This window comes from Halobacterium hubeiense, assembly GCF_001488575.1.
GTDB lineage: Archaea > Halobacteriota > Halobacteria > Halobacteriales > Halobacteriaceae > Halobacterium > Halobacterium hubeiense.
On record NZ_LN831302.1, the window covers coordinates 1,312,599 to 1,366,647 of the forward strand.

A 54,049-nucleotide genomic window follows, 5' to 3' on the forward strand; every position below is an offset into this window, starting at 1 on the left:
CGCGGCGGCGAGCGCGTGAATGGCGGCGCCGACGCGCGTGCTCGCGCGGTCCCCGAGCAGCACGGGGAGCGTGCGCTTGCCGATGGTGCGGTCGAACTCCCGGTCGAGTCGGTCGATGGAGACTTTCAGCCCGGACAGCGAGACGACGAGGAGGGCGGCGACGGCGGCGACGCCGGGCGCGAGGCGGCCGGTCTGGGCGAGGTAGCCGCCGAGGAACGCGAGCGCGACGCCGACCGGGTAGTCGACGGTGACGGACAGCGGGTGCGTGTCGAGGACTGGCGCGTGGAGGACGGCGAGCGCCCACAGCGGGAGCGTCGCGGCGACCGCTTCGCGAGCACCGGCGGCCCACAGGAGCGCGGCGAGCGCGCTGAACCCGAGCGAGGACGCGACCGCGGCGGCCGTCGCGGCGGTCGCCGAGAGCACCGGGTCGTGCTCGCCGCGCACGTGTGCGTCAACGTACTCGTCGACGACGTGCGCCGTGTAGAGGGCGGCGGCGACGGTGGCCGCGTGAGCGGCGGCCAGCGGGAGCGAGACGGTCGGCGCGAGCGCGCCGCCGGCGAGTGCGAGCCCGACCGCCGGGAGCATGAACGTCGGCTGGACGGTCGCGAGGACCCCGCGGGCGGTGTGCGTGCCGGTCACGGCGGAAGTTCGGTGCTGGGCGGGAAAAGTCTGGTTCGTCGCGCCGCAAAACTCGCCGACGGCATCCCGAATGATTAACCGACACTGTTAATAGCAGGTGTGGGCTTGGGTCACACAGCACAGCAACGCATGCACTACTTGGAAGCATTCGAACGGAGCGTCCGCGTCCACGGCGACGACACCGCCATCCTCACCGACGACGGTCGGTCGTTCACGTACGACGAGTTCGACCGCCGGAGCACCGAACTCACGAACGCAGTCACCGACGCGGTCGGTGACTCTCCGCTCGCAGTCCTCACGCTGAACGGGCCGGCCGCCGCCGAAGCGATGATTACCGGTCACAAGCGCGGCACGCCGACCGTCCAGCTGGCGTTCCGCGGGACCGCCGGCGAACTCGTGGACATGGTCGAGACGGCGGGCGCCGACGCCCTCCTCTTCGACGACGCCAACGCCGACACCGCCGTCGACGTCATCGACGGCGCGGACCTCTCGGTCGGCTTCCACGCCGGCTCGGCGGCCGTCGACCACCCCGACGTGGTCGACTACGAGGACGCGCTGGACGCCGCCGCGTTCACGCTCCCCGACCGCCTCCCGGCGGACGGCAAGACCAACATCTTCTACACGAGCGGCACCACCTCGGCGCCGAAGGCCCTCGCGTTCGACGGCGAGCAGATGTGGACCGGCGCCTACCAGGGCGTGATGGAGCACGGTATCGACCAGACCGACCTCGCCATCGTGACGACGCCGTGGTACCACATGGTCACGTCGGACGCGTGGCTGTACCCGCACTGGATGGCGGGCGCGACCGTCCTCCTGCACGAGGACTTCGACCCCGCCGAGGTGCTGGAACTGGTCGAGGACAACGGCGCGACCGGGCTGCTGGCGGTGCCCACGCAGCTCTCGCTGCTCAACGACGTGCAGGAGAACGCGGCCGACCCCTACGACACGAGCACGCTGTCGTACGTCCGCACCGGCGGGTCGGTCGTCACCGAGGAGCTGGTCGAGCGCACCTCGGAGTTCCTCTCGGAGCACCTCTACAACACGTACGGGATGACCGAGGGCGGCCCGAACTTCACGTTCGCCCACCCCTCGGTGCAGGACGACCACCCGGGTACCATCGGCAAGGAGTCGTTCTCGTGGGAGCTGCGCGTCGTGGAGACCGCGCCCGTCACCGAACACCCCGACCCGGAGGCGGAGGTCGGGCCGGGCGAGCAGGGCGAAATCATCGCGCGCGGGCCGGGCGTCCCGGACGGCTACATCGACAACCCGGAGGCCGAGGAGAAGTCGTTCTTCGACGAGTGGCTGCGCACCCGCGACGTCGCCGAGGTCGACGAGGACGGCTTCCTCTACATCACCGACCGCGTGGACAACATGTTCATCAGCGGCGGGGAGAACATCTACCCCGCGGAGGTCGAGCGCGCCATCGACGGCCACCCCGCGGTCGCGGAGACGCTCGTGTTCGGCCGCGACGACCCCGAGTGGGGGAAGAAGGTCACGGCCATCGTCGTCGCGGAGGCCGACGTCGACGCCGAGGAACTGGACGACTTCTGCTGCAAGCACGACGGGCTGGCGAACTACAAGCGCCCCCGCGAGTACGTCGTCCGCGAGGAGCCGCTGCCGCGCACGGACACCGGCACCGTCCAGCGCCAGCAGGCCATCGACCGCCACTTCGACTGACCTGACTCCCTCCTCGAAGCGACCGCCGTCAGAACGCGAGCGCGAAGATGCCGATCTGTACCGGGAGCAGGACGAACAGCGTTGCTAGTGAGCACAGCGCCGCCATCTTGATGAGCTCCATCGAGTCCACGACGTCCAGCCCCAGAATCGCCACGAGGACCGCCGACTGGTAGGGGAAGAAGTAGGAGTTGAGCGCGACCGCTTCGGTCATCATCACCGGGTACAGCGGGAGGCCGGCGCTCTCGGCGAACGCGACGAGCACGGGCGTCAGCACGCTCGCGACCGCCAGCCCCTCCATGAGGAACGTCAGCGCCAGCGACGCGAGCGCGAGGAACGCGAGCGCGACCGACAGCGACGCGTCCTGCGGGAACGACGCGAGGATGGCGTCGGCGGCGACGTCGGTGAATCCGGTCTGCTGGAGGCCGGCGGCGATGGCGAAGATGGCGCCGAGGAAGAACACGATGGAGAAGTTGGCGTTCTCGACGGCGTCGGCGCCGACGACGCCGACGCGGGGCGTGAACGCGAGGACGGTGACGACGAGCGCGCCGTACAGCGGGTGGAGGCCGTGGACGGAGTCGGTCGCCCAGATGGCGACGCCGACCAGCAGGAACGCCATCATGCGCCGCGCCTCCGAGGCGGCCTCGGTCCCGTGCTCGGAGTTGTCGGACACGTCGATGGCGTCGGCGTCGGCCGGCCGGTAGAGCGCGTACGCGATGGCGGTGATGACGGCCGCACGCCCGACGCCCATCACGGGGCCGAGCCAGACCGCCCACTCCATCCAGCCGATGGAGACGCCGGCGTTGGCCTCCAGCAGGCCGTTGATGATGATGTTCGCCAGCGACCCGGTGAGGATGCCGGTGCCCGCGTAGTAGGTGACGAACAGCGGCCCGAGGAACAGGCCGACGCGGGCGCTGCGGTCCGAGAAGCGCTTGCCGACGGAAATGAGGATGGGGCCGAGGATGAGCACGCGCACCAGCGACGAGGGCACGAGCACGACGAACCCGAGCGCGGCCACGCACAGCACGACCAGCAGGTTCCGGTACGTGGTCTTCGCGTTCGTGGCGGCGTCCCCGGGGAGCACGCCGAGCGCGGCGCGTTCGACCGCGCTGGCGAGCCCGCTCTGCCGGGTGGCCTCCCCGAGCAGGATGCCGAGGACGACCAGCCACGTCGCGGCGGACTGGAAGCCGGTGAGCGCGAGGTCCGTCGAGAAGGCGGCGCCGACCAGCCCGACCGCGAGCAGGCCGGTGAGCCACGGGGCGACGGGCGCACCCACCCAGAGGCTGATGGAGAAGACGGTGATGGCGAGGATGCTCGCCATGTCGGCTTCGACGGGCGCGTACACGAGGACGGCGGCGGCCGCGGCGATACCGACCGGCAGCGAGAGCCACGCCGGGTCGAACTGCCCGCGGAGCACGTCCGTCCACGTCGTTTCAGTCGTCACGTTGGAACACCGTTTGCTCGCACGGACGGAAACTGGCTTAATCTGTCTTCCGAAACCGAGAGCGGGGAGGTTTTTGGGGCCGTGGGCCGTCCGTCGAGGCGATGCTCACGGAGCCAGCCACCGACGTCTACGATGTGACGCTCGCGGAGTTCAACGGCGGCCGCTACCGGCTGTTCGTCTTCGACGGCGACGCGCCGACGCTCGTGGACGCCGGCCTCGAAGGCACGACCGACGCGGTCGCGGACGCCCTCGCGGACCTCGGCATCGAACCGGAACGCCTCGTCGTCACGCACGGGGACGGCGACCACGTCGGCGGTCTCCCCGGGCTCGTGGAGCGCTACGACCTCGAAACGTGGCTCCCGGAGGGTCTCGATATCGACGGCCACGAGCCGGACCACCAGTTCGGGGACGGCGACGACGTGGGTCGGTTCACGGCCGTCCACACGCCCGGGCACGCGTCCGAGCACCACTCGCTCGTGGACGAGGACAGCGGCGTCGCGGTCATCGGGGACGCGCTGTTCGGCGCGGACTCCCGCGGCCTCCCGGAGGGGCACTTCGTGCTGCCGCCGGCGTACTACTCCGAGGACCTCCACACAGCCGAGGAGTCCCTAGAGAAACTCGTCGAGTACGACTTCGACGTGGGGCTGGTCTACCACGGCGAGAGCGTCACCGAGGACGCCAGCGAGAAACTGGACGCGTTCGTGAACTTCGCGGGGAAGCCGTAGTCAGTCGGCGCCGGCGTCGGCGGTGTCGCCCATCGCGTCGCCGGCGTTCTCCCCGAGGTAGGCTTCGATGACGCGGCGGTCGTTCTGAATCTCCTCGGGCGTCCCCGTGGCGATGAGGTTGGCGTTGTCGAGGACGAACACGCGCTCGCTGACGGACATCAGCGCGCGCATCACGTGGTCGATGAGGAAGACGGTCTTCCCGCGGTCGGCGATGTCCCGGATGAGCTCGACGATGGCCTCCGTCTCGTCGGTGTCGAGGCCGCCCGCGACCTCGTCGAACAGCAGGACTTCGGGGTCGGTCGCGAGCGCGCGAGCGATTTCGAGGCGCTTGAGCGCGCCGACGCTGAGCTCGTCCGGCGTGGTGTGAGCCATGTCGTCGAGCCCGACGAACTCCAGGGCCTCGTGCGCGCGCTCCTCGGGGTCGCCGGAGTTCCGGCCGCCGAACTGCGCGCCGACGGCGGCGTTCTCCGCGAGCGTGAGGTTCTCGAAGGGGTGGACGATCTGGTGGGTGCGGACGAGTCCGCGGTGACAGATTTCGTGCGGCGTCATCCCCGTAATGTCCTCGCCGTCGAGGTAGACGGTGCCCTCAGTCGGCTCCTGGACCCCGGAGATGAGCCGGAACAGCGTCGACTTCCCGGCGCCGTTCGGCCCGATGAGGCCCACGGTCTCCCCCTTGTCGATGGAGAAGGAGACGTCGTCGACGGCGACGATGCCGCCGAAGTTCTTCGTGAGGTGCTCGCCTTCGAGTACGGTCATCTTGGTAGCCGTTACCTACCCACCCGCATAAATGTAGTCCCTGTCGCGTCCCGAAAGTACGTAATCGCGGGCCGCGACACTGTGGATATGCTCCGAGCGTACGACGGCGTGACGCCGACGGTCGCGGAGTCGGCGTACGTCGACGAGCGAGCGACCGTCATCGGGGACGTAGAGATTGGACCGGAAGCGAGCGTGTGGCCGGGCGCGGTGCTGCGCGGCGACCACGGCCGCATCGTGCTCGAGGAGCGCGCGAACGTCCAGGACAACGCGACCCTCCACGAGCACGCGGTGCTGGAGGCGGGCGCGACCGTCGGCCACAACGCCGTCGTCCACGACGCGACGGTCGGCGAGCGCAGCGTCGTCGGCATCGGCGCGGTGGTCCTCGACGACGCCGAAGTCGGACCGGGCAGCGTCGTCGGCGCGAACAGCACGGTCACCGAGGACACCGAGATTCCCGGCGACGTACTCGCCGTCGGGACGCCCGCGGAAGTCCGCCAAGAGTTGGAGGGAGACTTCTGGGCGGGCGCCGGCGACCGCTACGCCGAACTCGCGAAGGAGTACGCCGGGACGACGCGCGTCGTCGAGGACGGCCCCGTGCTGCCGGAGTGAGGGGTCGGCGCGCCGGTCGCGGCGAGCGCGTTTGACGGAGGGAAAACCGTTTTAGTGGCATTCGGTGTAGTGTGGGGCGTGAACTTACAGCGCCTGTTCCGTCCCGAGCGCATCGCGGTCGTCGGGGCGTCCGACACCGAGGGGAAGCTCGGCTACGAGGCGATGGCGAACGCCGTCGAGTTCGACGGTCGCGTCTACCCAGTGAACCCGTCCGGCGAGGGCGAGGTGTTCGGCGAGCCGTTCGTGGAGTCCGTCACCGACATCGAGGAGACCGTCGACCTCGCGCTGCTGGCGGTGCCCGCGCACGTCGTCCCCGACGTCGTCGCGGAGTGCGGCGAGGCCGGCGTCGGCGGCGCGGTCATCTACGCCGGCGGCTTCGCGGAAGCCGGTGGCGAGGGCGAGGAACTCCAGGAGGCCGTGATTTCGGCCGCCGACGAACACGACGTCGCCCTGCTCGGCCCGAACACGAGCGGGTTCGTCGCGCCCGCGAGCAATCTGCTGGCGTCATTCGCCGGCGGCGTCGAGCGCCTGCGGCCGGGCGGCGTGACGATTCTCGCGCAGAGCGGCGGGGTCGCCCACCAGCTGGCGTTCAGCGCGCACCGCGAGGGCCGCGGCATCGCGACGATGGTGGGGCTCGGGAACCGCGCGAACGTCGGCTTCGAGGAGGCGATTCCGTACTTCGACTCGGACCCGAACACGGACGCCATCGTCCTCCACGTCGAGGGCACCGACGACGGCCGCGCGCTCCTCGAAGCGTGCCGCGACTCGGACACGCCCGTAATCGCGTACAAGGTCGGGCAGGCGGACGTTGGTGACTTCGCGGAGTCCCACACGGGCGCGCTCACGGGCGACCACGCGCTCTACACCGCGGGGTTCGCGCAGTACGGCGTGCCCACCGTGGAGTCCACGACGGAGCTGTTCGACGCCGGGCAGGCGCTGGCGAACTCCCCGGAGCCCGAGGGCGCGAACGTCGGCGTCGTCACGGCGCAGGCCGGTCCGGGCATCATCATCGCGGACCGCCTGCAGCGAGCGGGCGCGACGCTCCCGGACCTCGCGGCGGACACCCAAGACGAGGTCGGCGAGATTCTCCCCGGTATCACGTACGCGGAGAACCCCGTGGACACGGGCCGTCCGATGCCGGAGTTCGGGGACGTGGTCGAAGCGGTCGCGGAGGACGAGCACGTGGACGTGGTGCTCGTCTACGAGCTGTTCGAGGAGGCGCTGGGCTTCCCGCAGGAGACGCTGGACGGCCTCGCCGAGCGCGTCGAGAAGCCCGTGCTGTTCGCGACCGAGGGGCCGGCCGAGTCGATGGCCGACGACCTCGACGCGCTCCGGGAGGCCGACGTACCCGTGTTCACGTCGCCCGAGCGCGGCGCTGACGCGGCCGCGGCGCTCGCGCGCTACGCGACACTAGACGACGCGGCCGCCGAGGAGGAGGTGAGCGCCGATGTCTGAGGACCCCATCGCCGCCGCGCAGGCGGACGGCCGCACGACGCTGACGGAGGCGGAGGCGAAGTCGCTGCTCGCGGACGCGGGCATCGAGACGCCGGCGTTCTCCGTCGCCGCGGACGCCGAGGCGGCTGTGGAGGCCGCCGCGGACATCGGCTTCCCGGTGGTCGTGAAGGTCTCCTCGCCGGCGGTCACGCACAAGAGCGAGTGGGCCGACGGCGCGGGCGTCGCGGTCGGCTTGGATTCGCCGGACGCGGTGCGGGAGGCCGCTGAGGCAATCTTCGATGCGGCGGACGCGCGCGGCATCGACGCGGACGTGCTCGTCGAGGAGGCGCGGGACGTGGACGCCGGCACCGAGGTCATCGTCGGCGGCCTCCGCGACCCGTCGTTCGGCCCGGTCGTGCTGACGGGACTGGGTGGCATCTTCACGGAGGTCTACGAGGACACCAGCCACCGCATCGCGCCCATCGACGCCGCGGAGGCCCGCGAGGCCATCGAGGAGCTGACCGCCATCGAGTTGCTGGAGGGCTACCGCGGCCGCGAGCCCGCGGACGTCGACGCGCTCGCGGAGGTCGTCGCAGCGGTCGGCAACCTCGTTGACGAGCACGAGGCGATTTCGGAAGTGGACGTGAACCCCGTGCTGGCGACGGAGGGCGGCGCGGTGGCGCTGGACGCGCTCGTCGTGCTGGGGGGTGACTGAGATGGCGGGCTACGAGCGCGAGTGGACGGTGCGGTTCTCGGACACGGACCCGTTCGGCATCGCGCACTACCCCCGCATCGTGGACGCGCTCCACGAGACCTCCGACATGTTCATGGAGGAGTTGGGCTTCCCGTTCTGGGAAATCTCACAGGAGCACGGGTTCGGGCTGCCGCTCGTGGAGATGAACTTCGAGTTCGAGAACCCCGTGGAGGCCGGCGACGAGGTGACCATCGAACTCACGCCCGACCCGGGGACGCGGAGCGTGCGCTTCGAGTACGAGGCGCGCTGTGACGGCGACGTGGCGTTCTCGGGGCACGAGCAGCGCGTCTGCGCCCACCACGGGGGCGGCGGGTCGATGGAACTCCCCGAGGAGTTGCGCGCGGCGTTCGAGCAGTACGCCGAGGACTGAGCGGGCGCTTCCGCCGACGGTACGCTTTTGCTGTTCGGTGCGCGACGTACTGGCATGGCCGAGTTCACGAACCCGTACGCGGAGGCCGACCCGTTCGTGGAAGCGCACTTCGACTGCCTGAACTGCGGCGGGAAGCTCTGGGAGTACGCGATTCAGCGGGCGATGGTCTGCGAGGACTGCCGGGCGCTGTTCCGCTCGGAGGACGTCTACGCCGACCAGGTCGCGGAGACGGCCTAACACGTTCGTCGCCGCTGGGCGCCGCGTCCAATACACTTATGAGATTTCTGTGCTAGTGTAACACTATGGCAACGGAAGACCCGGAGGACCTCCTAGAGATGAGTGCGGACACGAGGGGCCTCCTCGACGAGCACGACCTCGTGCCGCTGTGGGAGGTCGAAGACGAGATGGGGAGCCTCGTGGACGACATCGGCGCGAACATCTGGAAGTGGGAGGACATCCAGGCCGCCATCGACGGCATCGAGGCGGACGTGCCCATCGAGGACCTGCCGCCGGGCTTCCAGCGGCGGGTCGCCGTCCCAATCAACGCGCCCCACGCGATTTCGAACACCATCTACGTGGGCGTCCAGACGGTCTCGCCCGGCGAGACGGCGCCCGCGCACCGGCACGCCTCCAGCGCGCTCCGGTTCACCATCGACGGCCACGAGGACATGAAGACGGTCGTGGCCGGCGAGGAGTTCCCGATGCGGGACCACGACCTCATCACGACGCCGCAGTGGGAGTGGCACGACCACGTCAACGACTCCGACGAGACGGCGGCGTGGCTGGACATCCTCGACCTGCCGCTGTTCTTGGACACGCTGAACAACTCCCACGTCTTCGAGAACCACGAGCTGGAGCGCCAGCCGGTGACGAAGACGCAGGGCTACTGGGACTCCCAGTACGGCCGCGGCCGCCCGACCAACGGGGACGACGACGATTCCATCCCCGGTCCCTTCGAGGGCGACCGCGCGGCGACGCCGCCGTACCGCTTCGGCTGGGCGGAGATGGTGGAGGCGCTGCGCCAGCACGCGGACAACGACGACCCAGACCCCTACGACGGCCACAGCATGGCGTACGTCAACCCGGCGACGGGCGAGCCGCCGGTGACGCCGACGATGTCGTTCCGCGCGCAGTTGCTCCAGGAAGCGACCGACGACCACTTCCACAACTCCACGGAGGTGTACTTCGTCATCGAGGGCGAGGGCGTCACGCACGTCGGCGACGAGGCCCTGGAGTGGGGCGAGAAGGACATCTTCGTCGTGCCGCCGGACGAGATTCACCACCACGAGCCCGAGGGCGAGGAGGCCATCCTGCTGGGCATCACCGACGAGCCGGTGCTGCGCGCGCTGAACTTCTACGCGGAAGCCGAGCCCTCCTCGTAACCGCAGCGGCAGTCGTATTCGTTTCCTTCCACGCTCCATCGTCGGGAAAGAGTGGCGTATCAGCCGACAAGTATCAGGACCTATAGGTTTACCGCATGTTTTATAATGTAAGTGGTGTAGGTGTGCGTATAGCATGGTGGATAGTGACAGGTCACACAGCAGGCGCACGTATCTCAAAACACTCGGTGCGGCGGGCACCGTCGGCATGTCCGGGCTCGCCGGCTGCACCCTCCTCGGCGGTGGCGGCGGGGGCGGCAGCGAGACGGTCACGATAGCGGCGACGGTGCCCGAGTCCGGGCAGTTCTCCTCGCTGGGCGAAGCCGTCAAGCGCGGCTACGAACTCGGCGTCGCCCGCATGGACGAGCAACTCGACGCGGACGTCGAGCTCATCATGCGGGACGACGAGAGCGACCCCGAACTCGTCCGGCAGAACCTCACCCAGATTACGAGCAACAACCAGGTGGACATGATCTGGGGGAGCTTCTCCAGCCTCCTCGTGACCGCGGGGTCGGCGTACGCGGAGAGCCAGGGCATCCCGTTCGTCGGCGCGTTCTTCGCCTACGAGGGCCCACACCGCAGCGAGGGCTACGAGTGGACGTACTCGCCGTTCCCGAAGTCCCGGGACGTCGCGCGCTCGACGCGCGGGCTGCTCGAACTCATCCCCGAGGGCGAGCGCCCGACCAACGTCGGCCTCTGGGAGCCCAACAGCGGCTGGGGCGAAGAGCAGGCCGACTACTGGGAGGAGACGCTCACGGACGCCGGCTACGACGTCGTGATGCGGGAGACGTTCTCGCTGGGCAACCAGGACTTCTCGACGCTCATCTCCCAGTCCGAGAGCGCGAACGTCGAGGCGCTGCTCTCGACGCCGACGCCGCCCGGCGGCATCACCGCCGTCAACCAGATGCGGGAGAACAACTGGTCGCCGGACCTGCTGAAGTTCGTCCGCGCCGCGGACCCGACCGCGTGGTGGACCGGGCTCGAGGAGTCGGGCGCGTACGCCTGCATGTGTCCGGGCTGGGTGCCCGGCCTCACCGGCGGCGGCAACGAGGCGATGTGGTCGGCCTACGAGTCCGAGTACGGCCTCGACGACGGCGAACTCATCCGAACGCCCGTCGGCGGCGCGTACAACGTCGCCCAGACCGCGCTGCAGGCGATTCAGGGCGCCGAGTCCACGGACCCCGGGGCGCTCCAGGAGACGTTCCGCTCGGAGACGTTCGAGACCGTCATCGGGTCGTTCGGCTTCGAGGACAACGGGCTGCCCGCGGAGGGCGACCTCACCGCGCCGACCGGCCAGTGGTGGGAGGGCAACCAGCACACCGTCTACCCGGACACGGACGGGCGCGGCGCCATCGACTTCCAGTACCCGATTCCGGCGTGGAGCGAGCGGTAATCGCCCAGTATCCCACTCTCCCCGTACACACACTCACACATGGTAACGACCGATTTACTCGTTCAGTCGCTGCTCAACGGCCTCCTCCTCGGCGGAATCTACGCCGTCGCCGCGCTCGGGCTGTCGCTCGTGTTCGGCATCATGGACATCGTGAACCTCGCGCACGGCCACATGCTGATGGTCGGCGCGTACGTCGCCATCATCCTGTTCACGTCGCTGGGGCTCACGCCAATCGTCGGCATGGTCGTCGCGTTCGTCGTGTTGTTCGTCCTCGGGATGGCGCTCCAGCGCGTCGTCCTCGAACGCGTCGTCGGGGAAGGCATGGAACAACCAATCATCGTCCTGTTCGGGCTCGCGTTGATGCTCCAGAGCATCGGCCGCATCGCGTTCGGCGGGAACGCCCAGTCGACGGACATCGGCATCCCCGGGGACGCAATCGCGGTCGGCGCGGCGACGCTGTCGTTCCCGCGCGTGGTCACCTTCGTCTTCTCCATCGTGCTCATCCTCGGCACGTGGGCGTTCCTGAAGTACACGACCACCGGGCTCGCCATCCGCGCGACCGCGCAGAACAGCTCCGCCGCCCAGTACATGGGCGTCGACACGGACAACATCTACGTGCTCACGCTCGGCATCGGCACCGGGCTGGCGGGCGCCGCGGGCGCGCTCCTCTCGATGCTGTTCCCGTTCACGCCGTTCGTCGGCTGGACGTACCTCCTGAAGGCGTTCGCCGTGGTCGTCCTCGGCGGCGTCGGCAGCGTCGCCGGCACGCTCGTCGGCGGCCTCGTGCTCGGCGTCTCCGAGAACGTCGGCGTCCTCTACTTGGGCGGCGGCTTCCGGGACATCATCAGCTTCGGCATCTTCGTGCTGGTGTTGCTCGTGCGGCCGCACGGCCTGTTCGGCAGCTCCGGGGGTGGTGAGTGATGGTGTCGCTCACGAACCCCTTCGAGGAGCTGTTCGCCGACCGCCGCAGGGTCGCCGTCGCCGTCGTCGGCGTGCTCGCGCTCGCCGCGGTCCCCTACTCGACGACGGCCTTCGTCACGGACATCATCTTCACCGGGCTCGTCTTCGTGATGCTGGGCGTGTCGTGGAACCTCGTCGCGGGGTACGCCGGTCAGATTAGCCTCGGCCACCACGCGTTCTTCGGGCTGGGCGCGTTCGTCTCCGCGTGGCTGACCACGCCGACGCGCGCCGGCCTCCCCGAGTCCATTCAGTCCCCCGCGCTGTTGGCCATCCTCGTCGGCGCGCTCGTCGCGGGCCTGCTGGCGCTCGTGCTCGGGCCGCTGCTGTTCCGGCTGACCGGCCACTACTTCGCCATCGGCACGCTGGCGGTCGCCGCCATCATCCAACTGGTGTTGCTCGACCAGCGCCAGTTCAGCGGCGGGTCGTCGGGGTACCTGGTGGAGACCAGCCTCGAACCGGAGACGGTCTACCTGTTGATGCTGCTCGCGACCGTCGCGGCCATCCTCCTCACGTACGCCATCGTGAACAGCCGCTCCGGGCTCGGGATGCGCGCCGTCCACGACGACGAGGACGCCGCCAGCAGCCTCGGCGTCAACCCCCTGCGGTACAAGCTCATGTCGTTCGCCGTCGCCTCCGGGATGGCGGGGCTCGCGGGCGGGTTCTTCGCGCAGTTCTCGGGGTACATCAACGCGGACTCGACGCTGGGCGTCACCTACATGGTAGACACGCTCGTCGTGGTCGTCCTCGGCGGCATGGGGACGATGGCGGGGCCGCTGCTCGGCGCCGGCCTGTTCCTGACGCTGGACACGGTACTGCGCCAGACGGCCGGCGAGTTCGCGACGACCATCGAGGGCGCGCTCATCATCATCTTCGTCATCTTCGTGCCCGGCGGCCTCTACAAGCTCCTCACCGACCGCTCGGGCGGCGACGACGCCCGCGAATCAGACGACGGCGGCGCGGCCGAGCGAACTGAGTAGCGCCGCACCGCGCTGCTGTTCTCGTTCTCTGTACTCGCTTCGACGTCGCTCGTCCTCCGATATCGCGAGAAGTGTGTCGAGCCGCCGTCAGCCGCCGAGGTACGACGCCGCGACGCGGTCGTCGGTCGCCAGCTCCTCCGCGCTCCCCGAGAGATTCATCCGGCCGGATTCGAGGACGTAGCCGCGGTCGGCGATGCGGAGCGCGTTGTTCACGTCCTGTTCGACGAGCAGCACCGTCGTCCCCTCCTCGTTGATGCGCTCGATGGCGTCGAAGACGTCCTCCACGAGCACGGGCGCGAGCCCGAGGCTGGCCTCGTCGAGCAGGATGAGGTCGGGGTCGCTCATCAGCCCGCGGCCGATGGCGAGCATCTGCTGCTCGCCGCCCGACAGCGTCCCCGCCTTCTGTCCCTTCCGCTCTTCGAGGCGCGGGAAAATCTCGTAGACGCGGTCGAGGCGCTCGCGCATCCCGTCGCGGTTCGTGTACGCGCCCAAGCGGAGGTTCTCGCGGACGGTGCTATCCGAGAAGATCTCGCGGCCCTCGGGGATGTGCGTGACGCCCTTGGGCACCACCTCGTCCTGCTGGAGGTGGCCGATGGACTCGCCGTTGAACGAGATGTCGCCCGCGCTGGGCGTGAGCGGGCCGCAGATGGTCTTCAGCACGGTCGTCTTCCCGGCGCCGTTCGCGCCCAGCAGCGCGACGGTCTCGCCCTCGGTCACGGAGAAGCTGACGTCCCAGACGACCTGCACGTCACCGTACGCGACGTCGATGCCGTCCACTTCGAGCAGGGTCATGCCCCACCGTACACGAGTCCTCCATAAAAGATTATCTCCGTCCGCGACCGGCCGTCGCGCGGCGGGCAGCGCCGCAGCGACTACTCCTGGCCGCCCTTCGTGACGTGGACGTCCTCGAAGCGCACGTCGCGCTCGGTGACGTCGACGACCATCCGGCCGACGTCCTCGATTTCGGCGTCGATGGTGTCGCCGTCAGAGAGCTCGCTGACGCCCTCCGGGGTGCCCGTGGTGATGACGTCGCCGGCTTCGATGGTCGCGCCCAGCGACGCGTACTCGACGATGTCCGCGCACGTGTACACCATGTCGCCGGTGTTCTCGTACTGCTTGCGGTCGCCGTTCAGCTCCAGCTCCATCTGGAGGTCCTGCGGGTCCTCGATTTCGTCGGCGGTGACGACGGCCGGCCCGATGACGGTGAACGTGTCGTAGGACTTCCGGTTCGAGCGGTCCTGGTCGCCGCGCACGGAGATGTCCAGCAGAATCGTGTACCCGAAGATGTGGTCCCACGCGTCCTCGGCGTCCACGTCCTTGACGTCGTCGCCCATCACGAACGCCAGCTCGATTTCGTGGTCGACGCGGCGGTCCGAGAACGGCAGTTCGACGCCGTGGTCGGGGCCGACGACGCTCGAGGGCGCCTTCAGGAAGTAGCCCTTGTCCTCGATGCTGAACCACTCCTCGGTGGTGATGTCGCGGTCCGCCAGCGCCTCCTCGATGTGGTTCTCGTAGTTCAGCGGCGCCGCGATGACCTTCCCGGGGCGCTCGACGGGGGAGCCGAGTTCGACCTCCTCGCGGTCGTAGTCCGGCTCGGCGTCGGCGTACTCGCTGGCGTCGTAGTCGCCGTCGATGTACTCGACGAGCGGGTCCTCGGCGTCGATGTCGAGGCGGTCCGTGAGGTCGACGACGCCGTCGTCGTCGGTGAGCAAGCCCAGTCGGTCCTCGTTGAAGCGAACGAATCGCATGTGTCCTGATGGGGCGACCACCCTCATAAATCATCGCGTTCGCTCACGTCGCGGCGGGTGAGTGTCAGTTTCGCTGTCGATAATCGCGGTGAACGCTTATTACACATCATCACAGAGGAGTGACTAATCATGGCCTCACGACAGCGCGAACACGACGCGTCCGCCTCGCTGTACGACCCGCCGGACGACGCCAGCGAAGTCGAGCGGCTGCGCGACGAGCGGGACTTCTGGAAGCACCTCTTCGAGGACCTGACCGAGCGGTTCCCCGAGCCCGCGCTGGTCGTGGACGACGACGGCCGGGTCGCCCACTGGAACCGCGAGCAGGAGGACATCCAGAACACGCCCGCCGACGAGGTCCTCGGGGAGGTCGCCCACGACGTCATCGGCACCGACGACGTCACCGACACGCTCGCCGAGGAGGTCGTGCGCACCGAGGAAATCGTCAACGAGGACCGCGTGCGCTCCGGGACGAACGACGACGGCAGCCAGTGGCACGTCAGCGCCGCCGCGCTGCCGCTGTACGACCCTGCTGGCGAGGTCGTCGGCTCCTTCGAGATGGTGTCTCGCGTGACCGACCTCGTGGAACAGCGCCGCGCCGTCGAGGACGCCCAAGAGCGAATCACCTCGGAGGTCGATTCGACGGTCGAGGAACTGCTGGACTCCTCGGAGGCGGTCGCACAGAACAGCCAGTTCATCGAGGAGACCGCCCGCGAGCAAGTGGAGTCGCTGGCGGAAGTGCGCAACGAGGTGGAGTCGCTGTCAGCGACCGTCGAGGAGATCGCCTCCCAGACGGACGAGGTCGACGAGCGCGCCGCAAACGTCGCGGAGAACGCGGCAGCCTCCGTGGACGCTACCGACGAGGCGCAGGCGCTCCTCGACGACGTCGAGGAGGCCGCGACGGACCTCGATGAGACGGCCGTCGAGTTGGACTCACAGGTCGAGGAAATCGAGTCCGTGGTGGACGTCATCAGCGACATCGTCTCCCAAATCAATCTGCTCGCGCTGAACGCGAACATCGAGGCCGCGCGCACGAGCGGGAACAACGACGGGTTCGCGGTGGTCGCGGACGAAATCAAGGAGCTGGCCGACCAGTCGAAGGCTGAAGTGGACGCCATCGAGTCCACCATCGAGCGCGTGACCGACATCGTCGAGGAGACCACCGAGGGCGTCGAGCGCACGACGGAGGGCATCGAGGCGACCGTCGAGCGCGTGGAGACGATTCGCGAGCGACAGAGCGACATCCACACCGCCGCCGAGGAGACCGCCACGGGGATGGCCGAAATCGCGGAGGCAACCGACGAGCAGGCGGTCAGCGCCGAGGAGGTCACGACGATGCTCAACGACGCGCTGGACAGCCTCGGCGACGTCGTGGACGAAATCGGGGAGCTGGCCGACGAGAACGACGAGCAGACGCAGTTGGCGCGCAGCGTCCGCGAGCGCGTCCACGACGTAGAGGCCGAACTGGACGCGACAATCGAGGACTGAGCCGAACTGGACGCGAAAAATCGCGGGTCAGTCGTCGTGGCCCTGTCCCTTCTGTCCGGTCAGTTCCTCGGGGACGAGCCGGTAGCGCGGCTGGTCGGTAATCGGCTCGCCGTGGGGGAACAGGCTCGCGAACTGCGCGTTCTCGAACATCGTCTCCGTGACGTCGTCGGTGTCGTCGTCGGACACTTCCTCTAGAGGGCCGCGCGCGACGACGCTGCGCCAGTGGTGTTCGTCCTCGAAGTTGTACGTCGAGAACGTCGCGCGCTCGGTGGTAGCGGCGTAGTCGAGCTTCTCGCTGTCCTCCCCGAACTGGAGGAGGATGAAGTAGAGGTCGTCGCCGTCCCACCCGAACGAGACGGGCATCCCGTAAGCGACGTTCTCGTTGGCCAGCGAGAGCACGCCGATGCCGCGCTGGCGGAGGAACTCGTCTCGCTCTGTCTCGTCCATGGCGACGCCCCGCAGGGTTCGTTCGCCGGTATCTGGTGCCTCCATGCGAACACGTTAGTCTACGGGCACAAAGAATCCCTGTGCGAATATGTTCGGTTTCTTCCCAGAGGGTCGATCGCTGTTCACTATTGATCTATTTTATCGAGCGGGGAAACATCTATACGCCAGTTCCACGTGGGTTGTAACACGATGAGCGGCTCAGAAGCTCAAGCAGACGTGCCCGTCGTCGTCGCCGGTGCGGGGCCGACCGGCATGACGGCCGCGCTCGCGTTGCACGCCCGAGGCGTCGACGTCACCATCCTCGAAGCCGACCCGAAGGACCGAGAGCGGCCCGGTAGCCGGGCCATCTACGTCCACAAGGACACGCTCCGCACGCTGGAGAACGCGTCCCCCGGGCTCGGCCACCGGCTCGTCGACAACGGGATGATCTGGTCGACGCGGCGGACGCTGTTCCGCGGGACGGAAGTGTTCGAGCGGACGTACTCGACGCCCGGCGGCGACGGCGACCTCCCGCACTTCACCAGCCTCCCGCAGGTCTGGACGGAGGAGTACATGCTCGACGCCGTCGAGGACGCCGGCATCGACGTCCACTGGGGCGACGGCGTCGAGACCGTGGACGCCAGCGAGGACGTCGTGCGCGTGGAGACAAAGAGCGGCGAGGAGTATCACGCCGAGTACGTCGTCGGCGCGGACGGCGCCGGCTCGACGGTCCGCAAGGAGATCGGCGGCGAGTTCGACGGCACCGAGTCGGCGAACTCCTTCATCATCGCGGACATCGCGGAGTTCGAGGACGAGGACGAGCAGCTGTTCAAGGAGCGGGTGTTCCACTACGACCACCCGCGCGTGGACGGCCGGAACGTCCTGCTCGTGCCGTTCCAGGGCGGCTGGCGCGTGGACATCCAGTGCAAGGACAGCGACGACCCCCAGCGGCTCACCGAGGACGACGCCATCAGCGAGCTCGTCGCGGAGACGCTCGGGGAGGACTACCGCGACCGCGTGGAGTGGGTCTCCCAGTACAAGTTCAAGCAGGTCATCGCCGACCGGATGGTCGACGACCACGACCGCGTGCTGCTCGCGGGGGAGTCCGGCCACCTGTTCGCGCCGTTCGGCGCGCGCGGGATGAACTCCGGCGTCGCCGACGCCGAGGCCGCCGCCAGCGCCATCGCGGTCGCGCTGAACGCGGAGGTCGAGTCCGCGCGCGCCGCCGAGATCACGCAGTACGGCATCACGCGCCTCAAGGCCGCCGAGTACAACAAGAGCGCCGCCGGGCAGGCGCTGGAGTACCTGCAGGGCGACAGCTACGTCACGCGAGCGAAGAAGTACCTCGCGGCGAAGGCGGCGCCGTACTACGAGCCCGCCGGCGAGTGGCTCGACGACGCGCCGTACGGCCCCCACGGCGGGCCGCCGGTGACCATCGGGCAGTACTAGTCGAACCGACGCCGACGGCCACCACGCGCTCTCCCTCCGCGTAATCGCACTTCTGACGCCTTCTTCGTCGCTGTTCGCTGTAACTGAACGAATCTCGATTGTCGTGCCGGCGCCGGCCGGGCGACGAGACGGATACCCCAGCGGAATCGCCGTACTCGCCGAGAGCAATCGGCAGCGGCTCAGTGAGGGTCGAGCCGAGCGCTTCAGTCGCCGTTCGAGGTCGATAATCATTTATCAGTTGGTTCGTGGCGTTCGCTCACGGCGAACGGAGTAGTAGCTGAATGTTTGTATCACGTGGTCAGATATAGCGGAATACTAGCTAACGAATTCAGCAGATTACCGTCCATTCGTGTACCAATTCTCCTGCTCCGTCGCCAAGCCCGGAACGCAGGGTGACTGCTCACCCGTGGGACCGAACAACCAAAGCCCCGGCCATCGCGTGTATGGGACTAACTACCGCGGAACAGCCTCGAAAGATACGCTCCGGATGGAGTCGAATAGAAAGACGAACTCGGTTCGTAGTTGTTCGTTATAACCGAACGGAAGTGGCTGTAACGCGAGAGGGTGAATTCGCCGCACAGTCCCAACTGAGACGATACACTAAGCCCGGAGTGTAATTCGACCGGCGAGCTGACGCGTGACGGGCGAAGTTCTGGCCTCGACCCGAAGGGGATAGCGGACGAGACAGCCGCGAGTGAAAATAACAACAGTAACAGTGTTATTTCTTCAGTCGTCGCAGTCACAGCCACCCGCGGTGAGCAGCTCCGAGACACCGTACTGGGACTGGCACTCGGTGCAGAGGATTTGGACGTCGACCATCACGCGGAACTCGCCGAGCGTCAAGCGGGACGTGTTCCGGAGGTCGTCGAGTTTCGTCTCGGTCACCGAAACCAGCCGCCCGCGGAGCTTCTGGACGGCGTCCGCGACGGTTTCCAGGCGGTCGCCGGTGTCGCGCTCGTACTCCGCGCCGCGGTAGTCCTGGAGGTAACTTCGCACCGCCTGATAGGTCACGAGGTCGCCGGCGAGGTCGTCGACGTCGATCCCCTCGCGTTCGAGGCGGCGCCGGAGCTGGGTCTGCTCGGCGGCACCGGTGTCGTCGCCAGTCAGCGAGCGAACGACGTCCGCCACCTCGCCCTCGGAGGGGCGCATGCCGGCGTCGTAGAGGCGTTCCCGGACGAGTTCGCGATTGAACGTCGTCGCGAGGTCCCGTAGACTCCAGTGGTCGTCGCCCGTCGCCGTCCAGCGCGCCTCCAGTTCGGCGCCGACCCCGTCGAGGTCGTACTCGTCGAGGAGCCGCGCGACCTTGCTGCGGCGGCCCCCGGTGTCGTGCTCTGCGTCGCCCATACCTGCGGTAGGAAACCGCGGACGGTTATACTTACGCCTGCGAGCCGGCTCTGACTGGTTCGGGCGCCGACTACCTCAGAGGTTCGAGCCCGTGGAGCCGCCGTCGATCGGCACCGCGGCGCCGTTGACGTAGCCGGACTTCGGCGAGCTCAGGAACGCGACCGTGTTGCCGAGCTCCATCGGGTCGCCGATGCGTTCGAGGGGGTTGTCCGCCCAGTCGGCCAGCCCTTCCTCGTAGCTGTCGTAGTCGCCGCGCTCGACCGCTTGGTCGACGAGTTTGCGGATGCGCGAGGTCTCGTGCGAGCCGGGGAGGACGGCGTTCGCGCGGACCTCCGGGGCGAACTCCTTCGAGAGCGTCTTTTCGAGGCCGATGACGCCCATGCGGACGGAGTTCGACAGCACGAGGTCGTCGATGGCCTCCTTGACGCTGCGGGAGGTGATGGTGACGATGGTGCCGCCGTCGCCCTCGGTCAGGTACGGTTCGGCCTCGCGGGCGAGCCGGACGACGCTCATCACGAGCAGCTCGTAGGCCTCGTACCAGTCCTCGTCGTCGGTGTCGAGGAACGCGCCCGACGGCGGGCCGCCGGCGCTGGTCACGAGGTGGTCGATGGTGCCGAACTCCTCGACGGTTGTCTCCACGAGTGCCTCGATGTCGTCTGCGTCCGTGAGGTCGCCGGGCTGGGCGACGACGTCGCCCTCCGCAACATCGGCGATTTCGTCGCGCGCGTCCGCGAGTCGGTCCTCGTCGCGGCCGTTGACGACCACGTTCACGCCCTCGCGGGCGAGCGCCTTCGCGGAGGCCTTGCCGAGTCCACTCGAAGAGGCTGTCACGAGCGCCGCGTTGCCGTCGATTTCCAGGTCCATACGTCGTCCAACTGGAGCGGCGTCGGAAAGCGTTTTCCTACAGGCAAGCACCGACCCGGGACCGCCGGCGACCCAGTGGGGGGTTATTTGTCGGTGGAGTCGGTACCCCGGCGTATGCTGGACTACTTCGGCCTGGAAGCGGACCTCGGCGAGGAGGAGCGACTGCTCGTGGCGTCGGCGCGCGAGTTCGTCGACGGCGAAGTCGAGGACGTCGGCCAGCACTGGCTCGACGGCACCTTCCCGACCGACCTCGTCCCGAAGATGGGCGAGATGGGGTTCTACGCGCCGAACCTCGACGGCTACGGCCTGCCGAACGTCAGCGAGAAGGCGTACGGCCTGCTGATGCAGGAGCTGGAGGCCTGCGACTCGGGACTGCGCTCGATGGCGAGCGTGCAGGGCGCGCTCGTGATGTACCCGATTCACGCGTTCGGCAGCGACGAGCAGAAGGAGGAGTGGCTGCCGAAACTCGGCACGGGCGAAGCCGTCGGCTGCTTCGGCCTCACCGAGCCCGAGCACGGCTCGAACCCCTCCGCGATGGAGACGCGAGCCGAACGTGCCGGCGGGCACGCAGGCGACGAGTACGTCCTGAACGGCTCGAAGACGTGGATTACGAACTCCCCGATTGCGGACGTCGCGGTCGTCTGGGCGAAAGACCACAGCGAAGACGGCGACCCCGTCCGGGGGTTCCTCGTGGAGACCGACCGAGACGGCGTCACGACGAACGAGATAGACGACAAGCTCAGCCTCCGCGCGTCCGTCACGGGCGAAATCAGCCTCCAGAACGTCCGAATCCCGAAGGAGAACCGGCTCCCGGGCGTGGAGGGGATGAAGGGGCCGCTGTCGTGTCTCACGCAGGCGCGGTTCGGCATCGCGTGGGGGGCGGTCGGGGCGGCCCGGGACTGCTTCGAGACCGCCCGCGAGTACGCCACCGAGCGCGAGCAGTTCGGGAAGCCAATCGGCGGCTTCCAGCTCCAGCAGGAGAAGCTCGCGGAGATGGCGACCCAGATTACGCTCGCACAGCTGCTCGCGCACCGCCTCGCGGACCTCAAGGAGCGCGGCGAGATGCGTCCCCAGCACGTCTCGATGGCCAAGCGCAACAACGTCCGGATGGCCCGCGAGCAGTCCCGGGTCGCCCGCGAGATGCTCGGCGGCAACGGCATCACCACCGACTACTCGCCGATGCGCCACCTGACCAACATGGAGACGGTCTACACGTACGAGGGCACCCACGACATCCACACGCTGATTCTCGGCGAAGACCTCACAGGCATCCCCGCGTACGAATGACGTAATTCTGGTGTTCCTCCATTACTATATTTTATTCTATATATAGAAAGCGACGCGTTCCCGGGAGTTCATCGCGCCCGACGAGACCGACAGCCACAGATTTGGCCGCAACAGTTCAGCCGCGCGAATTGTACAATAGGTACCTGAGAAAGCTATTGCACTAATAAATACCCTCTACACGCCATTTCTATTTTCGGGAGCGTAGAAGTGAGCAGGTGCATTGGCGACGGGGACCAATGGGTGATAGCGGTAGCGAAGTGGAGTGGGATGAGAGAGTCTGCTATACACATCGAATAACTACCATTTAGATAAGTAGTAAAGTAGAATGTTAATTCGTGCTGTGTGGTCGTGTTCCGTGAACGGACAGACAATCGGGTCCCTTGCTCCCTGCAATCCCAGTCTCGGCGTGAGAACTTCTATACCCCCGAGAACCAGCTATCGTTTTAATGAGGGTAGGTAGTGTGGCGGTCAGTAGGTATGTCCACCCAAGAACACCGCCTCGAAAGTACCGTCGCCGGCTTCACCGCAGTCGGGAAACTCCACTCGCTGAGCGTCTGGTTCATCCTCGCGTTGCGCCTGATGATGGGCGTCGCGTTCCTCTGGAGCGGCGCCGACAAGGTACTGTCCGGCAGTTTCAGCGCCGCCGGCTACCTCGTGAACGTCACGCCAGCCAGCCCGGCCTCAGAGCTGTTCGTCACGATGGGCGAGACCGCGTGGTTCGTCGACTTCGTGAACGTCGCCGTCCCGTGGGGGGAGGTCCTCATCGGCCTCGGCCTGCTCGTCGGCTGTCTCACGCGCCTCGCGGCGTTCTGGGGCGCGTTCATGATGCTGCTGTTCTACCTCGGGAACTGGGAGGTCAGCCACGGCTACATCAACGGCGACTTCGCGTACATGCTCGTGTTCCTCTCCGTGGCGGCGTTCGGCGCCGGCCGCATCCTCGGGCTGGACTCGTACATCGAGCAGTACGACGTCGGCGGCGAAGCGCTCGTCGAGCGCTACCCGTGGACGCGGTACTTCCTCGGCTAGAAGAGCGGTCCGAGACCGCTACTGCGACTCTCTTGCGTGCTGCAGCGAGAAGACGAACCCGTAGTAGGCGACGACGCCGCTCGCGAGCGCGCCGTAGTACACCAGCTGTGGCGCGCCGAGCGCCTCGAACAGCAGCGTGACGACGATGACCCACGCGAACGCGAACGCGAGGTCGAACAGCATCCCGTCGTGGTGTTCGACGACGTGGTCGCGGACAGCGTCGAGCAGGCTCACGATTCGTCTTCCCCGTGGGCGTCGACGACCAACACCGGCAGCCGGGTTCGCCGGAGGACTTTCTCGGCGACGCTGCCGAGCACAACTCGGGAGAGCCCGGAGCGGCCGTGGCTCCCCATCACGACGAGGTCGATGTCGTTGTCCTCGACGAACTTCCGGATGGCGCGCGCGGGCTCGCCGGCGGTGACGTGCTCCTCGACGGAGACGCCGTGTTCGGCGGCGACCTCGGCGACGTAGCCGGTGGCGTCGTCGGCTTCGGCTTTCACTTCGGGCATCTCGTCGAGTTTCCCGCGACGGATGCGTTCGACCTGTTCGGTGCCCAGCGCGAGGTTCGTCGCGTCGACGTCGAAGACGAACAACGCGTGGACGGTGGCGTCGTACTTCGCCGCGAGGTCGACCGCCTGGTCGACCGCCGCGCGCGACGTTTCGCTGCCGTCGGTCGGGACGAGGATGTTGTCGTACATTTAGTCGTCAGAGCTCACGACGTCTTCTGCGCTCTCCTGTTGGCTCATCGGCTCGGGGCTGTGACACTGCCGGACGAGCTTCTTCGTTTCGAGGTCGGGCTCGGCGGTCACCATCGAGACGACGATGGTCACCGCGAACACGACCGGGACCGCGACGAGCGCGGAGCCGATGGCGGGCAGCCACTGCGCGAGCGTCGCGGAGACGATGCCGTCCGCGCCCGCGGCGCCGCTGAGGAGGCCGTAGTTCGGCCCGACTTCGTTTATCATCGGCACGGTCCAGATGACGAGACCGGTGGTCATGCCGGCAAGTGCGCCCTGACGGTTCGTGTTCTCCCACCAGAGCCCGAGGAAGAACATCGGGAACAGCACGGCGCCGGCCAGCGAGAACGCGTACGACACGAGCGCCGCGATGGGCGCGGCGGGGTCGAGTGCGGCCAGCGTCGTGATGACGCCGAGCGCGACGATGCTCAGACGGCCGACCAGCACCTGCTGGCGCTGGGTCGCGTCCTCGTTGATGAGGTTCTTGTAGATGTCGTGGGAGATGGCCGACGACCCGGTGATGAACAGGCCGGCGGTGGTCGCGATGGCGGCCGCGATGCCGCCCGCGGCGACCAGCCCGACGAACCACGTCGGGAGGTTCGACAGCTGCGCGGCGAGCACGACGATGACGTCGCCCGCCGCGGTCGTCATGCCGGGGTCGCCGTAGACGGGACCGATGTTGTTCGCGTAGAGGTCGGTGCCGAACGCCGCGAACGCGGGCGACGCGAGGTACAGCAGGAGGATGAAGCCCAGCCCCCAGACCGTCGACCAGCGCGCGGTGCGCTCGCTCTCGACGGTGTAGAACCGCACGAGCACGTGTGGTAGGCCACACGTTCCCACGACGAGCGAGAACGCGGTGGCGATCCAGAGGTAGAAGCTTTCGTGGACGAACGGTTCGCTGAACTCGTTGCCGATCGCCGTGAACAGCGCGCCGTACTCGACCTGCGGGAAGATCGTCGAGTAGCCGTTCGCGAACCCGACGACGTACAGGCCCGCGAGGAACGCGACGATGAGGATGACGTACTGGACGGCCATGTTCTTCGTCGCGCCGAGCATCCCCGACAGCGTCAGGTAGCCGACCGTGATGGTCATCATCAGCACGACCATCGACTGGTAGCCGGTGAGCCCGAGAATGCCGATGTCGCCGAAGATGTAGAGGCCGACAAGCCCCATACCGCGGGCCTGCCCGATGGCGTACACGAACGCGATGAGGAACGTCGTGAGCGCGGCGATGGCGCGGGCGGTGTCGGAGTTGAATCGGTCGCCGACGAAGTCCGGCGCCGTGTACTTCCCGAACCGCCGCATCTGGGCGGCCATGAAGATTAGCAGCACGAAGTAGCCAGTCGACCAGCCGACGATGAACGCCAGCCCGTAGAACCCGGAGACGGCGATGGTCGCCGCCATGCCAAGGTACGACGCGGCGGACATCCAGTTCGCGCCGATTGCCATGCCGTTCTCGACGTTCCCGATGGAGCGGCCGGCGACCCACATGCCCTCGGTGTCGGCGACCTTGAACACGAAGCCGATGACGAGGAACAACAGCAGCATCGCCGTCACGAGCACGGCGGGCAGCGCCTTGAACGAGACGTTCAGCCCCTCCGGGAGGAGCCCGGACTGGGCGACGGCGCTGTTCACGTACGGGAGCAGGGCGCTCATTCCGAGACCCCTCCGTCAGTCGCGTGGTCGATGCCGTACTTGTCGTCTAGGGCGTCGCGCTTTCGCGCGTACCAGAACGCCAGAATCAGCGCGCCGCCGGGCGCGCCGATGGAGACGAGGAAGTAGTGCAGCGGGAAGCCGATGACGGGCATCGTCGTCGTCATCACGTCCGGGGCGACCGCGGTCAGCGTCACCGGACCGAAGACGACGACCGCCCAGATGGCGAACCCCGTCCAGATGATGCGGAGGTGGTCCCGCATGAACGGCGTGCTCGGCCGCAGCAGGTTCACCTCCGAGGTGAGGTAGTCGGTGCTGTCCCCGGCTTGGGCGGCGCCGGCGACGGCGCCGCCGTCAGGTTCGGCGGGCGGTTCGTCCGTCGAATCGTGGGTGTCGTTGTCTGTCATAGTTAGTGGTCTGTGGTGTCGTTCCGTGGTGTGGCTGTGAAAAATCGTGGCGTGATGTGGCTAGTCGTTCGAGACCTTCGATTGGATGTCCTCGACGACCTCCGGGTTCCGCAGCGTGGAGGTGTTGCCGAGGGTCTCGCCGTTGGCGATGTCTTCGAGGAGGCGGCGCATGATCTTCCCCGAGCGCGTCTTCGGGAGCTCGGTCGTGAACACGACTTCCTCCGGGCGCGCGATGGGGCCGATGGCGTCCTCGACACCGGCAATGATGCGCTCGCGGAGGTCCTCGTCTCCGTCGTAGCCGTCCTCGGTGATGACGTACGCGTAGACAGCTTCGCCTTTCAGCTCGTGGTCGCCGCCGACGACGGCGGCTTCCGCGACGCCCTCGACGCCGACGATTGCGGACTCGATCTCCATCGTACCGAGGCGGTGGCCGGAGACGTTGATGACGTCGTCCACGCGCCCGAGCACGGTGATGTAACCGTCCTCGTCCACGGTCGCGCCGTCCTCGGGGAAGTACACCCAGTCGTCGGCGTCGCTACTGTCGGTGTCCGAGTACTCCGTCCAGTACTCGTCGATGAAGCGCTCGTCGTTGTCGTACAGCGTCCGCAGCATCCCCGGCCACGGGTTGTTGACCGTGAGGTAGCCGGCTTCGCCGGCGCCGACCTGCTCGCCCGTGGTATCGACGATGTTCGCGTCGATGCCCGGGAGCGGCGGACCCGCGGAGCCCGGCTTCATGTCGTTGACCGCGGGCAGCGTGGTGACCATCATGCCGCCGGTCTCGGTCTGCCACCACGTGTCCACCACCGGGCAGTCCTCGTCACCGATGTGCGTGTAGTACCACTTCCACGCGCGCGGATTGATGGGTTCACCGACCGTCCCCAGCAGCCGCAGGCTGGAGAGGTCGTGCTGGTCGGGGTACTCCTTGCCCCACTTCATGAACGCGCGAATCGCGGTCGGCGCGGTGTAGAGCTGGTTGACGTCGTATTCCTCGACGATTTCCCAGAGGCGGTCCTTGTCCGGGTAGTCCGGCGTGCCCTCGTACATCACCGACGTGGTGCCGAGCGCGAGCGGTCCGTACACGATGTACGAGTGGCCGGTAATCCAGCCGATGTCCGCCGAGCACCAGTACGTGTCCTCGGGCTTGACGTCGAGGACCGCGTGGCTCGTCCACGCCGCGTACGACAGGTAGCCCCCCGTCGTGTGCTTGACGCCCTTCGGCTGGCCCGTGGTCCCCGACGTGTACATGAGGAACAGCATGTCCTCGGCGTCCCGGGGAACGGGCTCGACTTCCGCGCCCTCGAACTCCGCGACGAGGTCGTCGTAGTCGGTCTGGTTGGCCGCGAGGTCGTGGCCGAAGCCGTCGTCGCCGAGGCGGTCCACGACGACCACGTCGCTGACCTCGTGCTCGACGCCCTCCAGACCCTCGTTGGTCTTCTCGAGGTGGTCGAGGGGGTCGCCGCGGCGGTAGTAGCCGTCGCAGGTGACCAGGTACTCCGAGTCCGCGGAGTTCATCCGCGTGGCGAGGGCGTCCGCGGAGAAGCCCGCGAACACGACGGAGTGCGGTGCGCCGATGCGGGCGCACGCCAGCATCGCAATCGGCAGCTCCGGAATCATCGGCATGTAGAGGGTGACGATGTCGTCCTCCTCGACGCCGCGGTCCCGGAGCGCGGCCGCGAACTCCTCGACCTCGCGCTGGAGCTCCGAGTACGTGTACGTGCGCGTCTCGTCGGTCGGCTCGCCTACCCACTCGAGGGCTTCCTCGTCGCCGCGGCCGTCCTCTACGTGGCGGTCGATGCAGTTGTAGCTCGCGTTCAGCTCGCCGCCCGTGAACCACTCGTAGAACGGTGGGTTCGAGTCGTCGAGTACGGTGTCGTACTCCTCGTCCCACGAGAGGTGGTCGGCGGCGCGCTCCCAACACTCCGGCCAGTTCTGCTCGAACTCGTCGTAGATGTCGGGGTCCGAGACGTTCGCCTGCTCGACGAACGACTCCGGCGGCTCGAAGACCTCCCCCTCCGGGAGGCGGGCTTCGAGTTCCGGGTCAGCGTCTTGGTCTGGCATATCCATCACAATCGTTCACGACATCCGTGTTAAGTACCCCCGCTAATTATGCCAACACCCGCCGCGAGAGAAAGCAACGACTCAACCCGGCGCTGGGGCCGTAATACCGGAGAATAGCCGTCTCCGCGTCGGAATGGGGAGGCCACAAAGCACTCAACCGCCAGCGGCGCCGCGACGCGACACTAAACAGTTAGCGACGCGGCGACCCGGGTCAGTCGTCGGGCCACTCGACGCCGCCCCGGCCCACGTCGTCCTCTGCGAAGAACGCCGTGAGGAGCTTCTGCTGGGCGCGCCGCAAGTGGTTGTGCAGCGTCGGGGACGTGATGCCGATTGCGTCCGCCAGTTCCTCGGCGGTGCTGCCGCGGGGCCACTCGAAGTAGCCGGCGTGGTAGGCCGCGCGTAACACGGACGCCTGCTTGTCGGTCAGCGACTCGTGGAGGGACGCGCGGAACGCCGCGGCGGTCTCGTCGGGGCGGTCGCGCTCGCGCTTCGAGACCAGTTCCGTGTCCGGGAACGCGTCGGTGACGGCCGCGACCAGCGAGCGCACGTCCGTGTCCGTGGTGACGTCGACGACGACGCGCTGCTCGGCGGGCGTCGCCGTCAACTCGCGGACGGACGCGCCGCGGTCGGTCAGCGTCTTCGCGACGTCCGCGCCCGAGACCGCGAGTTCGAGCAGCGACTCATCGCCGTAGTCCCGGACGAGGCGGCCGTCCGCGACCGCGGGGTGGTCGGCCGCCCACGACAGCACCGCCTCCGCGGACGCGCCCGACAGCCGCACGAAGTACAGGAGCGTCCCCGCTTCGCCGGGGACGACGCCGTCCAGCTCGAACGTGCAGCCGTGTTCGGCGGCCGCCGCGGCGAAAAACGACGCCTCGCCGGTCGTCTCGAACGCCAGCTCCAGCACCGCGTCCGCCAGCAGGAGCTGGCGCTGCTGGACGACCGTGACGGTGCGGCCGACGCGCCGCCCGAGGTCCGCCAGCAGCGCGCGCTCGCGCTCGGAAATCTCGCCGTCGACGCCGACGACGAGCACGCCGTACCGCGTCTCGCGGTCGTCGACGGGCACCACCGCGGCCGCGCTGAACCCGGCCGCGTCGGCGGCCCCGCGCCAGTCCGCGAACGCCGCGTCGCCGCGAACGTCGTTCGTGACCCGCACCTCGCCGGACGCGAGCGCGTCGGCGACCGCGCCCCCGTCGCTGGAGACGTCCAGCGTCGCGTCGTCCGCGCTGGCGTGCGTCTCGTCGCGCAGCGTGCCGCCGCTGTACCGGGCGACCCACGCGAACGCGTAGGCGTCGCCCGCGACGAGCGCCTCGCAGGCGCGTCGTTCGAGTCCGTCCCGCGTGGACGCCTCGGCGAGCGCGTCGCCGACGGCGCGCACGCGGTCGAACGCGGCGTCGAACCGCGCGTCCACGGCCGCCGCGCCGTCGCCCGGCTGGTGGGCGGGTGCGAGGTCGGTGTCGGCGAACGCCGCAGCGACGTCGCCGCGGTCGGCGTCGTCCACGAACGGGTCGAGGCTGGCGAGGCGCTCCCAGCCGCCCGCCGCCGCGACCGCACGCGGGTCCACGCCCTCGTCGAGTCGCTGTCGGGCGAAGAACTGGCGGAGCGTCCGCGTGGAGACCTCGCGGAGCGCGTCGTCGCCGGTGCGGTCGGCGGCGCGGTCGCCGACGTCCGCGACGAGCATCTGGACGCGCCGCGGCGACACCGGGACCACGCGCTCGTCGTCCCCGACGCCGACCGTGCGGGCGTACTGCCGGAGGTCGTGTTCGACGTCCGCGGGCAGGTAGGCGTCGCGAGCGGCCTCGCCGTCCTCGCCGCGCACGCGGAGGAAGTAGTGGGTGGCGTCGCCGTCGTCGTGCGTCGTGACGTCCGCGGGCCGGACGCGCGCGATTTCCGCGGGCCGCAGGCCGGCTTCGCCCGCGAGGCGGACGACCAGCTCCTCGCGGTGGGTCTCCGTGGCTCGGCGGAGCCGCTCGTAGGACGCCTCGGACAGCGCGGCCGCGACACCCTCGCTCATGTTTCGTGAATCATCTCACACGCGAACAATGAATCTTTCGAGGGAGTGGTCGAAAAGTAGCGATAGGTGGCTATCAAAGGAATTGTCGGGGAATCGGTTTCGCTCTTCTACTGGGCCGCGAAACAGTAGTCAGTCGCGCTCGCCGAGCGCGGATTCGAGTTCGCCGACGACCTCGGGGTTGCGGAGCGCGCTGGTGTCCCCGAGGTCGTCGTCGTTGGCGATGTCTTCGAGGAGCCGCCGCATCACCTTCCCGGAGCGCGTCTTCGGGAGTTCGGGCGTGAACACGACCACGTCGGGGACCGCGATGGGGCCGATGGCGGCGTCGACCGCGTCGGTGACGCGCCCGCGGAGCGCGGCCTCGTCGCTGTCCTCAGCGGCGCTGACGTACGCGTAGACGGCTTGTCCCTTGAGGTCGTGGGGGCCGCTGACGACCGCGGCCTCGGCGACGCCCTCGACGTCGGCGATGGCGGACTCGATTTCCATCGTGCCGAAGCGGTGCCCGGAGACGTTGATGACGTCGTCCACGCGCCCCAGCAGCGTGACGTAGCCGTCCTCGTCGACGGTCGCGCCGTCCTCCGTGAAGTACGCCCACTCGTAGTCGGAGAGGTCCGGAAAGACGGGCGCGTGGTCGGCGAACCAGCCGTCGTCCTCGACCATCGACAGCGGCATCCCCGGCCACGGGCTCGTGACGACGAGGTAGCCGGTCTCACCCGGTTCGACGGGCTCGCCGTCGCCGTCCACGACCTTCGCGTCGATGCCGGGCAGTGGGAGGCCCGCGGAGCCCGGCTTCATCTCGTCGACCCCTGGGAGCGTGGTGACCATCATGCCGCCGGTCTCGGTCTGCCACCACGTGTCCACCACCGGGCACTCGCCGTTCCCGATGTGCTCGTGGTACCACTTCCACGCGCGCGGATTGATTGGCTCGCCGACCGTCCCCAGCAAGCGGAGGCTGGAGAGGTCGTGGCTCGCGGGGTGTTGTTCGCCCCACTTCATGAACGCGCGAATCGCGGTCGGCGCGGTGTAGAAGACGTCGACGGCGTTGCGCTCGATGAGCTCCCAGACGCGGTCCTTCTCGGGGTGGTCGGGCGTCCCCTCGTAGAGCATCGTCGTCGAACCGAGCGCGAGCGGCCCGTAGACGGTGTAGGAGTGGCCGGTAATCCAGCCGATGTCCGCCGAGCACCAGTGGGTGTCCTCGGGCCGAATGTCCAGCACGGCGCGGCTCGTCCACGCCGCGTGCGCGAGGTAGCCCCCGGTCGTGTGGCGGACGCCGGTGGGTTCGCCCGTGGTGCCGGACGTGTAGATGAGGAACAGCTGGTCGGTCGCGTCCCGCGGCACGGGCTCGACGGTCTCGCCGCGGTGGGCGGTGACGAGGTCGTCGTAGTCGTACTCGTCGGCGGCCAGCGGCGCGTCGTCGGCCGCGTCGGACGACTCGCCCCCGTCGCGGACGCCGAGGCGGTCCACGACGACGGTCGCCTCGATGCCGTCGTCGAGTGCGATGGCGGCGTTGTCGGCCTTGTTCTTCTGGTGGACGGGCGCGCCGCGGCGGTAGTAGCCGTCGCAGGTGACCAGATATTCGGAGTCGGCGTCGTCCATGCGCATCGCGAGCGCGTCCGCGGAGAACCCCGCGAACACGACGGAGTGCGGTGCGCCGATGCGGGCGCACGCCAGCATCGCGATGGGGAGTTCGGGGACGACGGGCATGTAGAGGGTGACGACGTCCTCCTCCTCGACGCCCAACTCCCGGAGCGCCGCGGCGAACTCGTTGACCTCCCGGTAGAGGTCCAGATACGAGTACGACCGGGACTCGCCGAGCCGCCCCTCCCACGTCAACGCCACCTGGTTCTTGCGCTCGTCGAGGTGGCGGTCCACGCAGTTGTAGCTCGCGTTCAGCTCGCCGCCGTCGAACCACCGGAACGGCGGGCCGTCCCCGCCCAACACGGCGTCGTAGTCGTCGCTCCAGTCGAGGAGGTCGGCGGCACGCGACCAGCAGTCGGGCCACTCCCGCGCGGACTGCTCGCGGAGGTCGGGGTCGGTGACGTTCGCCTGCTCGGCGAACGACGCCGGCGGCTCGATGGCGTCACCGGTGACCGCGTGGTGCCACGACTCGTCGCCCGGCATCGGTTGGAACCTACGGCCTAGCGCGAATAAACGTTCGCCCTGCAGCAAGCCCGCGGGAGCGGCCTGTACACTTACCACGCCGGCGGCCGCAGGGCGCGTATGAGCGTCGTCGCAGAAGTCACGGTGCCGGCTCGCTCCGTCGCGATGGCGGAGACCCTCGCCGCCGCCCCCGAGACAGTCGTGGAGATCGAGCGCGTCGTCGCGCACCCGGACGGCCGACTCACGCCGTACTTCTGGGTGCACGGCGACCTCGACGCCTTCGAGGCGGCGCTCGGCGACGACCCGACCGTCGACGAGGCGACGCGGCTGGACACCCACGAGTCGGAGGCGCTGTACCGCGCCGAGTGGCCGGTCGGCGTCGAGTCGGTGGCGAACGCGGTCGTCGAGACGGGCGGCACGCTCGTCTCCGCGACCGGCCAGCGGGGCAACTGGGAGCTCCGCATCCGGTTCGAGGACCCCGGCCAGCTCCCGTCGTTCTCGACGTACTGTGAGCGCCACGACGTCGATTACGGCGTCCAGCGCGTCTATCGGTCGGAGGAGGCGGGCGCGCCCGACCGCTTCGGCGTCACCGAGAAGCAACGCGAGGCGCTTGTCGCTGCCCGCGACGCGGGGTTCTACGAGGTCCCGCCGGCGGCGACGATGGCGGAGGTCGCCGACGACCTCGGCATCAGCCAGCAGGCGCTCTCGAAGCGCCTGCGCCGCGGCCACGGCAACCTCGTCGGCGACGTCTTCGACGCGCCGGAACCGACCGAGGGCGAACCGACGACGAACTCGTGACCGCGCCAAATCAGGGACGCGCGACGGCCGACGGTACTTGAGTGGGTTGTATATACTAGGCGAGCTCTCATCGGTGGGAGCCGACTGCGTTCGGGTACGCGACGATGGACGACGACAGCGACACCGGCGGGTCACCCGACGTCATCGTAGGTTGTACGGACTGCAACAGCACGTACCCCGCACAGCGGGCCGGCGACGGCTTCCGCCCCATCGGCACGGACGGCACCTGCGACTGCGGGAACGACGAGTTCGAGACTATCGACGCGGACTGAACGGCTCCCAGCTGGGAGCGCTCTTTTAGCGGCTCCCGAGAAACAGCTCAGCCTAGAGGCCGGCGACGTCCTCGATGGCGTCGGTCAGCGCCTCGATGCTCTCGACGGTGTGCTCGCCCATGTGGCCGATGCGGAACGTCTCCCCGCCGAGCGTCGAGCCGTAGCCGTTCGAGAACACCATGTCGTACTCCGCGGAGACCTCCTCGATGACCGCCGCGACGTCGAGGTTCTGGGTGTTCTCGATGCAGCTCACCGTCTGGGACTCGTAGCCCTCCTCGGGGAAGACGTCGAAGTGCTCGTAGGCCCACTCGCGGGTGTACTCGGCCATCTCCCGGTGGCGCTGGTCGCGTGCGCGGTGGCCCTCGTCGAGCATGTGCTTCATCTGCTTGCGGTACGCGAGCATGACGGGAATCGCGGGCGTGGAATGGGTCTGTCCCTTCCGGTCGTAGTAGTCCAGCGAGCGCTGGAAGCCGCCGTACCACGACGCCTCGTCTTTCTCCAGCTCGCGGTCGTAGGCGTCGTCGCTGACCACGCAGACCGCGAGTCCCGGCGGCATCGCGAACGCCTTCTGCGTGGACGCGAAGATGACGTCGATGCCGTGTTCGTCGATGTCCACGTAGTCGCCGCCCAGCGCGGAGACAGCGTCCACGACGAAGTACGTGTCCGGGTAGTCGGCGACGACGTCGCCGATTTCCTCGATGGGGTTGCGGACGCCCGTCGAACTCTCGTTCATCACGGTGGCGACGACGTCGTAGTGCTTGTCGCTGGACTCCAGCGCGTCCCGGATGTCGCCGGGCTTGACCGCCTCCCCCCAGTCGTACTCGAGGCGGTCGACGTCCTTCCCGAGCCGCTCGGCGACGTTCGCGTGGCGCTCGCTGAAGCTCCCGCAGGTCGGCACGAGGATGTTCTCGTCGACGAGGTTCAGCGTCGAGGCCTCCCAGAACTCCGTCCCGGAGGCGGTGAGGATGACGACGTCGTTGTCGGTGTCGAGGAACGTCTTCGTGTCCTCGACGATGGTCGTGTAGAGGTCGGTCATCCGGTCCATGCGGTGGCCGAACATCGGCTCGCACATCGCCTCCAGCACGTCGTCGCGGACTTCCGTCGGCCCCGGGATGTACAGCGTCTTGTCGTCGTAGTCGCCGGTGTACTCGCGTTTTTCGGTCATGGGAGCGGCTGAACAGCGACTCCTTCACAGCAACGCGGGATGTGTGTTTTGATAGAGTCCACACTGGCCGGCGGTCGCGCCGGGAGCCACCGCAGTCCCGCGTTTCCCAGAAGGCTGGAATCGTACGCCCGTTTTCCGAGGGAGCCCGCCGTAGGGGGAAGTGAGGACGAACCACGCGAGACCACCCCGGACCCACCACGGACACCCCACTATGCCACCCAACACGACGCAGACGGCCGACGCCCCCACCGGTAGCATCGGCACCGAGCACCCGCCGCAGTCCGACGACCGGTTCCCCGTGCCGCCGGTGGAGTTCCGCGACGACGAGGACCGCCGCGTCTCGATTCACTCCGTCGGCGCCAGCGACTTCGACGCCTTGGCCGCGATGTACGACGACTTCGGGCCGGAGAGCCGCGCCCAGCGCATCCCGCCGGCCGACGAGCGCCGCCGCCACGACTGGCTGGAGACGCTGCTCGCGGAGGGCTGGGACGTCGCCGCCTACCACGAGGGGCGGCCGGTCGGGCACGCGACGCTCGTCCCCATCGAGGAGTCGGCCGCCGAACTCGCCATCTTCGTCGCGCCCGGCTACCAGCTCGCCGGCATCGGCTCGCGGCTGCTGCGGACGCTGCTGGGCTACGGGCGCGCGCACGGCGTCGAACGCGTCTGGCTGACCGTCGACCGCACGAACCGCGTCGCGCTGAACCTCTACCGGTCGGTCGGGTTCGAGGCCGTCGGCGGCGGCGCGGAGCGCGAGATGGAAATCGAGCTCTAGGCGAGCTCGCGGACGACCAGCGAGATGCCGATGCCGGTCGCCAGCAGGACGAGCAGGTTGAACGCCGCGCGGAACAGCGAGCGGAACTCGGGGCCGATCCACTCGCCGATTGCGGCGTTCGCGCTCGTGTAGAACTGGAAGAGCGCGACGACCGCGAGCACGCTCAACACGAGCAGCGCGCCCCGGAGCAGGAGGTCGCGGACGTCGCGTCCGTCGGTGGCCGGTTCGTCGGTCGGCGCGGAGTCAGGTTCGTCGGTCATGAGCGTGTCCTCGAAGCGATGGCTGCGCCGATTGCGAGCGCGACGACAGCGAGCACGGGCCCGAACCCGGGGATGCCACCGCCGCTCGTCGCCCCGCCGTCGGCCGTCGGCTGTTGCTGGTCCCGTCCGCCCGTGCGCTCGAAGTCCTCGACGCGGAGGCCGACGTCGCGGACGGTCGTGTTGGCCTCGATGCGTTCCTGCGGGTCGAGGTTCGCCGCGCTGCGCGCCGCGTCCACGACGACGCCGCCCCGGCGCAGGACCGCGTCGAGGTAGTAGTTGTAGCCGGCCGGCACCGTGACCGTCGCGTTCGGGGCGACGGTCTCACCGGGCGCGAGTTCCGAGACCGAAATTGTCGTGCGCGCGGCGACGATGTTCGACTCGGCCTGCCGCACGATGAGTTCGATCGTGACCGGGCCGGTCGGCTCGGCGCCGCTGTTCGTGAGGTACGTCGAGACGTCCAGCGCCGTCCGGTTCGGGCCGGCGTCGGCGACCGCGTACTGAACCGACGGGAGCCCGGCGGCGAAGTCGTGGAACGCCGCGCGGCCGCCCGCCTGCACGGTGCCGACGCCGCGGACCGTCTTCGAGACCGTGCCGACCCGCTGGTCGTCGCTGTACAGCACCGTCTCGATGCGGTAGCCGCCCTCGCGGGAGACCGAGACGTTCACCTCGACGGGGACCTCCCGGTCGCCGGAGATTTCGTCGACGCCGACCTCCCGGGTCGCTTCGACGAGCCCGGAGTCGAGGTCGACCGCGCGCACGAGGACGCTGACGTTCTCGGAGGTGCCGCCGCGGTGCTGGAGGTACGACGTCACCCCGAGCGTGACCGTGCCGCCGGAGACGCCGTTGGTGGCAATCGTCACTTCCTGCACGTCGGCGTAGCCGGGGCGCGCGTCCTCGGGTTCGCCGTCGGCGAACACGCCGGGGACGGCGACCATCGTCGCTGTGGAGGCGACGAGCAACAGGGCGATGCCGACGGCCAACACTCGCTCCCGACGCATAGCTGACAGTTTCAGCCAACGCCGCCAAGGGCTTTGTGGTGGGTCAGGCCGTCGGCGCGAGCCCTTCGACAGCCTGCACGAGGTCGTCGTAGAGGGCCTCGGCCTGCTCGTCGTCGTAGTCGGTGTGGTACTCCTTGGGGACGCCGCGCTCGGCGAGGTTGACGTGTCGGTCCGGGGTGACGTCGTGCTGTTCGAGGCTCTTGCGCGCGCACTCCAGCGGACAGCCGTCGACGACGAGCATCGGCCGGCCGGAGGTGGCGGTGTTCACGAGCGGCGCGACGTCGCCGCCGACGCCCGCGATGCAGGACATCTCGGCGTGCTCTTCACGGTCGAGCCTGACTGCGAGGTCGTTGGCCATCTGCGCGGCGCTCGAACAGCCCGAACACGAGTACACCAGCGGGAGGTCGTCGTAGTCGGTCATCACGCCTCCGTTGGCGGTTCCGCCCCGAAAGCCGTCCCCCGAAATTGTTCGCCTCCACCACCTCGGAGTGTGAGACGGCGAGACACACCGAGACAAAACTTATTGTACCGGCGCAAAATTGACGAATCGACAGCGGCTCGGAGCGACCGAGTCCACACCGGGTGACACACCGATGATGACCACACTCCACGCACCGGACGCCCGCTCGAGTAGCGGGCCGTCCTGGGTCTCCGTGGGGTTCGTGGTCGCCGGCTACCGCCCGAACGCGCAGTCCGCGTCCACCCTCGCCGCGTGAAGCGGCACCGAACCCCCGGGGAGGACGCGGCTGCCGTGCCCGACTGCGACGGGACTGCGTCTTCTCCGCGGGTCGAGTGGTGAGCGCGGGCTGTCGCTCCCGACAGCCCGTGGACGCCGGCCTCGCCGGCGCCGAGTTCGACTCTCGGCGGGAGCCTATGGCTACTGCCAGCCAGCAGGTCCGCCTCGTCGCGGACCTCACGATGCACGTACCGCGCGACACCGCCGGCGACCTGGAGTGTGGCGCCGCGAGCGTCGTCGAAGGTGTCGATGCCGTCACCGGCGTCGAAGCGGTAGACGTCACCGACCTCCGGCCGCGCCTGAACGACCTCCAGATCGACGCGACGGTCACCGTCGCCGTGGAGACGCCCGCGGACGAGGACAGCGAAGCCGCGGCGCGAGCCGCGTTAGCAGACGGCTTCGGCGTCGATGCGGTCGAGCGCGTCCGCCTCGACCGCGCACAGGGCGGCGCGGAGACGCCCGTCCTCGAACACGGCTAACGGTAGCGCGGTTCGCTGTCCCGACCCGGCACGCCGGGGTCGTCGGCGAGCGCGTCCTCGCGTTCGTCCGGGAGGACGCCGGGGTCTGCGCTCCCGACCGCGCCCGGGTCCGTCTCCGTCAGCGAGTCGTGGAGCGTCGGGATGTCGTCGAGGCTCGGCCCCGCGTCAGGGTCCGGCCGAAGCACGGGCTGGGGGCGCGCGCCCCCCTCGCGGCTCTCCCCGCCGGTATCTTCGCCCGCGGCCTCGGCGTCGTCGAGTTTCGCCTCGATGCGGGCGACCGAGCGCTCGAACCCCACGGCCTCGTAGTGGTCGAGCGCGGCTTCGAGGTGCGCGAGGCGGTCGCCGTCGTCGTCAGCGACGATGGCGCGGCGCTCGTGGCGCTGGCCTTCGAGGTGGTCGCGCATCTCCGCGAACCGGTCGTCGGGCACGCCCTGCTCGCGGAGGTCGGCGAGCGCGTCGTCGAGGACTTCGACCGCGCGCTCGTGGTCGCCGGTCGTCGATAGCATATTCGACCGCACGACGGCGTGGCTGTACGTCGGCTCCCACGGGTCGAGGAACGAGTGCGACTCGGCGACCCCGCGGGCCGTCTCGAAGTGTTCGAGCGCGAGCGCGTGGTTGCGCTTGCTCCGGTGGCGGTGGGCAGCCGCGCGGGCGCGCTCGTAGTCGGCGTGGCCCGCGACCCACTCCAGGTCGATGGTGCGGGCGGCCGCGGCGGCGCCCTCGTGGAGGAGTTCGTCCGCGCGGGAGTCCGAGCGGCCGACCTCGCCCGTCCAGTAGAGCGCGTTCGCCAGCACGTACGCGAACGTCGGGAGCGACTCGCCGGCGGCGGGGAGGACGGCGTCGCGCCACGCCGCGCCGCGGTCCCAGTAGTCCGCGCGCTCGGCGGCTGCCTTCGCGTCCGCGAAGTCGGCGTGGTCGGTGTTAGCGCCGCGGCGTGCGGCGGCCTGTTTCGCGTCGCGGACGCCGGCGGTGCGCGCGACCTGCGCGAGGTAGTGCGCGAGGAAGCGGCCGTCGCCGCGCTCGGCGAGCAGCGGCAGCTCGTAGCCGAGGTCCGCGAGGAACCGCTTCGTCTCGGCGGGCGTGTCGTGAGCGACGAACGTGGTGTCCGCGAGCGCGTCCAACACGTCCACGTCGCCGACGGCGTCCACCCCGTCCAGTCCCTCGACCAGCGCCTCGAACTCGTCGGCCGTCCCGACCGGCGGGCCGGCACCGGTCGTCGCGGCGATGCGCACGAGGTCGTAGCGGGTCGCGTGGAGGTCGTCGGACGCTCCCTCACTCGCAGTGGCGAGTGTGTCCACGAGCGCGACGAACCCCTCGACGTCGAGGAACGGTCCACAGGCGAGCGCGAGCGCGACCGGGGAGTCAGCACCCGCGAGCAGGTCGTGGGCCGCCGCCTCGTCCCCGTCGATTGCGGCCGTGAGGGCGTCGTCGAACGTCGGGCCGGGGAGCCGGAAGGCCACGGTGGCGTCGTCGTTGCGAAGGCGGACTCGCGCGAGGCCAGCGCCGTCGGGGGCGGTGACCCACAGGGTTCCGTCCTCCCACGCGGTGTCGCAATCGGACGCGTGGACGGTGGCGTCCGAGGGTGCCGGAACGGAGAGCGTGTAGCGCCGCTGGGGGTCGCCGTCGGCGAGTTCGTGGTCGCCGGCGACGCGCGTGACGGTCACGGTGCCGCCCGGAGCGGGACGGGTCCAGCGGAAGCGCCGCGTCATTACGCCGCGGTAGGGGCCGGCGCGGCTTCAGGGCACGGATTCCACACCACACGTCCGCAATCCGAGTTACGCGTCCAGCAGTCGCCGGGCGCGGTCCGCGGCGGCCGACTCGAACGCGTCGCGGTCGATTGGCACGTCGTCGCCGTAGAGGCGCGCGTACTCCTCGCGTGCCAGCAGTTCCAGCACGCGCTCGACAGTTTCGTCGGCGCCGCCGGACGGGCTAGCGGCCTCGCGCGCTCGCCGGACGCGCTCGTCGGTGACGAACTGCTCGGCGAGGGCCGCGGGGTCGGCGTCGAACGCCACCGGTTCGGGCGCCGTCAGCGAGTCGGCGCGGAGGAGCGCGCGGTCGCCGGTCTTGTTCCGGACGAGCACGCCCGCCGCGGTGCCGTCGCGCCACGACGACGCGGGGACGGCGTAGTCCTCGGGGTCGAAGTCCGCACCCCGGACCTCTTTCGCGACGGCGGGCAGCGGCGTCAGTCCGAGGCGGTCGTAGAGTGTCTCTACCGCGTCCGGCGGCAGGAGTCGGTCGTCGCCGGCGTGGTAGACGTCGAAGCCGAGGAACCTCGGGAGCGACGCCCAGTCGTAGTCAAGGGGCTGTTGGCGGGTAGCGGTGCCATAGAAGACGGCCGATTCGACGTCGTCGAGCGCCGCGCGGAGCGCGTCCCGGTCGAAGCGCTCGCGGACGTGCCGGACGGCGTGGCGGTAGCCCGGGGGCACGTCGTCGTGGTCGAAGACGCGGTCGGCGTCCCCGAAGCGGAGGAGGCCCGACTCGCGGAGCTGCACGCGGAGCGGACCGCCACACGCCCACTCCTGAATCCAGAGGTGGCCGTCGAGCAGCGAGGGCGGAGCGTCCGCGGCGGTCGGGAGCGACGGGAACGCGCGCATCTCGTGACGGTAGCGACTCCGCTGGCGTAAGCGTTCGGTCGGCGGCGTAGTATTCGTGGGGGACGTTTGCACGACGCACGTCCACGGCCACCTAATCACTTAGGCATACATCCGAAGGGCGTACGGTAGCATTGTTGAGATGAGGTCTGGTCCGATGGCAAGCAAGAACGTCCAATCCGACGGCATCGTCGAACAGTGCGCCGAGTGCGGTCGCGAACAGCCACACGAGGTGTCCATCGACATCCTCACGGAGAGCGACGACGACCAGAACGCGGAGTTCTCCCGCGAGCCGTACCGGGTCGCGGAGTGCAAGGCCTGCGGGGCCACCAGCAAGACCCGGATGAACAACGCGTAACCGTGGCGTGCGCGACGCGATCGGGGGCCGCCGCCCCGTCAGCCCGACTACTTTCGCCCGTCGGTGACCGTCACTGGCCGTAGGACCGGAACTTCTCCTCGACAGTCGCTAGCTGGTCCTCACTCAGTTCCGCGGGCGTCCCGTGCTGGCGCGCCTGCAAGTACACCCGGCAGAGGTTCTCCACGACGAACGTGTTCTCGACGGCCGACGCGAGGTCGTCGCCGGTGACGACGAGGCCGTGATGGGCCAAGATGCAGGCCTTCGAGTCCGCGGCCTCCATCTCTTCGACGACCAGTTCCGCGAGGTCGTCCGTGCCGTACGGCGCGTAGTCCGCGACCGGCACTTTCCGCCCGACCGCCGTAATCATGTAGTGAACCGGCGGGAGCTCCTCGCCGAGCACCGCGAGCGTCGTCGCCCACGTCGAGTGCGTGTGGACGATGGCGCCCGCGTCCAGCCGCCGGTAGATGCCGGTGTGCATCGGCACCTCGCTGGTCGGCTTCATGTCGCCGGCGACGACCTCGCCGTCCAGCGACACCACCGGGACGTCCGCGGGGTCGAACTCGTCGTAGGGGACGCCGGTCGGCGTCGCGGCGAACCGGTCGCCGCGGCGCACGCTCAGGTTCCCCGTGCGTCCGGGGGTCAGTTCCGCCAGCGTCGGTGCGTGGTCGACGACCGCGACGCGTTCGCGAGCGAGCATTACAGTACCACCTCTAAGACCTCGGCGAAGCCATCAATCTGGTGGTCGGGCCGGCAGTGACCGGTCTCGTCGTCGGCCGTCTCGTTGAACAACACCGTCGTCAGCCCCACCGCGTTCCCGCCCTCCACGTCGGCTTCCACGTCGTCCCCAACCATCACGGTCTCGCTGGGCCGCCGGTCGAGCTTCGCGAGCGGCAGCGTGAACATGTCGCTGGCTGGCTTCTCGCGGCCCGTCTCCTCGGAGGTCAACACGAGGTCCACGTGCTCCTCGATGCCCAGCGCGTCGATTTTCTCCATCTGGATGCGCGTCGTGAGGTTGCTCACGATGGCGACGTCTACGCCCGCCGCCTGCAGTTCCGCGAGCGTCTCCCGCACGCCCTCGAACAGTTTCATCTCCTCGACGTACGTCTCCCAGTACGCCTCCCCGAGCGCGAGCGCGTCCCGCGAGCGGTGCGTGCCGGTGTGAATCTCCAGCGCGCGCTTGAAGTAGAGGAACCGCTCGTGGGCCGACGCCGTCCCCGCGAGTTCGCGTTTCACCTCGCGTCGCCCCTCCATGTAGAGGTCGTCGAACGCCGCCCGCGAGAGGTCGTACCCCCGGTCGTTGGCGGCCTCCCACGCCGCCGCCTTCCCCGCCTCGTTGCACTCCGGGTACGAGTACAGCGTGTCGTCGAGGTCGAAGAACACCGCCTCGTAGCTCATACCACCGCGTTCGCCCGAACCCGTGTTAGCAGTCACGGTCGCGGGGCCGCCAGCCGACAGCGAGAACGCGGCGGCCTTTTTGTGTCCACGGGCGGAACCGACTCTTGATGAGCACGACTCGCGCGCCCGCCGACCGCCTCCGGTCGTTCGTCGGCGTGCTCGGGGACCGACGCACCTACCGGCGAGTGCTCTACCTGCTCGCCGCGATGCCGCTCGGCTTCCTCTACTACCTCCTGCTCACGTTCGGGTTCGTGTTCGGCGTCGCGCTCGCCGTGTTCGTCGTCGGCGTCCCCGTCCTGCTGGCGACGCTGCTGGTCGCGCGCGTCCTCGCCGACTGGGAGCGCCGCCTCGCGAACGCGCTCCTCGACACCGACATCGCGCCCCGCGACGGCCTCCCGTCGCTCTCCGAGGACGGCGTGCTCGCCGCCGTCAGTGCGCTCGTCCGCTCGAACACCACGTGGCGCAGCGTCGCCTTCCTCGTCGTGAAGTCGCTGGTCGGCTTCCTCGCGTGGCTGTTCGTCCTCCTCGCCGGTGTCGGCGCGCTCGTTCTCCTCCTCGCCCCGCTCGGCGGTATCGCCACCGTCCTCGGGTGGACCATCGACACCCTCCCCGAACGACTGCTCGCGCTCCCGCTCGGCGTGTTACTCGCGCTCACCACCGTCCACGTGCTCGTCGCCGCAGCCGACCAGACCGGGGACATCGCAACTGCGTTGCTCGGGAGCGAAGAGTAGAGTTTGGCGGGTGCGGTCGGTCAGGGATTTGAACCCGATGCCAGACCTCGCTGACTCACGGTTCCACCGTTCATCTTTCCGAGGTTGCTTCGCAACCTCGCACCGCTCGGTCTGCCGTGGTTCGAACCCTTCGCTGCGCGCTTTTCTCACTTCGTTCGAAAAGTGCTCGGTCAGGGATTTGAACCCTGGTCGTCGGCTCGAAAGGCCAACATGATTGGCCGGACTACACCAACCGAGCGACACTCGTTGGTACCCGGGAGAATTGTTTAAACGTGTCGTTCTGCCGTGGCCGTGTCAGTGGCCCTCGAAGTCGGGGTCGCGGTCGCCGGTGAACGCCGCGATGCCCTCCATGAGGTCCTGGGTGTTCATCAGCTGGCCGAACGCCTGCGCCTCGGCTTCGAGGCCGGCGTCCGTGGAGTCGCGGCCGGCGAGCATCGCGCGCTTCGTGTACTTCTGGGCGATGGGCGGGCCGGCGGCGAGGTCGCGGGCGAGCTCCCACGCGCGGTCGTCGAGTTCGTCGTTCGGGACGACCTCGTTGATGAACCCGTAGTCCTCCAGCTCAGCGGCCTCGTAGCGGTCCGCGGTGAAGATGATTTCCTTCGCGCGGCCCTCGCCGACGATGTTCTTGAGGCGCTGGGTGCCGCCCCAGCCCGGCAGGAGGCCGAGGTTGTGCTCGGGCTGGCCGAGTTCGGAGCGCTCGCTGGCGACGCGGAGGTCCGCGCACGTCGCCAGTTCCATCCCGCCGCCGAGACAGTAGCCGTCGATGCCCGCGACGACGGGCACGTCGGCGGCTTCGAGTTTGCCGAACGTCTGCTGGCCCTTCCGGGAGAGCTCCACGGCGTCGATGGGGTCCGCGCTGCCCGCCATCGAGGTGACGTCCGCGCCCGCGGAGAACGCCTTCTCGCCGGCGCCCGTGAGGAGGATGGCGCGCACGTCGTCGTCGCCGTCGAGGTCGTCGACGGCGTTCGCGAGGTCGTCGAGGAGGTCCTCGCTAATGGTGTTCATGCGGTGCGGGCGGTCGAGTTCCACGTGCGCGACGTTGTCCTCGACGGTCACGACGAGGTTCTCGTAGGACGCCGCTTCGTCCTCCGTTTCGGCGCCGTAGAACCCCTCACCGGCGTCCGCGAGCCGCTGGAGTTCGTCGGCGGGCCCGTAGCGCGGTGCGCCGGTGTCCTCGTAGGCCGCTTCGAGCGCCTCGTGGAGGTGCGCGAGGCCGGCGTCGTCGGCCATCTTCGCGGGGCCCTCGGGGTAGCCGGCGCCGAGCTGGACGGCCTCGTCGATTTCCGCGGGGTCGGCGACGTCGTTGCCGACGAGCTTCGCGACCTCGTTGGCCATCACGGCGAGCAGGCGGTCCGCGACGTCCTCGCGAATCTGGTCGGTCGGAACGTCGGCACCACCTTCCTCGTAGACGTAGAAGCCACGGCCGGTCTTCTTCCCGAGGTCCTCAGCGTCTACCTTCTCGACGAGCAGCGGGCACGGCTCGTAGGCCTCGCCGAGCACGCCCTGCATGTAGTCGAGGACGTCGTAGGAGACGTCGACGCCGACCTGGTCGGCGAGCTCGAACGCGCCCATCGGCAGACCGAGGTCGTACTTCGTCGTGGAGTCGACTTCCTCGATGGTGGCGACGTCGTCGTGGACGAGCCACGCGGCCTCGTTCAGCAGCGGGACGAGCACGCGGTTGACGATGAACCCCGGGGAGTCCTTGCGGACGCGAACCGGCGTCTTCCCCATCTCCTCGGCGAGATCCTCGGTGAGGTCGAGCACGTCGTCGTCGCTGTGCTCGCCCGCGATGACCTCCACGAGCTGCATCCGCACGGGCGGATTGAAGAAGTGCATCCCGCAGAACCGCTCGGGGCGGTCGGTGACCTCCGACAGCTCCGTGATCGAGAGGCTGGAGGTGTTCGTCGCGAACACCGCGTGGTCGGGCGCGTGCTGTTCGAGCTCCCGGTAGACGTTCTGCTTGATGTCCATCTTCTCCGGGACGGCCTCGACGACGAAGTCGGCGTCCTCGACGGCCGCCTCCAGGTCCACGATGGGAGTGACGCGGTCGAGGGCGGCGTCGGCCTCGTCGTCGCCGATCTGGTCGTTCTCCGCGAGCTTCCCCAGCGACCACTCGATCTGGTCGTAGCCGTTCTGCACGAACTCCTCTTTGATGTCGCGGAGGTTCACGTCGAAGCCCGCCAGCGCCGCCACTTCCGCGATGCCGTGGCCCATGTTTCCGGCGCCCAGCACCGCGATGGTCTCGATGTCATCAACGTCCATGGTAGTACACCCGCCGGGAGCCCCGTTGAAGCTTTCCCTCTCCGCGAGTGTGAACGTCTCACGGGTTTACACGCGTGGAAACTGACGGCTCTGAGTCTGGGTGCCGGCGGCGAGACGCAACGCACTTGTCGGCGTCCCGAAAACCGCTCCGGCGTGAACACCCAGCAACGCGCCGCCGCCCTCGGTCTCGTCGCCGGCGTCGTCCACACGCTGGTCGTACTGGTCGCCCTCGAATCGCTCACCGGCGGGTTCACCACCTCGACTGGACGGCTGTTCCTCCAGTCGTTGGCCTCAACGCTCGTGTCGCTGGCCGTGATTCCCGGCGTCCCGCTGTACGGCGCGTGGCGGATGCGCGTCCGCGAGTCGCCGACCCGACACGCCGCGCTCGTCGGCGTCGGCGCGGGCGTCGCGGTCGCCGTCAGCTATCCGCTGGTCACCGCGGCGAGCGTCGGCGCGCCGTTCGGCGAGGCGCTCGGGATTCGGCTCGTCGGCCCCTACCTCGTGAACGGGCTCTCGCCCGCGGTGTACAGCGGCGTCGCTGCGCTGGCGGGGTTCCTGCTCGCGGGTCGAAACGCGTAGATTCCCGCAGCGACTTCCCCCCGACATGACCGACCCGCACGACGTACTCCGCGACGACCCCGAGTTGGAACCGCTCGTCGACGAGCACGGCAAACTCGAACTCGACCCCGCCGACGACCCGTTCGAGCGCCTCGTCGTCTCCATCGTCCGCCAGCAGGTGTCGATGGACGCCGCCGCGGCCATCCGCGAGCGGCTCTTCGACGCCGTCGAGGTGACGCCCGAAGGCGTCGCCGGCGCCGACCCCGAGGTGCTTCGGGACGCCGGCCTCTCCAGTCAGAAGACCGACTACGTGCGGAACGTCGCCGACGCGTTCATCGAACGCGACTGGGAGCGCGAATCCTTCGCGGACCTCGGCGACGACGAGGTGCGCGCACAACTCACGTCGATTACGGGCGTCGGCGACTGGACCGCGGAGATGTTCCTGATGTTCGGACTCGGGCGCGAGGACGTCTTCCCGGTCGGCGACCTCGGCATCCGGAAGGGGATGCAGGCGCTGTACGGCGAGGAGACGACGCGCGCGGAGATGCGCGAGGTCGCACAGCGCTGGCGGCCGTACCGGTCGTACGCGTCGCTGTACGTCTGGCGGGCCTACGAGGGGTAGCTACGCGAGCCGGCGGTACGCGTGGTCGGCGAGCAGGCCGCCGACGAACGCGACGCCGACGCCCGCGAGGAGGCCGACGACGCCGACGCCGAGCGTGAGGGCGTACTGGTCGGTGTCGAGGCTGGTGTGCGCGAGCTGGGCGGCGACGGCGGCGAGCACGACGCCGAGCATCGCGACCGGGAACGCCGAGACGACGCCGACCGCGAACACCGCCGCGAGCACGTAGAGCGCGCCGAGGACGACGTTCGCGGCGGCGGTGCGCGCGCCGAACGCGTACTTGCCGGCGACGCCGCCGCTCCCGTGGCACATCGGAATCGCGCCCAGCGGCACCGCGAGGAGGTTCATCACGCCCATGCTGGTCGCGAGGTCGTCGGCCGTAGCGTCCGAGTCGAAGTACTCGCCGAGCAACAGCGCGGTGGCGACCGCGGCGTTCCCGACGGACATCGCGAGCTGTCCGACAGCGGCCTGTACGGTCCCGACGTCGAGGAGGACGGCGGGCGACGGGAGCGCGAGCGCGAACGCGGGCACCGCGGGGGAGACGCCCCCATTTTCGACGAGCGCGAGCGCGGCGCCAACGCCGACGACGGCGAGCGCGCTGGCGCGCACCGAGACGACCGCGACGACAGCGGCGACCGCGACCGCCGCGCCGGCGAGCGCGAGGTCCGTCGCGGCGAGGTCGAAGGCGGTCTCGAAGAGCACGAGCGCGACCGCGAGCTGGACGCCGCGGACGACCGGCTGGCCGACGAACCGGCTGACGCGCCCGAGCAGTCCGGTGGCGCCCGCGACCAGTAACGTCCCGCCCGCGAGCAGGCCGGCGGCCGCGAGCCCGCCGGCGGACAGCGACCCCGCGATTGCCAGCGCCGCCAGCGCCTTCATCGGCTCGACGGAGACCGGGACGCCGTACCGCGCGCCCCACGCGACTTGGAAGACGCCGAACCAGACGAGCACGGGCGCCAGCGACACCTCCGAGAGCGCAGCGAGCGCGACGACGACCGGGACGACCGTAACCGAATCCCCTACCGCGCCCGTGAGGTCGCCGGGGAGCTCGACTGCGGCCGTCCGGGCGGCGAATCGCTCCGAGAATGCCATCGTGCACCGGGACGGTTGCCGCGGGCAAGAGTCTGACGCGTGTTCGAAACAGGTTTTCTCGGCGGACGTGAGTGAGTGGTTTTAGTTACTCCTCGTCGTCGGGGGCGTCGACGCGGCGCTTGACGTCGACCTGGTACTCCTGGAGGATGTCCCGGCCGAGCAACAGCGGGTAGTCCATGTGGCCGCGGTCCTCCAGCGACGCGGCGACGGTGTGGCGGTCGCCACCGACGCCGACGACGATGTCCACGACCGGCCGCGACTTCCCGGCCTTCACGCTCCCGGAGCGGACTTTCGTCATCGACTTGATGGGGCCGGCGCCGATTTGGGCGGCGAGCCGGGTGTCGATGCTCGTGCGCGCGGCGCCGGTGTCGGCCTTCGCGACGACGCGCTCGGTGCCGCTCGTCCCGGAGACCAGCACGTCCTCGGTGTAGCCGATGGTCGCGGACGCCTCGCCGGCGGGCCGGGGCTCGGTCGCCACCGAATCGGGCTTGGAGTCGTCGAGCGTCTGCGCGAGCTCGGCGACCCGGTCGTCGTCGACGTCGCCGCCCGCCGTCTCGATGGCGAGCTTCGCGACGTACGGCGCGGGGCTGACACCGGTCGCCTCGAACAGCCCCTTGAACCCGGCCGTGGGGTTGATTTCGAGGAGGTACCAGCCGTCGGTGCCCTCCACGAGGTCGACGCCGGCGTAGTCGAGGCCGATGGCGTCAGCGGCTGTCAGCGCCATCTCGGCGGCCTCCTCGGGCACGTCGTCGACGCCCTCGACGGAGCCGCCGAGCGCGACGTTCGTCCGCCAGTCGTTGTCGGGCGCGTACCGCCGCATCGTCGCGACGATGTCGCCGTCCACGACGTACACGCGGAGGTCGCGGTGGCGGTCGCTGTCCCGCTCGACGAGCTCCTGGAGGAACGCGTACCGGTCGCCCACCCGGGGGTTGACGCGCTCGTCCGCGCTGATTTTCCACGTGCCGCCGCCGTGTGTGCCGATGGCGGTCTTGTAGACGACCTCGTCGCCGTACTTCGCCTTCTCGTCGTTGAGCCGGTCGGCGTCCAGCGCGAGCGTCGCGTCCGGCAGTCGGACGTCGCCGTTCGCGAGCGTGGTCGCAGTCGCGAACTTGTGGAACGCCGTCAGGACGTTCCGCGGGCGGTTCAGCATCGGCCGGAGCTGGCTCAGCGACAGCGCCAGCCCCAGCAGTTCCGCGGGCTGTTCGGTCTTCGAGAGGAGCAGGCGGTTGGCGATGACGTCGACGTACGGGTCGAGCGTCGAGTCGTCGTCCGCGATGTCCACGCAGAGGTTGTCCTCGCGGAGCCACACGCCCGAGTGGCCGAGCGCTTCCACCGCGTTCAGTATCGCCTTCGTCTCCTTGCTGTTGTGGAGGCTGAGTACGCCGACAGAGACAGAGTCGTCCATCCCGTGAACTGACGGCGGGCAGCGACTAAACGGTGCCGACGGTTCGGACGGCCCTGTTTTACGTGTCGCTCGCGAACCTTGGTCCATGACCGACGGGGCGTTCACGTACGACGGCGGCCGGGTGGACCCCGGGGAGCGCGCGGACATCCGGTACACCATCAGCGAGACGTACCTCGGGGACCCGGTCCGCATCCCCGTCTCCATCGTGAACGGCGAACAGCCCGGTCCCACCGTCTTCCTCTCAGCGGCCTCCCACGGCGACGAACTCAACGGCATCGAAGTGGTGCGGGAGGTCTCCCACGAGTGGTCGCACGCCAACCTCCACGGGACGCTGGTGTGTCTGCCCGTGCTGAACGTCCCGGGGTTCGTCACCCAGCAGCGCTACCTCCCCGTCTACGACCGCGACCTGAACCGCTCGTTCCCCGGCAACGACGCCTCGACGAGCGCCAAGCGGATGGCCGACCAGATTTTCCGGAACTTCCTCGCGCCCTGCGACTTCGGGCTGGACTTCCACACCTCGACCCGGGGCCGCACGAACATGCTCCACGTCCGCGCGGACATGACCGACGACGACGTGGTTCGGCTCGCGCGGTCGTTCGGCTCGAACGTCGTCATCGACAGCGAGGGGTCGTCGGGGACGCTCCGCCGCGAGGCGACCGAGGCCGGCGTCCCGACCGTCACCGTGGAGATGGGGGAAGCCCACCGGTTCCAGCGCGGGCTCATCGACCGCGCGCTCGACGGCGTCCACAGCGTGCTCGCGGGGTACGGCATCTATCCGACGGAGGCCGTGGACCTGCCGGCGTGGTGGACCGTCGTCACGACCGACCAGAAGACGTGGATTCGCGCGGACGACGGCGGCCTCGTGGACATGCACTACGAGCGCGGCGACCTCGTCCGCGAGGGCGACGCCATCTGCAGCATCTCGAACCCGTTCAAGACCGACGTCGCGGACGTGGAGGCGCCGTTCACGGGACTGCTCGTCGGGAAACTGGAGAACCCCGTCGTCTACCCGGGGAACCCGCTGGTCCACCTCGTGGAACTCGACGCCGCGACCCAGCGCGCCTACGAGCGGGCCCGCGAGGCGGGGTCCGGGCCGCCGGCCTGACGCCGCGCACGGCGAACGTGTTCGTTTCCGGCCCGAGAGGCATAATATCCTCTAACTATTTACGGAAATAAAATGCTAGAAACCTCGATAAAGAGTCTGAAAGCATCTTAATCCGCGTTAACTGTTCGGAGTTTTTTACTACCCGGGGACGGACGTACGAACTGCGATGTCGGACCACTCGACTCACACCAGACGCAGCATCGTGAAGGCAGTCGGCGCGACCGCCGCGGCCGGCCTGTTCACCGGCGCGGCGAGCGCGGCGACAAGCGACGAGGGCGGACTCGAAGTCGTCGAGTCCCCCACCGCGAGCACGCTCTACGACGTCGAATCCACGACCGCGGGCGCGTTCGCGGTCGGCAGCGGCGGCGTGGTACTCGAACGCACCGCGAACGGCTGGGAGAAGCTCCTCGACGGCGGCCCGACGGGGAACGGAAACAGCGTCTACGGCGCTGACGTGACCGACGACGGGAAGCGGCTGTGGTTCGTCGGCTCCTCCGGCGCCATCGGCGAGTACGACGTCGAAGCCGGCGTCCTCAACGACCACTCCGCGCCCATGGACGTCACGAACAACTTCAACGACGTCTCCGTCACCGGCGAGGCCGGCGAGGCGAACGTCTACGTCGCCGGCGACTCCGGGAAGATGTACTTCTCCTACGAGAACGGCGAGACCGGCTCGTGGGACTACACGACGCCCGGCTCGGGTGCCGCAATCAACGCCGTGGACTTCTTCGACGACCGCAGCGGCCACATCGTCGACGGCAACACCAGCGTGTTCTACACGCGCGACGGCGGCACGTGGGACAAGCTCGGCATCGCGAACGCCAACCACAACTTCTACGGTGTCGACTCGGACGGCTTCGACGACGTCTGGATCTCGGGCGGCGGCGGCACCGTCTACCACTGGAACGGCAGCGAGTGGGTGCGCTCGGACACCGGCGACGCCACCCTCCGCGACGTCGAAGTCGCCGACGGTAGCGGCGCCACGGTCGGCGGCGGCGGGAAGTTCTACGCCTACGACGGCAGCAAGTGGGCGGCCCAGAGCACGCCGACCGGCCAGAACCTGAAGGCGGTGCTGCGCGGCGACACCACCATCGCGGTCGGTGCCGGCGGCACCATCCTCGAAGGCTGACGCCCCGCAGGCGTCCCCGTCGAACGGCCCTCGACCGAACATATTCTCCCGCCGGGGTCGCGGGCGACGCGCGCCCGCCGCCCGCGGTTCGTGCGGCGCGCTCGTGTAGTAACTTCTATGTGCGGAGGGACCACACGCTCCGAATGGTATGAGTCAGTCGTACGACCGAGGCCTCATCGAGGACTTCGGCCGGTGGCGGGAGTTCACGGCCGGGATGTGGGCCTGGGTATTTCACAAGTTCACAGGGTGGGTGCTCATCGGCTACCTGTTCACCCACATCGCCGTCCTGAGCACGTCCATGCAGGGCGCCGAGACGTACAACCAGACGCTGTCCGGGCTGGAGGGGCTGGCGCTGGTCCGGCTGTTGGAGGTCGGCCTGCTGGCGGTCGCCGTCTTCCACATCCTCAACGGCATCCGCCTGCTGTTCGTCGACCTCGGCGTGGGACTGGAATCGCAAGACAAGAGCTTCTACGCGTCGCTCGTGCTGACCGGCGTCATCGTCGTCGCGAGCGTGCCGACGTTCGTCTCGGGGGCGTTCTAACAATGGCACAACGCTACTCCTCGTTCAGTTCGGGTTCGACCGCGTGGCTACTCCAGCGCATCACGGCGGCGTTCCTCGTCGTCGTGCTGGCGTTCCACTTCTTCAACCTCCACTTCGTCACGCACGCCTACGAGATCGAGTTCGCGGGCAGTCAGGCGCGCATGCAGAACGTCGGCTACTTCGTGACGATGATACTGTTCCTGCTGACCGCGACGTTCCACGGCGTCAACGGCGTCTACAACGCGCTGGTCAACCAGGGCATCGACGGCGTCCAGAAGCGCATCGCGCAGGTCGTCCTCGGTGCCGCCGCGCTGTTGCTGGTCGTGCAGGGGATTCGCGTCGCAAACACGCTCGCGGGATTCTAACATGAGTACGCAGACACCCGACACCGACTCCGAGACGGAACAGCCCTCGTCCACGTCGCCGCAGGAGCGGCGGATGGCCGAGAAACAGGCGCGCAAGGAGCAACGCGAGGCCGACGAGGCCGCCGCCGCAAACGAGATTCAGGGCGAGACGGTGGAGCTGAAAGTGTTCCGCTACGACCCCGAGATCGAGGGCAAGGAGGAGCCGCGCTTCGACTCCTTTACCGTGCCCTTCGAGAAGGGGATGACCGTCCTCGACGCGCTCATCTACGCGCGCGACGAGTACGACTCCAGTCTCACCTTCCGGCACTCCTGCCGGCAGGCGGTTTGCGGGTCGGACGCGTTCTTCGTGAACGGCCGCCAGCGGCTCGGCTGTCAGACCCAGATTGCGGACCTCGACGGCCCCGTCCGGGTCGAACCGCTCCCCCACCAGGAGGTCGTCAAGGACCTCGTGGTGGAGATGGACCACTTCTACGACCAGATGGAGTCCGTCGATCCGTTCTTCGACCCCGACGAGACGCCCGACGACGAACTCGAAGAGCAGCGCCAGGACCGCGAGAACCGCGAGAAGGTCAAGCTCTCGACGCGCTGCATCTGGTGTGGCGCGTGCATGTCCTCGTGTAATATCGCCGCGGGCGACAACAAGTACCTCGGCCCGGCGGCCATCAACAAGGCCTACCGCTTCTACATGGACGAGCGCGAGGGCGAGAACAAGCGGCAGGAGCGCCTCGAAATCATCGAGGCCGAACACGGCGTCTGGCGGTGTCAGACCCAGTTCTCGTGTACGAACGTCTGTCCGAAGGACATCCCGCTCACCGAGCACATCCAAGAGCTGAAGCGCGAAGCGGTCAAGCAGAACCTCAAATTCTGGTAACATGTACGAGCACGACGTAATCGTAGTCGGCGGCGGCGGCGCGGGGCTCCGAGCCGCAATCGCCGCCCACGAGGAAGGCGCAGACGTAGCAATCGTCACGAAACTCCACCCGGTGCGCTCGCACACGGGCGCCGCGGAGGGCGGCATCAACGCCGCCCTGCAGGACGGCGACTCCTGGGAGGACCACGCGTACGACACGATGAAGGGGTCGGACTACCTCGGCGACGCCCCCGCAGTCGACACGTTCGCGCAGGACGCCCCCGAGGAGGTCATCCAGCTGGAACACTGGGGGATGCCGTTCTCCCGCGAGGAGGACGGCACGGTCAGCCAGCGGCCGTTCGGCGGCCTCTCCTTCCCGCGGACGACGTACGCGGGCGCCGAGACCGGCCACCACATGCTCCACACGCTGTACGAGCAGGTGGTCAAGCGAGGCATCGAGGTGTACGACGAGTGGTACGTCAGCCAGGTCGCGGTCACGGACGAGGACGACCCCAACGAGCGCGACTGCCACGGCGTCGTCGCGTGGGACGTCCAGAGCGGCGAAATCGCGGGCTTCCGCGCCCGCGACGGCGTGATTCTGGCGACCGGCGGCCTCGGGCAGGCGTTCGACCACACGACGAACGCCGTCGCCAACACCGGTGACGGCGTCGCCATCGCGTACCGCGCTGGCGTCCCGATGGAGGACATGGAGATGATTCAGTTCCACCCGACGACGCTCCCCTCGACGGGCGTCCTCATCAGCGAGGGCGTTCGCGGGGAGGGCGGCATCCTCTACAACTCCGAGGGCGAGCGCTTCATGTTCGAGTACGGGTACGCGACCAACGACGGCGAGCTCGCGTCCCGCGACGTGGTGGCGCGCGCGGAACTCACGGAAGTGCAGGAGGGCCGCGGCGTCGAGGACGAGTACGTCTACCTCGACATGCGCCACCTCGGCGAGGAGCGCATCACCGACCGGCTGGAGAACATCCTCCACCTCGCGCGCGACTTCGAGGGCGTGGACGGCTTGGAGGAGCCGATGCCGGTCAAGCCCGGCCAGCACTACGCGATGGGCGGCATCGAGGTCAACGAGCACGGCGAGACGTGCATCGACGGCCTCTACGCGGCCGGCGAGTGCGCGTGCGTGAGCCTCCACGGCGGCAACCGCCTCGGCGGGAACGCGCTCCCTGAGCTGCTCGTGTTCGGCGCTCGCGCGGGCCGCCACGCCGCGGGCGCGGACATGCCCGAGCCGAAAATCGAGACCGGCCCCGAGCCGGACGCCGAGCGCGAAGACCTCGGCGTGCCGGTCGGCGAGCCCGGCGCGAAGGAAGCCGCCGCCGACGGTGGCGCCGTCGAGAACCCCGCCAGCGACCCGAAGGCGGTCGTCGAAGCGACCGCGGAGACCGAGCGCGAGCGCATCGAGACGCTGCTGGAGCGCGAGGACGGCGTCAACCACGCCGACGTGCGCGCGGACCTCCAGGAGTCGATGACGGAGAACGTCAACGTGTTCCGGGAGGAGGAGAACCTCAAGCAGGCGCTCCGGGACATCCAGGACGCCCGCGAGCGCTACCAGGACGTCTACGTCGCGGACAAGTCCCGGACGTTCAACACCGACCTCCAGCACACCATCGAGACGCGGAACCTGCTGGACGTCGCGGAGGCCATCACGATGGGCGCGCTCGCTCGCGAGGAGTTCCGCGGCGCGCACTGGCGCAAGGAGCATCAGGAGCGCAAGGACGACGAGTACCTCAAGCACACGCTCGTCTCGTGGAACGACGGCGAGCCCGAACTCTGGTACCGCCCGGTCATCCTCGAAGGCGACGAGCAGACCTACGAACCGAAGGTCCGCTCGTACTGACGGCGCT

Annotated in this window: 56 protein-coding genes and 1 tRNA gene (1 of these 57 running past the window's edge); 30 read left to right on the top strand and 27 right to left on the bottom strand. The window is 68.8% G+C overall.

The window, feature by feature from the left end; genetic code table 11:
* A protein-coding gene (locus tag HHUB_RS06775) for a UbiA family prenyltransferase (RefSeq protein WP_059056848.1) crosses the window boundary here: on the bottom strand, positions 1–639 show its 5' portion. It extends 219 nt beyond the left edge of the window; only the first 639 of its 858 coding nucleotides appear in the window; it begins with the start codon at positions 637–639; its stop codon lies off the left edge, out of view.
* 129 nt (positions 640–768) lie between these two features.
* Here HHUB_RS06775 and HHUB_RS06780 point away from each other — a divergent pair, with 129 nt between their 5' ends.
* Positions 769–2,316, top strand: a complete 1,548-nt coding sequence (locus HHUB_RS06780) for a class I adenylate-forming enzyme family protein (protein ID WP_059056850.1) — start codon at positions 769–771, stop codon at positions 2,314–2,316.
* Between the two features lie 28 nt (positions 2,317–2,344).
* Here HHUB_RS06780 and HHUB_RS06785 read toward each other — a convergent pair whose 3' ends face one another.
* Entirely contained in the window at positions 2,345–3,757 is a 1,413-nt protein-coding gene (locus HHUB_RS06785; protein ID WP_059056852.1) for an SLC13 family permease, read from the bottom strand.
* Between the two features lie 101 nt (positions 3,758–3,858).
* On the opposite strand from HHUB_RS06785, the gene HHUB_RS06790 reads away from it, so the two are divergent.
* A complete protein-coding gene (locus tag HHUB_RS06790) occupies positions 3,859–4,482 on the top strand; it encodes an MBL fold metallo-hydrolase (protein ID WP_059056854.1) in 624 nt (207 codons plus the stop codon).
* Here HHUB_RS06790 and HHUB_RS06795 read toward each other — a convergent pair whose 3' ends face one another.
* Positions 4,483–5,238, bottom strand: coding sequence for an ABC transporter ATP-binding protein (locus tag HHUB_RS06795; RefSeq protein WP_059056855.1), 756 nt, complete (start codon positions 5,236–5,238; stop codon positions 4,483–4,485). It lies immediately after the preceding gene.
* 87 nt (positions 5,239–5,325) lie between these two features.
* Between HHUB_RS06795 and HHUB_RS06800 the strand changes: the two genes are divergently transcribed.
* From HHUB_RS06800 to HHUB_RS06840, 9 genes are all read left to right on the top strand, one after another.
* Positions 5,326–5,847: a gamma carbonic anhydrase family protein gene (locus tag HHUB_RS06800; protein ID WP_059056857.1), complete on the top strand. Its 522-nt coding sequence runs from the start codon at positions 5,326–5,328 to the stop codon at positions 5,845–5,847.
* A 78-nt stretch (positions 5,848–5,925) separates the two neighbouring features.
* Positions 5,926–7,302 (top strand): CoA-binding protein, encoded by a 1,377-nt coding sequence (locus tag HHUB_RS06805; RefSeq protein ID WP_059056859.1) that lies wholly within the window; start codon positions 5,926–5,928, stop codon positions 7,300–7,302.
* On the top strand, positions 7,295–7,996 hold the full coding sequence (locus HHUB_RS06810; RefSeq protein WP_059056861.1) for an acetate--CoA ligase family protein: 702 nt from the start codon (positions 7,295–7,297) through the stop codon (positions 7,994–7,996). Before HHUB_RS06805 ends, HHUB_RS06810 begins: the two co-directional genes overlap by 8 nt.
* A gap of 1 nt (position 7,997) precedes the next feature.
* The gene (locus HHUB_RS06815) at positions 7,998–8,405 is read left to right on the top strand and encodes an acyl-CoA thioesterase (protein ID WP_059056863.1); all 408 of its coding nucleotides are present in this window, start codon (positions 7,998–8,000) and stop codon (positions 8,403–8,405) included.
* A 54-nt stretch (positions 8,406–8,459) separates the two neighbouring features.
* A complete protein-coding gene (locus tag HHUB_RS06820; protein ID WP_059056865.1) occupies positions 8,460–8,642 on the top strand; it encodes a hypothetical protein in 183 nt (60 codons plus the stop codon).
* A 65-nt stretch (positions 8,643–8,707) separates the two neighbouring features.
* Entirely contained in the window at positions 8,708–9,787 is a 1,080-nt protein-coding gene (locus HHUB_RS06825) for a cupin domain-containing protein (RefSeq protein WP_179204558.1), read from the top strand.
* Between the two features lie 133 nt (positions 9,788–9,920).
* The gene (locus HHUB_RS06830) at positions 9,921–11,177 is read left to right on the top strand and encodes an ABC transporter substrate-binding protein (protein WP_082687191.1); all 1,257 of its coding nucleotides are present in this window, start codon (positions 9,921–9,923) and stop codon (positions 11,175–11,177) included.
* A gap of 39 nt (positions 11,178–11,216) precedes the next feature.
* The gene (locus tag HHUB_RS06835; protein WP_059056868.1) at positions 11,217–12,098 is read left to right on the top strand and encodes a branched-chain amino acid ABC transporter permease; all 882 of its coding nucleotides are present in this window, start codon (positions 11,217–11,219) and stop codon (positions 12,096–12,098) included.
* The gene (locus HHUB_RS06840) at positions 12,098–13,114 is read left to right on the top strand and encodes a branched-chain amino acid ABC transporter permease (protein ID WP_059056870.1); all 1,017 of its coding nucleotides are present in this window, start codon (positions 12,098–12,100) and stop codon (positions 13,112–13,114) included. The genes HHUB_RS06835 and HHUB_RS06840 overlap by 1 nt, the downstream gene beginning before the upstream one ends.
* An 87-nt stretch (positions 13,115–13,201) precedes the next feature.
* Here the strand turns inward: HHUB_RS06840 and HHUB_RS06845 are convergent, their stop codons facing one another.
* Together HHUB_RS06845 and HHUB_RS06850 are read right to left on the bottom strand one after the other, a co-directional pair.
* The gene (locus HHUB_RS06845; protein WP_370683881.1) at positions 13,202–13,900 is read right to left on the bottom strand and encodes an ABC transporter ATP-binding protein; all 699 of its coding nucleotides are present in this window, start codon (positions 13,898–13,900) and stop codon (positions 13,202–13,204) included.
* Positions 13,901–13,986: 86 nt separating this feature from the next.
* A complete protein-coding gene (locus HHUB_RS06850) occupies positions 13,987–14,862 on the bottom strand; it encodes a fumarylacetoacetate hydrolase family protein (protein WP_059056874.1) in 876 nt (291 codons plus the stop codon).
* A 129-nt stretch (positions 14,863–14,991) separates the two neighbouring features.
* Between HHUB_RS06850 and HHUB_RS06855 the strand changes: the two genes are divergently transcribed.
* The gene (locus HHUB_RS06855; RefSeq protein WP_082687192.1) at positions 14,992–16,347 is read left to right on the top strand and encodes a methyl-accepting chemotaxis protein; all 1,356 of its coding nucleotides are present in this window, start codon (positions 14,992–14,994) and stop codon (positions 16,345–16,347) included.
* A gap of 27 nt (positions 16,348–16,374) precedes the next feature.
* On the opposite strand, the gene HHUB_RS06860 is transcribed toward HHUB_RS06855, so the two are convergent.
* On the bottom strand, positions 16,375–16,839 hold the full coding sequence (locus HHUB_RS06860) for a pyridoxamine 5'-phosphate oxidase family protein (protein ID WP_059056876.1): 465 nt from the start codon (positions 16,837–16,839) through the stop codon (positions 16,375–16,377).
* A gap of 144 nt (positions 16,840–16,983) precedes the next feature.
* Here HHUB_RS06860 and HHUB_RS06865 point away from each other — a divergent pair, with 144 nt between their 5' ends.
* Positions 16,984–18,222, top strand: coding sequence for an FAD-dependent monooxygenase (locus HHUB_RS06865; RefSeq protein ID WP_082687193.1), 1,239 nt, complete (start codon positions 16,984–16,986; stop codon positions 18,220–18,222).
* A 726-nt stretch (positions 18,223–18,948) separates the two neighbouring features.
* Here HHUB_RS06865 and rdfA read toward each other — a convergent pair.
* Positions 18,949–19,566: a rod-determining factor RdfA gene (gene rdfA, locus HHUB_RS06870; protein ID WP_059056878.1), complete on the bottom strand. Its 618-nt coding sequence runs from the start codon at positions 19,564–19,566 to the stop codon at positions 18,949–18,951.
* Positions 19,567–19,641: 75 nt separating this feature from the next.
* On the bottom strand, positions 19,642–20,430 hold the full coding sequence (locus HHUB_RS06875) for an SDR family oxidoreductase (protein WP_059056880.1): 789 nt from the start codon (positions 20,428–20,430) through the stop codon (positions 19,642–19,644).
* 114 nt (positions 20,431–20,544) lie between these two features.
* On the opposite strand from HHUB_RS06875, the gene HHUB_RS06880 reads away from it, so the two are divergent.
* Both HHUB_RS06880 and HHUB_RS06885 read left to right on the top strand, forming a co-directional pair.
* Positions 20,545–21,717, top strand: a complete 1,173-nt coding sequence (locus HHUB_RS06880) for an acyl-CoA dehydrogenase family protein (RefSeq protein ID WP_059056883.1) — start codon at positions 20,545–20,547, stop codon at positions 21,715–21,717.
* 477 nt (positions 21,718–22,194) lie between these two features.
* A complete protein-coding gene (locus tag HHUB_RS06885; RefSeq protein ID WP_059056885.1) occupies positions 22,195–22,743 on the top strand; it encodes a DoxX family protein in 549 nt (182 codons plus the stop codon).
* A gap of 18 nt (positions 22,744–22,761) precedes the next feature.
* Here the strand turns inward: HHUB_RS06885 and HHUB_RS06890 are convergent, their stop codons facing one another.
* The 7 genes from HHUB_RS06890 to acs (HHUB_RS06920) all read right to left on the bottom strand — a co-directional run bounded on the left by HHUB_RS06890 (position 22,762) and on the right by acs (HHUB_RS06920) (position 31,727).
* On the bottom strand, positions 22,762–22,977 hold the full coding sequence (locus HHUB_RS06890; protein WP_059056887.1) for a hypothetical protein: 216 nt from the start codon (positions 22,975–22,977) through the stop codon (positions 22,762–22,764).
* A complete protein-coding gene (locus HHUB_RS06895; RefSeq protein WP_059056889.1) occupies positions 22,974–23,441 on the bottom strand; it encodes a universal stress protein in 468 nt (155 codons plus the stop codon). Before HHUB_RS06895 ends, HHUB_RS06890 begins: the two co-directional genes overlap by 4 nt.
* A complete protein-coding gene (locus tag HHUB_RS06900) occupies positions 23,442–25,136 on the bottom strand; it encodes a sodium:solute symporter family transporter (RefSeq protein ID WP_169793397.1) in 1,695 nt (564 codons plus the stop codon).
* Entirely contained in the window at positions 25,133–25,540 is a 408-nt protein-coding gene (locus HHUB_RS06905) for a DUF4212 domain-containing protein (RefSeq protein ID WP_059056891.1), read from the bottom strand. Before HHUB_RS06905 ends, HHUB_RS06900 begins: the two co-directional genes overlap by 4 nt.
* A 60-nt stretch (positions 25,541–25,600) precedes the next feature.
* Positions 25,601–27,598, bottom strand: a complete 1,998-nt coding sequence (gene acs, locus HHUB_RS06910) for an acetate--CoA ligase (RefSeq protein WP_059056893.1) — start codon at positions 27,596–27,598, stop codon at positions 25,601–25,603.
* A 211-nt stretch (positions 27,599–27,809) separates the two neighbouring features.
* Positions 27,810–29,609, bottom strand: a complete 1,800-nt coding sequence (locus HHUB_RS06915; protein WP_059056895.1) for a bacterio-opsin activator domain-containing protein — start codon at positions 29,607–29,609, stop codon at positions 27,810–27,812.
* Positions 29,610–29,738: 129 nt separating this feature from the next.
* On the bottom strand, positions 29,739–31,727 hold the full coding sequence (acs, locus tag HHUB_RS06920) for an acetate--CoA ligase (RefSeq protein WP_059056897.1): 1,989 nt from the start codon (positions 31,725–31,727) through the stop codon (positions 29,739–29,741).
* A gap of 99 nt (positions 31,728–31,826) precedes the next feature.
* On the opposite strand from acs (HHUB_RS06920), the gene HHUB_RS06925 reads away from it, so the two are divergent.
* Together HHUB_RS06925 and HHUB_RS17050 are read left to right on the top strand one after the other, a co-directional pair.
* Positions 31,827–32,504 (top strand): helix-turn-helix domain-containing protein, encoded by a 678-nt coding sequence (locus HHUB_RS06925; RefSeq protein ID WP_059056900.1) that lies wholly within the window; start codon positions 31,827–31,829, stop codon positions 32,502–32,504.
* Between the two features lie 104 nt (positions 32,505–32,608).
* A complete protein-coding gene (locus tag HHUB_RS17050) occupies positions 32,609–32,776 on the top strand; it encodes a hypothetical protein (RefSeq protein ID WP_169793398.1) in 168 nt (55 codons plus the stop codon).
* A 52-nt stretch (positions 32,777–32,828) separates the two neighbouring features.
* Here HHUB_RS17050 and HHUB_RS06930 read toward each other — a convergent pair whose 3' ends face one another.
* Complete coding sequence (locus tag HHUB_RS06930; protein WP_059056902.1) at positions 32,829–33,941, bottom strand: pyridoxal-phosphate-dependent aminotransferase family protein; 1,113 nt, start codon at positions 33,939–33,941, stop codon at positions 32,829–32,831.
* 211 nt (positions 33,942–34,152) lie between these two features.
* Between HHUB_RS06930 and HHUB_RS06935 the strand changes: the two genes are divergently transcribed.
* On the top strand, positions 34,153–34,713 hold the full coding sequence (locus HHUB_RS06935; protein ID WP_082687194.1) for a GNAT family N-acetyltransferase: 561 nt from the start codon (positions 34,153–34,155) through the stop codon (positions 34,711–34,713).
* On the opposite strand, the gene HHUB_RS06940 is transcribed toward HHUB_RS06935, so the two are convergent.
* From HHUB_RS06940 to HHUB_RS06950, 3 genes are read right to left on the bottom strand one after another with little or no spacing between them, the layout of a single operon-like run.
* A complete protein-coding gene (locus HHUB_RS06940; protein ID WP_082687195.1) occupies positions 34,710–34,973 on the bottom strand; it encodes a hypothetical protein in 264 nt (87 codons plus the stop codon). The two genes, HHUB_RS06935 and HHUB_RS06940, sit on opposite strands and share 4 nt — an antisense overlap.
* Positions 34,970–35,971 (bottom strand): DUF7490 domain-containing protein, encoded by a 1,002-nt coding sequence (locus HHUB_RS06945; RefSeq protein ID WP_059056903.1) that lies wholly within the window; start codon positions 35,969–35,971, stop codon positions 34,970–34,972. The genes HHUB_RS06940 and HHUB_RS06945 overlap by 4 nt, the downstream gene beginning before the upstream one ends.
* 43 nt (positions 35,972–36,014) lie before the next feature.
* Complete coding sequence (locus HHUB_RS06950; RefSeq protein ID WP_059056905.1) at positions 36,015–36,392, bottom strand: putative zinc-binding protein; 378 nt, start codon at positions 36,390–36,392, stop codon at positions 36,015–36,017.
* Positions 36,393–36,564: 172 nt separating this feature from the next.
* Here HHUB_RS06950 and HHUB_RS17510 point away from each other — a divergent pair, with 172 nt between their 5' ends.
* Together HHUB_RS17510 and HHUB_RS06955 are read left to right on the top strand one after the other, a co-directional pair.
* Positions 36,565–36,687, top strand: a complete 123-nt coding sequence (locus tag HHUB_RS17510; protein ID WP_256943824.1) for a hypothetical protein — start codon at positions 36,565–36,567, stop codon at positions 36,685–36,687.
* A 79-nt stretch (positions 36,688–36,766) separates the two neighbouring features.
* Positions 36,767–37,186, top strand: coding sequence for a hypothetical protein (locus HHUB_RS06955; protein ID WP_238323934.1), 420 nt, complete (start codon positions 36,767–36,769; stop codon positions 37,184–37,186).
* On the opposite strand, the gene HHUB_RS06960 is transcribed toward HHUB_RS06955, so the two are convergent.
* Both HHUB_RS06960 and HHUB_RS06965 read right to left on the bottom strand, forming a co-directional pair.
* A complete protein-coding gene (locus HHUB_RS06960; protein ID WP_089650154.1) occupies positions 37,183–38,895 on the bottom strand; it encodes a hypothetical protein in 1,713 nt (570 codons plus the stop codon). The genes HHUB_RS06955 and HHUB_RS06960 overlap by 4 nt on opposite strands.
* A gap of 66 nt (positions 38,896–38,961) precedes the next feature.
* Positions 38,962–39,780: a hypothetical protein gene (locus tag HHUB_RS06965; protein WP_059056910.1), complete on the bottom strand. Its 819-nt coding sequence runs from the start codon at positions 39,778–39,780 to the stop codon at positions 38,962–38,964.
* A gap of 154 nt (positions 39,781–39,934) precedes the next feature.
* Between HHUB_RS06965 and HHUB_RS06970 the strand changes: the two genes are divergently transcribed.
* Complete coding sequence (locus HHUB_RS06970; RefSeq protein WP_059056912.1) at positions 39,935–40,135, top strand: DUF7835 family putative zinc beta-ribbon protein; 201 nt, start codon at positions 39,935–39,937, stop codon at positions 40,133–40,135.
* Positions 40,136–40,205: 70 nt separating this feature from the next.
* Here HHUB_RS06970 and HHUB_RS06975 read toward each other — a convergent pair whose 3' ends face one another.
* The gene (locus tag HHUB_RS06975; protein ID WP_059056913.1) at positions 40,206–40,832 is read right to left on the bottom strand and encodes a class II aldolase/adducin family protein; all 627 of its coding nucleotides are present in this window, start codon (positions 40,830–40,832) and stop codon (positions 40,206–40,208) included.
* Positions 40,832–41,530 carry an HAD family hydrolase gene (locus HHUB_RS06980; RefSeq protein WP_059056914.1) on the bottom strand — a complete coding sequence of 233 codons (699 nt, stop codon included), beginning with the start codon at positions 41,528–41,530 and terminating at the stop codon, positions 40,832–40,834. The genes HHUB_RS06975 and HHUB_RS06980 overlap by 1 nt, the downstream gene beginning before the upstream one ends.
* Positions 41,531–41,637: 107 nt before the next feature.
* Between HHUB_RS06980 and HHUB_RS06985 the strand changes: the two genes are divergently transcribed.
* Entirely contained in the window at positions 41,638–42,261 is a 624-nt protein-coding gene (locus HHUB_RS06985; protein ID WP_059056915.1) for a sensor domain-containing protein, read from the top strand.
* Positions 42,262–42,424: 163 nt separating this feature from the next.
* Here HHUB_RS06985 and HHUB_RS06990 read toward each other — a convergent pair.
* Positions 42,425–42,499, bottom strand: a tRNA-Glu gene (locus HHUB_RS06990).
* Positions 42,500–42,555: 56 nt separating this feature from the next.
* A complete protein-coding gene (locus tag HHUB_RS06995) occupies positions 42,556–44,523 on the bottom strand; it encodes a 3-hydroxyacyl-CoA dehydrogenase/enoyl-CoA hydratase family protein (protein ID WP_059056916.1) in 1,968 nt (655 codons plus the stop codon).
* 153 nt (positions 44,524–44,676) lie between these two features.
* On the opposite strand from HHUB_RS06995, the gene HHUB_RS07000 reads away from it, so the two are divergent.
* Together HHUB_RS07000 and HHUB_RS07005 are read left to right on the top strand one after the other, a co-directional pair.
* A complete protein-coding gene (locus tag HHUB_RS07000; protein ID WP_059056917.1) occupies positions 44,677–45,102 on the top strand; it encodes a hypothetical protein in 426 nt (141 codons plus the stop codon).
* 25 nt (positions 45,103–45,127) lie between these two features.
* Positions 45,128–45,703 carry a DNA-3-methyladenine glycosylase family protein gene (locus HHUB_RS07005; protein WP_059056918.1) on the top strand — a complete coding sequence of 192 codons (576 nt, stop codon included), beginning with the start codon at positions 45,128–45,130 and terminating at the stop codon, positions 45,701–45,703.
* Here HHUB_RS07005 and HHUB_RS07010 read toward each other — a convergent pair whose 3' ends face one another.
* Together HHUB_RS07010 and HHUB_RS07015 are read right to left on the bottom strand one after the other, a co-directional pair.
* Entirely contained in the window at positions 45,704–46,792 is a 1,089-nt protein-coding gene (locus tag HHUB_RS07010) for a putative sulfate/molybdate transporter (RefSeq protein WP_059056919.1), read from the bottom strand.
* Between the two features lie 85 nt (positions 46,793–46,877).
* A complete protein-coding gene (locus HHUB_RS07015; protein ID WP_059056920.1) occupies positions 46,878–48,197 on the bottom strand; it encodes a putative ATP-dependent zinc protease in 1,320 nt (439 codons plus the stop codon).
* An 85-nt stretch (positions 48,198–48,282) separates the two neighbouring features.
* Between HHUB_RS07015 and HHUB_RS07020 the strand changes: the two genes are divergently transcribed.
* From HHUB_RS07020 to HHUB_RS07045, 6 genes are all read left to right on the top strand, one after another.
* Entirely contained in the window at positions 48,283–49,302 is a 1,020-nt protein-coding gene (locus HHUB_RS07020) for a succinylglutamate desuccinylase/aspartoacylase family protein (RefSeq protein ID WP_059056921.1), read from the top strand.
* A gap of 166 nt (positions 49,303–49,468) precedes the next feature.
* Complete coding sequence (locus HHUB_RS07025; RefSeq protein ID WP_059056922.1) at positions 49,469–50,431, top strand: WD40/YVTN/BNR-like repeat-containing protein; 963 nt, start codon at positions 49,469–49,471, stop codon at positions 50,429–50,431.
* Positions 50,432–50,579: 148 nt separating this feature from the next.
* Positions 50,580–50,972: a succinate dehydrogenase, cytochrome b556 subunit gene (sdhC, locus tag HHUB_RS07030; RefSeq protein ID WP_059056923.1), complete on the top strand. Its 393-nt coding sequence runs from the start codon at positions 50,580–50,582 to the stop codon at positions 50,970–50,972.
* Between the two features lie 2 nt (positions 50,973–50,974).
* Complete coding sequence (locus HHUB_RS07035) at positions 50,975–51,337, top strand: succinate dehydrogenase hydrophobic membrane anchor subunit (protein WP_059056924.1); 363 nt, start codon at positions 50,975–50,977, stop codon at positions 51,335–51,337.
* Position 51,338: 1 nt separating this feature from the next.
* Complete coding sequence (locus HHUB_RS07040) at positions 51,339–52,208, top strand: succinate dehydrogenase/fumarate reductase iron-sulfur subunit (RefSeq protein WP_059056925.1); 870 nt, start codon at positions 51,339–51,341, stop codon at positions 52,206–52,208.
* 1 nt (position 52,209) lies between these two features.
* The gene (locus HHUB_RS07045) at positions 52,210–54,042 is read left to right on the top strand and encodes an FAD-binding protein (protein ID WP_059056926.1); all 1,833 of its coding nucleotides are present in this window, start codon (positions 52,210–52,212) and stop codon (positions 54,040–54,042) included.
* Positions 54,043–54,049: the final 7 nt, after the last annotated feature.

Bases quoted from the DNA above. Each gene is read 5' to 3' on its own strand.
- HHUB_RS06780 (WP_059056850.1), top strand. From the start codon at position 769: ATGCACTACTTGGAAGCATTCGAACGGAGCGTCCGCGTCCACGGCGAC.
- HHUB_RS06790 (WP_059056854.1), top strand. From the start codon at position 3,859: ATGCTCACGGAGCCAGCCACCGACGTCTACGATGTGACGCTCGCGGAG.
- HHUB_RS06795 (WP_059056855.1), bottom strand. From the start codon at position 5,238: ATGACCGTACTCGAAGGCGAGCACCTCACGAAGAACTTCGGCGGCATC.
- HHUB_RS06800 (WP_059056857.1), top strand. From the start codon at position 5,326: ATGCTCCGAGCGTACGACGGCGTGACGCCGACGGTCGCGGAGTCGGCG.
- HHUB_RS06810 (WP_059056861.1), top strand. From the start codon at position 7,295: ATGTCTGAGGACCCCATCGCCGCCGCGCAGGCGGACGGCCGCACGACG.
- HHUB_RS06815 (WP_059056863.1), top strand. From the start codon at position 7,998: ATGGCGGGCTACGAGCGCGAGTGGACGGTGCGGTTCTCGGACACGGAC.
- HHUB_RS06820 (WP_059056865.1), top strand. From the start codon at position 8,460: ATGGCCGAGTTCACGAACCCGTACGCGGAGGCCGACCCGTTCGTGGAA.
- HHUB_RS06825 (WP_179204558.1), top strand. From the start codon at position 8,708: ATGGCAACGGAAGACCCGGAGGACCTCCTAGAGATGAGTGCGGACACG.
- HHUB_RS06830 (WP_082687191.1), top strand. From the start codon at position 9,921: ATGGTGGATAGTGACAGGTCACACAGCAGGCGCACGTATCTCAAAACA.
- HHUB_RS06835 (WP_059056868.1), top strand. From the start codon at position 11,217: ATGGTAACGACCGATTTACTCGTTCAGTCGCTGCTCAACGGCCTCCTC.
- HHUB_RS06840 (WP_059056870.1), top strand. From the start codon at position 12,098: ATGGTGTCGCTCACGAACCCCTTCGAGGAGCTGTTCGCCGACCGCCGC.
- HHUB_RS06850 (WP_059056874.1), bottom strand. From the start codon at position 14,862: ATGCGATTCGTTCGCTTCAACGAGGACCGACTGGGCTTGCTCACCGAC.
- HHUB_RS06855 (WP_082687192.1), top strand. From the start codon at position 14,992: ATGGCCTCACGACAGCGCGAACACGACGCGTCCGCCTCGCTGTACGAC.
- HHUB_RS06860 (WP_059056876.1), bottom strand. From the start codon at position 16,839: ATGGAGGCACCAGATACCGGCGAACGAACCCTGCGGGGCGTCGCCATG.
- HHUB_RS06865 (WP_082687193.1), top strand. From the start codon at position 16,984: ATGAGCGGCTCAGAAGCTCAAGCAGACGTGCCCGTCGTCGTCGCCGGT.
- rdfA (WP_059056878.1), bottom strand. From the start codon at position 19,566: ATGGGCGACGCAGAGCACGACACCGGGGGCCGCCGCAGCAAGGTCGCG.
- HHUB_RS06875 (WP_059056880.1), bottom strand. From the start codon at position 20,430: ATGGACCTGGAAATCGACGGCAACGCGGCGCTCGTGACAGCCTCTTCG.
- HHUB_RS06880 (WP_059056883.1), top strand. From the start codon at position 20,545: ATGCTGGACTACTTCGGCCTGGAAGCGGACCTCGGCGAGGAGGAGCGA.
- HHUB_RS06885 (WP_059056885.1), top strand. From the start codon at position 22,195: ATGTCCACCCAAGAACACCGCCTCGAAAGTACCGTCGCCGGCTTCACC.
- HHUB_RS06895 (WP_059056889.1), bottom strand. From the start codon at position 23,441: ATGTACGACAACATCCTCGTCCCGACCGACGGCAGCGAAACGTCGCGC.
- HHUB_RS06900 (WP_169793397.1), bottom strand. From the start codon at position 25,136: ATGAGCGCCCTGCTCCCGTACGTGAACAGCGCCGTCGCCCAGTCCGGG.
- HHUB_RS06905 (WP_059056891.1), bottom strand. From the start codon at position 25,540: ATGACAGACAACGACACCCACGATTCGACGGACGAACCGCCCGCCGAA.
- acs (WP_059056893.1), bottom strand. From the start codon at position 27,598: ATGCCAGACCAAGACGCTGACCCGGAACTCGAAGCCCGCCTCCCGGAG.
- HHUB_RS06915 (WP_059056895.1), bottom strand. From the start codon at position 29,609: ATGAGCGAGGGTGTCGCGGCCGCGCTGTCCGAGGCGTCCTACGAGCGG.
- acs (WP_059056897.1), bottom strand. From the start codon at position 31,727: ATGCCGGGCGACGAGTCGTGGCACCACGCGGTCACCGGTGACGCCATC.
- HHUB_RS06925 (WP_059056900.1), top strand. From the start codon at position 31,827: ATGAGCGTCGTCGCAGAAGTCACGGTGCCGGCTCGCTCCGTCGCGATG.
- HHUB_RS17050 (WP_169793398.1), top strand. From the start codon at position 32,609: ATGGACGACGACAGCGACACCGGCGGGTCACCCGACGTCATCGTAGGT.
- HHUB_RS06930 (WP_059056902.1), bottom strand. From the start codon at position 33,941: ATGACCGAAAAACGCGAGTACACCGGCGACTACGACGACAAGACGCTG.
- HHUB_RS06935 (WP_082687194.1), top strand. From the start codon at position 34,153: ATGCCACCCAACACGACGCAGACGGCCGACGCCCCCACCGGTAGCATC.
- HHUB_RS06940 (WP_082687195.1), bottom strand. From the start codon at position 34,973: ATGACCGACGAACCTGACTCCGCGCCGACCGACGAACCGGCCACCGAC.
- HHUB_RS06945 (WP_059056903.1), bottom strand. From the start codon at position 35,971: ATGCGTCGGGAGCGAGTGTTGGCCGTCGGCATCGCCCTGTTGCTCGTC.
- HHUB_RS06950 (WP_059056905.1), bottom strand. From the start codon at position 36,392: ATGACCGACTACGACGACCTCCCGCTGGTGTACTCGTGTTCGGGCTGT.
- HHUB_RS17510 (WP_256943824.1), top strand. From the start codon at position 36,565: ATGATGACCACACTCCACGCACCGGACGCCCGCTCGAGTAGCGGGCCG.
- HHUB_RS06960 (WP_089650154.1), bottom strand. From the start codon at position 38,895: ATGACGCGGCGCTTCCGCTGGACCCGTCCCGCTCCGGGCGGCACCGTG.
- HHUB_RS06965 (WP_059056910.1), bottom strand. From the start codon at position 39,780: ATGCGCGCGTTCCCGTCGCTCCCGACCGCCGCGGACGCTCCGCCCTCG.
- HHUB_RS06970 (WP_059056912.1), top strand. From the start codon at position 39,935: ATGGCAAGCAAGAACGTCCAATCCGACGGCATCGTCGAACAGTGCGCC.
- HHUB_RS06975 (WP_059056913.1), bottom strand. From the start codon at position 40,832: ATGCTCGCTCGCGAACGCGTCGCGGTCGTCGACCACGCACCGACGCTG.
- HHUB_RS06980 (WP_059056914.1), bottom strand. From the start codon at position 41,530: ATGAGCTACGAGGCGGTGTTCTTCGACCTCGACGACACGCTGTACTCG.
- HHUB_RS06985 (WP_059056915.1), top strand. From the start codon at position 41,638: ATGAGCACGACTCGCGCGCCCGCCGACCGCCTCCGGTCGTTCGTCGGC.
- HHUB_RS06995 (WP_059056916.1), bottom strand. From the start codon at position 44,523: ATGGACGTTGATGACATCGAGACCATCGCGGTGCTGGGCGCCGGAAAC.
- HHUB_RS07005 (WP_059056918.1), top strand. From the start codon at position 45,128: ATGACCGACCCGCACGACGTACTCCGCGACGACCCCGAGTTGGAACCG.
- HHUB_RS07010 (WP_059056919.1), bottom strand. From the start codon at position 46,792: ATGGCATTCTCGGAGCGATTCGCCGCCCGGACGGCCGCAGTCGAGCTC.
- HHUB_RS07015 (WP_059056920.1), bottom strand. From the start codon at position 48,197: ATGGACGACTCTGTCTCTGTCGGCGTACTCAGCCTCCACAACAGCAAG.
- HHUB_RS07020 (WP_059056921.1), top strand. From the start codon at position 48,283: ATGACCGACGGGGCGTTCACGTACGACGGCGGCCGGGTGGACCCCGGG.
- HHUB_RS07025 (WP_059056922.1), top strand. From the start codon at position 49,469: ATGTCGGACCACTCGACTCACACCAGACGCAGCATCGTGAAGGCAGTC.
- sdhC (WP_059056923.1), top strand. From the start codon at position 50,580: ATGAGTCAGTCGTACGACCGAGGCCTCATCGAGGACTTCGGCCGGTGG.
- HHUB_RS07035 (WP_059056924.1), top strand. From the start codon at position 50,975: ATGGCACAACGCTACTCCTCGTTCAGTTCGGGTTCGACCGCGTGGCTA.
- HHUB_RS07040 (WP_059056925.1), top strand. From the start codon at position 51,339: ATGAGTACGCAGACACCCGACACCGACTCCGAGACGGAACAGCCCTCG.
- HHUB_RS07045 (WP_059056926.1), top strand. From the start codon at position 52,210: ATGTACGAGCACGACGTAATCGTAGTCGGCGGCGGCGGCGCGGGGCTC.